Genomic DNA, 57,671 nt, shown 5'->3' with positions numbered 1-57,671 from the left:
CACTCTCAAAATCAACCGTCTCCAGAACGGGCATCAGCTGCTGAGATACATTGCCGGCGACGTCAATGAGCACAGCGTGGGAATTGGTCATTGCTGCGCTGGCATTCGTGGTGATGTCTACCTTGCCGTCGTCGATCTGCGCCTGTGTCAGTTGCACTTCGAAACGATCTTCACCAACGACGAGCTGAACGGTGTCACCCGGATTGATGCCATTACCATCAAAGTTAACAGTTACAACAGCGCCATTGAACTCCAGGGATGTCGGCGCACTCGGTGCAACGGTATCCAGATCGACATTCTGACTACTGATGGCATTGACGTTGCCTGCCAGATCTACCACTCGCGTCTGGATAACCCAGTCGCCATTATGTGCAGTCAGGTCAACATAGCTCCAGGTGCCATCAGCATTCAGTAGCGCATCGCCCCATGTGGCCCCTTCATCTGTAGATACTTGAACTTTTTCGCCTGCGACCAGTGCAGCTGTCAGGGAGCCCTCAATCAAGCGACCCGCCGTGCCGTCATTGGTTATGAAGTCAGTGCTACTGCTGCCACCATCCTTACCCATGCTCTCGACAGTCGTTTGAACTTCAGGGGCAACGGTTTCAACAATCACCACGTAAGGTTCGGAGGCCTCACTCATGTTGCCCGCAGGATCGCTGACAGCCATCGTGAGGTTGTGAGTACCGTCAGTCAGCGCGTCTTCAGGGGTAAACGTCCAATTGCCGTCAGCATCGACAACAGCGCTGCCAATAACGGTGCCGTTGTCACTGATGATCACCGTGTCGCCCGGCTGTTGGTTGCTGCCACTCAGGGTCGGAGTGTTGTCGTTGGTCAAACCGCCATTGGCGATCTGACCGATGCCGGTATCAACATCATCGACCACGCTGTCGATGCCACCATTACCGCCCTCACCCGGCTTGCCCGGCGCGACGGTTTCAACGATCACGACGTAAGGATCGGAAGCCTCACTGACATTGCCCGCAGGATCGCTGACCGTCATGGTGAGGTTATGAGAACCGTCGGTGAGCGCCGTGTCAGGTGTAAACGTCCAGTTGCCATCGGCATCGACAACAGCGCTGCCAATGACGTTGCCGTTGTCACTGATGATCACCGTGTCGCCCGGCTGTTGGTTGCCGCCACTCAGGGTCGGAGTGTTGTCGTTGGTCAGGCCGCCGTTGGCGATCTGGCCGACGCCCGAGTCAACATCATCGACCACACTGTCGATGCCACCATTGCCGTCCTGGCCCGGCTTGCCGGGGGCCACGGTTTCAAGGAACACCACATAGGGATCGGACGCTTCGCTGACATTGCCTGCCGGATCGCTGACGGTCATGGTGAAATTATGAGTACCGTCGATGAGCGCGGTGTCAGGCGTAAACGTCCAGTTGCCACTGGCATCGACAACAGCGCTGCCGATGACGGTGCCGTTGTCGCTGATGATCACCGTGTCGCCCGGCTGTTGGTTGCCGCCACTCAGGGTCGGAGTGGCATCGTTGGTCAAACCGCCATTGGCGATCTGACCGATGCCGGTATTAACATCATCGACCACGCTGTCGATGCCACCATTGCCGTCTTCGCCTGGCTTGCCCGGCGCGACGGTTTCAACGATCACGACGTAAGGATCGGAAGCCTCACTGACATTGCCCGCAGGATCGCTGACCGTCATGGTGAGGTTATGAGAACCGTCGGTGAGCGCCGTGTCAGGTGTAAACGACCAGTTGCCATCGGCATCAACAACAGCGCTACCGATGACAGTGCCGTTGTCGCTGATGATGACCGTGTCGCCCGGCTGTTGGTTGCCGCCACTCAGGGTCGGGGTGGTGTCGTTGGTCAGGCCACCGTTGGCGATCTGGCCGACGCCCGAGTCAACATCATCGACAACGCTGTCGATGCCACCATTACCGCCCTCACCCGGTTTGCCCGGAGCAACGCTTTCAACGATCACCCTGTAAGGATCGGACGCCTCACTGACGTTGCCCGCGGGGTCGCTGACAGCAATGGTGAGTTCATGGCTGCCCTCAGAGAGAGGGGTAACTGGCGTAAACGTCCAGTTACCGTCGGCATCGACAACAGCGCTGCCAATGACGGTGCCATTGTCACTGATGATCACCGTGTCGCCCGGCTGTTGGTTGCCGCCACTCAGGGTCGGAGTATTGTCGTTGGTCAGGCCGCCGTTGGCGATCTGGCCGATGCCGGTATCAACATCATCGACCACGCTGTCGATGCCACCATTGCCGTCTTCGCCCGGCTTGCCCGGCGCGACGGTTTCAACGATCACGACGTAAGGATCGGACGCCTCACTGACATTGCCCGCAGGATCGCTGACGACCATGGTAAGGCTGTGAGTACCGTCGCTGAGCGGTGCTTCAGGTGTTAACGACCAGTTGCCATCGGCGTCAACAATAGCGCTGCCGATGACGGTGCCGTTGTCGCTGATGGTCACCGTGTCACCTGGCCGTTGATTGCCGCCACTCAGGGTCGGGGTGGTGTCGTTGGTCAGGCCGCCATTGGCGATCTGACCAAGGCCCGAATCAACGTCATCAATCACGCTGTCAATGCCGCCGTTGCCACCTTCGCCCGGTTTGCCAGGGGCCTCGGTTTTAACGTTCACCCAATACGGATCGGAAGCCTCGCTGCTGTTTCCGGCAGAATCGGTGACAACAATGGTCAGGTTATGAGTGCCATCGATGAGCGGCGTTTCGGGCGTAAACGTCCAGTTGCCATTGGCATCGACAACTGCGCTGCCGATGATCACACCGTTGTCGCTGATGATCACCGTGTCGCCCGGTTGTTGATTGCCCCCACCCAGGGTCGGAGTAGTGTCGTTGGTATAGCCGCCGTTGGCGATCTGACCGGCGCCAGGCTCGACATCATCGACCACGCTGTCGATGCCACCATTGCCACCCTCACCCGGCTTGCCCGGGGCGGTCGCATCGATAGTCAGCACATAGGGGTCTGAAGCCAACCCACGATTACCGGCTGCATCCACAGCGACTGCCGAGAACTCGTAAGTTCCATCAGAGAGCGCTTGCGTCGGGCTGAACGACCAGTTACCGGCGGCATCGACCGGCGCTTCGCCAATTTTTACCCCATTGGCAAAAATCTCGACCGTCGCACCGGGTTCAGCACGCCCCCGAAGGGTAGGAGTGTTGTCATCCGTGAAACCGTTTTGTGCCACGGGATCTTGCTGATCACCGGCATTGTCGAGCACATCGACAATCATTGATTTGCCAGGTGCCGTGATATCCACAATGAACTCGAAGCCTTCGGAGGGAGCGCTCTGATGACCCTGCGGATCCTCTTCAACGAAGATGATTTCGTGCGCACCGCCACCCAATGCCGGGTCTGGAGTGAACGTCCATGCACCGTCATCTCCGACGATCGCTTCGCCGATAATTTCGTCGCCGTCGTAGACAATGATGGTATTGCCAGGCGTACCCACCCCATTGAACGTCGGGGTGGTGTCATCAGTCGCCTCGCCGCTCACTAACGGGCCGGTCTGGTCGCCAACGTTGTCGCCGGAACTGCCAAGATTTGGGGTGACCGGAAGCGCCGCCGCAACCTCATCCTTATGACTGTCGTCATCACGACTGGCCGCATACCCCGCGCCCAACAAACCGACACCCGCCAGACCCAGCAGCGCCGGCCAGAACCAACCGATACCGACGCCAGTGACCAGGCCATTGCCAAAGCCCACCATCTGCTCCGAACCCAGCACCTGCGGCGACGACATACCATCGATCAAAAACGGTGCGGAATGATCCTGCTCCGCGTCGGAGGAAATGTACTCGTAGTAAGCGCCGTCTTCGCCCACACCGATCAGTTGGCCTTGAGCATCGAAGAAGCCTTCGATGATCAGCTGCGGCTGGTTCAGGTCCGTGCCTTCCAGGGCAACATGCAGGTCCTTGCCCACGCGCTTGATGGTGATGTTTTGCGGTGCGACACCCTTGTCGCCCTCGGCGAGAATGTACTTGCCATCAGCGATGGCCTTGATGCGAACGGGCTTGCCGGAACCATCGTTCGGCAATTCAGTGGTCTGGGTAATGGTCTTGCCATCCACGATGGCGACGTTCACTGCGTTTGTATTCAACTGACACGCCTCACTCGAAAAATTGGCCAACGCCTGGATGGACATTGGGCTGAAGATCAACCGGTGCGTACCGCCAGAGATACGTACCTGAGATGGTTCAATTTTCGATTCGAGAGAGGCTTACAGATATGAGACTTGTCCCAAAGCGCCCGCTAAGATGCCAGCCCTTGCAGCAGCCGCACCTCTAGCTCATGAAGGCACTTGAGTACGACTTCGGTCTGCTGGCGAAAGAGCAACGGCTCGCCGTCTTCAGCCAACAGCTGCTCCAGAGCAACGCAGGCATCGTTCAGTGAACGATCACCCGCCAGGTGGGCACCGCCCCTGATTTTATGGGCAACCCTGGCCAGATCATCGCGTTTTTCTTCCTTTGCCAGACGCTGCAGCTCATGGCCGTCCGCTCGGTGCGTGAGCACTATTTCGTTCACCAGCGGCGCATAGGACTCCGGGCTCAGCAACCTGATTTTGTCGAGTTCACTATCGGCGCCGATCGCAGCTTGCACGCGCCGCTTGCTGGTCTGCTCCACTTCGGCAACCAGCAATGCCAGGGTTTCCATACCCACCGGTTTGAACAGGCAGCGGGTCATCCCTGCTGCCAGACAGCGGTCGATAATTTCGGACTGGGCATTGGCCGTCAGACCGAAAATAGGGTGCAGTCGCACCGCGCGCTGTTGTTCATCCTCACGCATCCATCGAGTGAGCTGGTAGCCGTCCACACGGGGCATGTTGCAGTCGGTGATGGTCAGGTCGAACGGCGGCTGCGCGCCTTTCCATTGGGCTAGCGCGGTCTCGCCATCGTCGCAGGGCCACGCTTCATGGCCCAGATATTCCAGCTGACGGCACAACAGCAAGCGGTTTGGCGCATGGTCCTCAACCACCAGAATCTTAAGCTTGTGGCCATTCGACGAGTCGAACGCGGGCGATGACAGGCGCTCTTCGACCTCCACCATTTCAGCTTCGAACATCAGGGTGAAACGCGACCCCAGTCCCAACTGGCTGTCGACGTTGAGCTGGGCATTGAGCAGCTTTGCCAGACTGGCACAGATGCTCAGACCCAATCCCGTGCCCACGGCCCGATTGGCTTGAGGATCAGCCTGCACGAAGGGTTCGAATATCTCTTGGTGCTGGGTTTCGCTCAGGCCTTTTCCGGTATCGCTGACCTGGATGGCAAAGCGTGCGCGACCGGGAGCCGACTCCCCGGACAGCTCGCGCAACATCAATTGAACGCTGCCTTGATCGGTGAACTTGATCGCATTGCTCAACAGATTCGCGATGATCTGATTGAGCATCAACGCATCGATCAGGATGCCGTTGTGCTGCACCTCGGTGACCAGTCGGTAATCGAGATTTTTCTTGCGTGCATTGGTTTCGAACAACCGGTAAATCGACTGCGTCATTTCCCCCAGGTGAGTGGGTCGCGGTGTCGGCGTCATTTCGCCGGCTTCGATTTTCGACAGGTCGAGAATATCGCCGATTAACGACAGCAAGGACTTGGCCGACTGGTGCGCCACCTCCAGGCTCTCTTCAATCTCATCGGTGCTCCCGCCCTTGAGGCGCAACAACTCGATCAAGCCGACCAAGGCGCTGACGGGCGTGCGAATTTCGTGGCTCATGCTGGCCAGGAACACGGACTTGGAACGGTTGGCGTCCATGGCCGCTTCCTTCGCCAGGCGCAGTTGCTCGATCAGGTGCTCACGTTCGGTGATGTCCAGCCAGCCACCGATGACCCCGATGTACTGCCCGCTGGAGTTGTGAAATGGCAGTATCCAGTGATAGACCCGGTAGGATTGGCCTTGGACTTCAACGTCCATGTCAGTGAAGGCCGGTTGCCCATGTGCCAGGGTGTCGAGATAGGTCTGGTGGTAGCGAGCGCTGAATTCGGCATCGAACACCTGACTCTCGACCAGTGTCTTGCCGAACAGGCTCTCCCGGGACATGTTGAAGAAATCCAGGTAGGCCTGATTGCACTGAACCAGCCGTCCTTCTGTATCCCGTACATACAGCGCCACCGGGGCACCATCGATCAACGTGCGACTGAATTGCAATTGATCTTCAAGATCGCGCTCCGCTTTCTGGCGTTTTTGAATCTGAACGCGCAAGTAGTAGTTCCACACCAGAAAAACCAGCACCAGCAACACCGCGCCAACCACCACCTGGACGACGACATCTTTATAGGTGTTCCAAGGACTGGCTACGGCCGGCGCGGCGTTGTTTCGCCAGCGGTCGGACATTTCTTTCAATTCTTCCGGCGCGATTGTCAGTAGCGCGGCATCGATGATGCCTTTGAGTTCCTGGTCGGCCGGAGCCACCACCATCGAGATCATGGCCGGGCGCGGCCCGATGACCGAAGCAATGTGCAGGTCGGCCTTAAAGTGCTGGGAGATGAAATAGTCGGCACTGAACTTGGTGCTGACCGTGCCCTCGACCTCTTTGTCGGCCAGCATCTCGATCCCTTGGGTCGCATTGCGCACCGTCACCGTGTGGATTTTCGGATAGTGCTCATGCACCCAGGAAGTCAGGGGATTACCCCACGACAGCGCCAGACGCAGGCCGTTGAGTTCGTCCAGGCTGCGAATACCGGCTTCGCTTCGCCGAGTCACCACCACGAAAGGACTGACCAGATAAGAACGAGTGATTTGTTTGGGGTTGATCGAATGCTCACCGATGCTCAATGCCGCCACCAGATCTACTTTGTTGCTCTGCAACTGTTCGAGCATATCGTTGACGCTGTTGTGACGAACGATCTCAAAAGTCAAACCGGTCAACTGCCCAACGCGCTTGAGCACTTCGGCGCCCAAGCCTTTGAGCTGATTTTTTTCGTCAAAGAAGGTCACTGGCGCATAGGAATTGGTCACTGCCACCTTGAGGGTCTTATGGGCCGCCACCCAGGCAGATTGCTCTTGAGTGAGGTTCAGCGAGGGACGAGCCACTACAAAATTGTTGTTCAACCCCCAGCGTGAAGTGATTCGCAGAATACTGGCGACGGGAATCGCAGTCAGGGACTGATTGATGGCTTCCAGCAATTGCGGTTGCCGGATACTGACGGCAAAGTCGAGGTCGGCGACACCGCCACTCACAGCGTCCCCGACGATGTAAACATCATTGCGGTAGAAGCGAGATATCAGGAATTCGGCGGTCACCGCATCAGTCTGAAACACATCAGCCTGGTCATAGGCCAGCCCCGCAATTGCATTCAAGTAGTCGGTATACGGAACCAGCGTGCTTTGGGGGTAAGCCTCTTTCAGCCGACCAGCCTGCTCACGGCTGTCGGCGATATAGGCCAGGCGTTCGCCACTCAGGTTGGCGCTCGATTTGTGCGTTTGATTGAAGCGCCGAACGATGACCTCGCGGTTGAGCAAATACGGTTTGGAAGCGCTGAAAAGCGGGCTGCCATTCTCGGCAACATCGCTCAAGGCCAGCATGTCCACCTCGTCTTTGGCCATCGCCTTCAAGGCTTCTTCCCGGCTTGGGTAATGCAACATCTGAAAGGGTACACCCAACATCTGCTGCAACAGCCCCAGCATGTCGGCCGTGACCCCTTCAAACCCGCCGGGATCGAACCCCATGTGCAACGGCGGGCGCGCTCGTCCCCAGAATGCGATGCGTATCGACGGTGTGACACTGAGCCAGGCCCGTGTTTCAGGGCTGAATGTGACCGAAGGTGCAAGCTCAGGCGTGCGCACGACCAACTGCGCTTCGCTGGCGGCGACAGCCTGCTGCCCCGTGGCAAACAGGCACAGCAGGCAAACGCAAAGGCACCAGTGGACAACACGCATTGTTTTCAAAGGGCTATAGATCCTGAAGGAGCGGAAACACAACTTATGAATATCTCTCGACGGCGTCTCACGTTCCGTCCTTGCCTTGCAACCATTGCATGAGCGTTCCGGCACTGGCGTATTGGCGCAGGATAGATTGGTAACCGTCAAATCGATTGGTTATTTCACTCACCTGATTGCCGTAATGGTCGTTTTCAGCCGTGAGCACGTCAAGCAAGGTGCGTTTTCCCAAGTGATGCCACTGCAAGTAGAACGCTTCGCGAATACGATCCGACTCCACCGACAGGTTGCGGTACAGCTCGGCCCGCTCCAGTTGAGTGCGCGCATCGTTGTCCGCGGTGCGAATCTTGAACTCCAGGTCCCGACGCTGCTGGGCGGTTTCGTGACGGCTGGCGTCGGCGCGCTGAAGTGCCGCGCGCTCTGCCGCTCGGGTCGAGCCGCCGCGAAAAGCGCCCCAGGTCATGTTCAGGTTGGTCTGCCATGGTTGCTCGCGGCCCAGTGAATCCTCTGCGGTGTTTTTGCTGACCACCCAGTTCAATTGCGGCAATCCCGATGCTCGCACGGCTTGCGCCTCAAGCTCTGCAGACTCAGCCTGGGCGGTGGCCTGCAGAATGGTCGGATGATGCTGCGCGGCCTTCAATAAACCCTCGAGATTACTTAGTCGAATATTCCATTCCCGCTTGTCCGGAATGGCAACAGGACGCTCGCCCACCAGTTTATGCAGGGTGATTTCGGCGTCCCGCGCCTTGGCCTGCGCCGCGTCGCGCAGAGCCTGGGCTTGCAGTAAACGCGCCTTGGCCTGGGTCAACTCGCTGGCACGACCGGCGTCCACCGCCACAATACCGGCCAGCATCTTCACCAGCTCGGCCATGCGGTTGGCGAAGTCCTGGCTGAGCTCGCCAATGATACGTTGCTTGCCTAACTCGACCAGGGTCGTCACCACCTCGAAGCCGATGTTTTCCTTCTCGGCCACCAGGTTTTCATCGGCCGCCGATTGCAGCCGCTGACGGCTCTCGATCGTGCTGTCGACCCGCCCCCAGTCATACAACATGGTGGTCACAGCGACATTGACGCCCCCGGCCCCCTGATCATTTTCCGAGCCGTTGCCAAACTGCACGGCCCGGGTCTGCGTACCCACATCGATCTGCGGCCAACGCTGCCCCTGCGCTGCGGCAACGTCGGACACCGCTGCCTGTTGCTCACCGCTGGAACGAAGCACGGCGGGACTGCGCGCCACGGCGGTCTCCACGGCCTGACGGAAAATCGCCTGCAACTCACGCTCCGACGGCCCGATGACTGGGTGACCGGTGCGGGCACGTTCCGCCATGCGGCTCGGCAAACCGAAGTAGGCCAGCGCCGAAACGCTGCCGATCGGTTCGGCGCTCGAAGGCGGTGGGCTGAACTTCAACAGTTCGTCGTCGGCCCGTGTGACACCGGCATACAGGCCCACCAGGACAATTACGGATACCCATCGAGCCATAAAGCTCAATGGAAAACTGCAAGGAGTGAACCACATGCCTATCGCTCCCGGAACGCTTCCCGTGCTTTGAGCACGGGTTTGAGCAGATAGCTGAGAATGGTTTTCTCGCCGGTGCGGATTTCCACCGAGGCAACCATTCCCGGAATGATCGGCAAGACTTTCCCCCCGGCTTCGAGGGCGCTTTTTTCGGTGAGCACCAACACCCGGTAATAGGTATCGTCGGGGCGACCGGCAGCCGCTTTTTGATCGTCTTTCAAGGTGTCCGGGCTGATATGCTCGACCTGGCCCTTCAGGCCGCCGTAAATGCTGTAGTCGTAGGCGGTGATCTTGACGGTGGCCGGCAGGCCTGGGCGCAAAAACGCGACGTCGGCCGGACGGATTTTGCCTTCAACCAATAACTGATCCTCCAACGGCACAATTTCCAGGATGTGCTCACCGGGCTGGATCACTCCGCCCCGGGTATTGACTCGCACATTTTTCACCGTGCCACGCACAGGCGCAGTGACCGTGGTGCGCTCGACCACGTCCGCCCGGCCCACCAGGTTTTCGCTGGTCTGCGACAACTCCAGTTCAAACTTGGCCAGCTCCGCGCTGGCCTCGGCCTGATAGCGGTTGTAACGCTCGACAATCTGCGACTTGATTTCATTGGCCTGACGGCGCATACGCAAAATCTCCACTTCCGATATCAGGCCTTTCGCCGCGAGCGGTTCCGCCAACTGGATCTCCCGGGAAGACAACGCATAACTGCGCTCCAACGCGCTGACACTTTCGTTCAAGGCGCGTTTACGGGCGTTGTAGGCTTGGGTCTCCTGTTGAACGACAGCCTGGTCGGCCTTGACCATCTCCTCGAATTCAAGGGGTTGCTGATAGGCCTCCGCCCGCAGGCGGGTGATGCTGGCCTTGAGGCCGATGACCTTTGACAAAGCTTCGCGGTAACTCGCCTGTGCGCGGGTCGGATCAATCTTGAGCAGCACTTGTCCCTTCTCCACGATGTCACCTTCGCGCACGTTCATCTCCGCAAGAATCCCGCCTTCGAGGCTCTGGATGATCTGTTCACGGCTCTTGGAAATGATCTTCGCCTCGCCCAGGGTAATTTCCTCGACACGGGCGAAATAAGCCCAGACCAGCCCGCCGATCAGCACGGCGGCGATCAGGTGGAGGATCAGGCGCGAGCCGGGCGTGGTCTGGGTCAGCAGTGACTCCTGTATGTCGTTCATGTATGCGGCATCGCCGGGTTGCAAGGCCGCGCCATCGTGCCTCCCAGACAACTTGCGGATCATGGCGTCACCTGCGAGGTCGGTGTATCGCTGGCCTTTGCAGACGGCGGTCTGGTCCTGCGAGCATTGACGGACATCGCGTTGCCAGCGGCGGGACGATGCGTAACGTCCGGTTTGCGGGTGTTGGCCTTCATCGCGGCGAGAATGGTGTCCTTGGGACCATCGGCCACGACCTTGCCGTCTTCGACCACCACGATGCGCTGGACCAATGCCAGCAACGAGGGACGGTGGGTGACCACCACCAGGGTTTGCCCCTGCGTGGCCCGCTGCAGGTGCTGCAAAAACAGTGCTTCGGTCTGGGTGTCCATGGCACTGGTAGGCTCATCCAACAGCAGCAACCCGGGACAGGCCAACAGCGTACGCGCCAGGGACACCAGTTGCCGTTGACCACCCGACAGGCCTTCGCCCATCTCGCCGATCGGCAGGTTGATGCCTTGCGGATGGCGCGCGACAATCTGGTCCAGCCCACTCAAGCGCAAGACCCGCAGGAACTCATCGGCACTGGCTTCAGGGCGACCGATCATCACGTTCTCGCGCAGCGAACCGTAAAACAGCCGTGCATCCTGCCCAACGTAACCGACCGCCGTTCGCCAGTCGGCCGGGTCGATCTGATTGACGTCCAGTCCGGAACTGAACATTTGCCCGGCGACCGGAGAATAAAGGCGCGCCATGACCCGCAGCAGCGTGGATTTACCGCTGCCGATACGCCCGAGAATGGCGACCTGCTCACCGGCTTCAATGCTCAGGTTGATGCCTTGCAGCACCGGCGGATTGGGCTGCATGGGCGGTGCCGGGTAAGCAAAACCAACGTCTTTCAAGGTCAGTTGGCCTTTGATCGTCGGTTTGGCCAGGTACTCACGAGCGCTATCGCGATCCACTGGCAACGCCATCAAGCTATTGAGCGACTGCAAGGCCGCCTTCGCTTGCTGAAAGCGCACTGCCAAACCCACCACCTGTCCCAACGGTGCGGTTGCACGACCGGCGAGCATCACCGTGGCGATCAACGCACCCATGGTCAGGTCACCCGCATCGATCAAATAGACGCCGACCACAATCAGCGCCACAGTCTGGATCTGCTGAAAGAACGCGACCGCACCGGTGGCCATGCTCATCAGTTCCCGCGACTTCATGGAGGTTCCGGCCGCCAGGGCACTGAAGCTTTCCCAGCGACGCTGCATGTAGGCTTCGCCACCGACCGCCTTGAGAGTTTCCAGCCCCTCCACCGACTCAATCAGCACGCCTTGCTTGAGTGAGGACTCGCGCAGGTTTTCCTTCATGGTTCGGGCCAGCGGCCACTGGATAATGACGCTGATGCCGACGATCAACGGGATCAGCAACAACGGAATCCAGCCCAACGGACCGGCGATGACGAAGATCACGGCGACGAACATCACCACAAAGGGCAAGTCCGAAATCGCCGCCAGCGTTGCCGACGTTGCGAAATCGCGCACCGACTCGAATTCTCGCAACTGGTTGGCGAAGGATCCGGAAGACGCTGGTTTGTGCTCCATCCGGATTGACAGGGCCTGGCGGAACAACAAAGTACCCAACACCAGATCGGCCTTCTTCCCTGCCACATCCAGTAAATGGGCACGCACATAACGGGCGATGGCCTCAAATACCATGGCTACGACAACACCGATGGCCAGTGACCAAAGGGTCACGAACGCCTGGTTGGGCACGACGCGGTCGTACACATTCATGGTGAAGAAAATGCTGGCCAGGGCCAGGATGTTGATCAACACCGCACCGATGGCGGCACTGCGGTAATAACGACGATAGCGCCACAAAGTGCTCAACAGCCAATGGCCGGCTGGCCGCGCCAGTTCTTCACCGGCACGCGTGTCGACCTTGGCCGTGAGCCTGGCAAGAATGGCGAAGCCGGCGTACAGCTCGTCGATGTCAGTTTGAGTAAGTTCGACCGGTTCAAGACTGATCTCGGGAAGGATCACGCTGTAGAGAAACCCGCGCTTGCCCTTTTCATCTGCAGCGGTGTGCCGCCCCAGCAAAATGCAGCCGCCGTGATCCTTGCGCAGCAGAATCAGCGGCACCAGCTGCACCGGTAATGCATGGGCCCGGCGCTCGACCAGCCCGGCGCCAAGGCCTGCATTGGAAAGACTCGCCAGTGCCAGCGAAGGGGTCAGCAGGCGTGCTTTTGGCAAGCCTGCAGTGAGTGCCTGCCGAGAGCGCCCTACCCTGTAGTGATCACACAGCCACGAGACACACGCCAGCAGGGTGTCCTGGGTGTTTACTGGCGACGAAGGGATGGGTTGATCCAGGGTCGTGCTCAAAATGAAACGCTCCTGCGCCGGATTCTCCAGCGGCTCGCGATGGGGAGGAAAGTCAGGAAGGAATTCTGACGATGGCCCCCCGGCGCGAAAACGAGACTTGTCTCAAAATTGGCCGCAAACCCGCCCACTTGCAGATAAGCAAAATCAACAAGGTTTAAGCTAAGGTACTGAACGCAGTTAGTTTCTTTGAGGGCGCAACCGGACCCGGGTGGTGCCCGTCCCTTGCGAACGATGTAAGACGTTTTCTATCCATTGCGCCCAGGGGGGCCAAAGATGAGATGGTCAGTGATTTCGCCATTGAGAATTGCATTGCTGGATGATCATGCGCTGATACGAGAAGCACTCAAGATTCGCCTGTCTCTGGAACCCGACTTCAAGGTAACCGGCGTCTACACTACCAGCCGCGACCTGATGGAAGGTTTGCGCCTGCAGCCCCCGGACCTGCTCATACTCGATTACCAACTGGCCGACGGCGAGTTGGACGGTCTGCGCTTGATCCAGTCAGTACGCACACAACATCCGGACTTGAAGATCGTGATTTTCTCGGCCGCGGAAAGACCTGCCACCGTCAATATGTGCATTCGGGCGGGGGTCAATGGATTTGTTGGAAAAACGCAGCAGACCGAAGATCTTCTGAAAGCCGTTCGTATGGCCGCTATGGACAGACTCTACCTGGCACCGACGACGTCGGCAGAACTGGAAACACCGCCTTCGCATCGATTCCTGGCTGACCATCATGTGACTAATCTGGATGAAACGCTCACGAGCTATCCCGAACTTTCCCCCAAGGAGCGTGAGGTTCTGCGTTGCTGCCTTGAGGGGCTGTCGGTCACCCAAGTGGCAGCAAAGTTCTCTCGCAGCCGAAAAACCATCAGTGGACAAAAGCAGTCTGCCTTTAGAAAACTGGGTATTCGGACTGACAATGAATTATTCAAGATGCAACACCAGTTGACGGAGCTTTGAGCGGCTAGAAAAAACCGTTGCGCACGGCTATCGCGTACAACTCCGCCGTTCTTTTGATCTCAAGCTTGAGAAACATCCGCACTTTGTAAGTACTGACGGTTTTGCGATCCAGTGACAGGCTCTGCGCGATTTCACTGTTCCTCATACCCTTCAACAGGCACTGCATCACTTTGAATTCGCGCGCAGACAAGCGAGCGAACAAGACTTGCTCGCGCGCCATGTTGTCCATGCGCAAAGAGCAGAGTGAGTTCGGAAAATACTCCTCATTGGCCCGAACCGCCCGCACGGCATACACCAGTTCAGAGAGTTCCTTGTCCTTTCCCACAAAACCGTGTGCACCCAACTGCCGGCAACGAGTGATCATGCCCGCTGACGCCGCTCCGGCAAAAACCACTATTTTGGTCAGGCATCTTTTTTCAGCCAACTGGCGGATGACCGCAAGACCGTCCATCACGGGAACGCGAATATCCAGAATCATGATCGATGGGCAATACAACTCAACCAAGCGCAACGCCTGCGCTCCATCACCGGCTTCCGCCACCACGTCATACCCTTCGCTCGCCAGCAGCAGCCGCAAAGCCATACGGACTGCAGGATGATCATCAATGATGACGACTCGATTATTCATGCTGTGTCGCCCTCGGCAAAAAGATCATCAACCGTGTTCATTCATGTTCAGCACTCCGTCAAAAAGCACGAGAGTCGATCAGGGGAATCAATCTGGCGATCACATCAGACGTGACATTCTGCACACGCCACACCTGCTCACCCGAGCGTTCGCTCAAGACTTCCACCGCACTCGATCCCTTGTTCAAGTCGTAGATCAAGACATGTTTCAAGCGAGAATTGCCCAGGCAAAAATCCAGGTAATCAAACTCACAACTGTAAAAAATATCGGAGTTCACCACCAACAAATCAAAGCGATCAAATAGAACCGGAGAGTAATGAGTCAACGAGATCATTTCGTCAAAACAACCGGCCGTGACGGTGCGAAAATAGCCCAATGTGGTGAATGACTTCTCTACAAAGCGACGCTGCTCAACATCTTCATCAGCAATCAACGGCCTCATTGACTTACCGGAAACATCGGATAAAACCATCATCGAAACTCGTGCAATAAAGATGCAGCAGCGTATTGATGTGTTCTATCCAGCCCTATAGGAAACGTCCCAAAGCTGAGGATCGAATTTTCAAGAGCGCGGGCTTGCCAACGACCCGCACACTTTTTACTTCAATGCCTGAATCAGGCATCAGTTGCGATAGCGTGCAGCCGGCTCACTGCGCGACAGATCAGGCATCAGCTTCTGGCGCGCCGCCTCGTAAGCGTTCAGGTCGGCGATCTCGGGAAGTGCCGGAATGGTGACGAACTCGCCTTGATCGAGACCGGACAGCGCAGCGTCCACCATATCGTCCGCCCGCATCACAATCGCTTCCGGCAGATGCTCCAGCGGTGTTCCGGCCACACTCCAGAATTCGGTAGCCGTTGCGCCGGGCAGCACCACCTGGACCCGGACATTTTTGTCCGCCAGTTCGTGACGCAAGGATTGGCTGAACGCCAGCACGAAGGCCTTGGAGCCGCCGTAAACACCGTTCAACACCTCCGGGGCAATGGCCACGACCGAGGCGATGTTGATAAGCGTGCCACCGCCACGGGCGACAAAGCCCGGGACCGCCGCGTAAGTCAGGCGCATCAGCACGTTCACGTTGAGCGTGAGCAAGTCCTCAAGCTTGTCGACGTCCGACTCCAGCAAGGGATGAGTCGCGCCAACCCCGGCATTGTTCACCAGCAGAGAAATGTTGGCGTCCGTTCTGAGCCGCGCTTCGACCCGTGCCAGATCAGCCCTGTCGGACAGGTCGGCAGCCAGGACTTCAACGTGACGGCCGGTTTCTTCACTCAGGCGCTCAGCCAGGACATTCAGGCGATCGCGATTCCGCGCGACCAGGATCAGGTCATGGCCACGACGGGCCAGGCGTTCAGCGTAAATGGCGCCGATGCCGGACGAAGCGCCGGTGATCAGGGCGGTACCGAGGCGGGATTGAGTCATATCGAGTCTCCAGGGTTGTGGGAAGCACTGGAGAACAGAATGCGACGGCTTGGCTATATCTCAAATGACGTATAAGGTAGTGATTCAGGACATCCGAGAATTCACCATGCATCGCATCGGCTACTTGCTCACCGACGGTTTCCAGGTGCTCTCCCTGGCGACTCAAGCCGTTTTCGAGTTCGCCAATCAGATCGCCGAAGCGCCCTTCTACAGCATCGAGAATTTCTCGCCGGATGGCGGCATGGTGCGCTCCTCACTGGGGCTGGCCATAGAAACCCGCCCGCTCGAGGCGCCCGGACTGGCCGACACCTGGATCGTTGTCGGGGTCAACGATCCGGAAAAAACCGACACAGCCTCCGCTGTGCTCAACTTCGTGCGCCAGGCCGGCAATCAGGCACGGCGCACCGTCGGCATCTGCACCGGCGGCTTCATCCTCGCCGAAGCCGGCCTGCTGACCGGACGCCGCGCCACGACCCACTGGGCCTACGCGCAGGCCTTGCAGAAGCGCCATCCCGAAATCAGCGTCGACGTCGATCGCATCTATATCGTCGACGGCCCCTTCTGGACTTCGGCGGGCATGACCGCCGGCCTCGACCTTGCCGTCGGCATGGTGGAAAAGGATCTGGGCGCCGACGTCGCGCGCTCGGTGGCGCACAAACTGGTGATGCACCAGCACCGCTCCGGCGGCCAGTCGCAGCATTCGGAAATGCTCGACCTCGCGCCCAAGTCCGACCGCATCCAAAGCGCGCTGAACTATGCACGGCAGCATTTGCGCCGAACGCTCAGCGTCGAAGAACTGGCCGGCGTGGCGCACTTGAGCCCTCGCCAGTTCACCCGCATATTCAGCGCAGAAACCGGGCAATCGCCCGCCAAAGCCATCGAAGGGCTGCGCCTGGAGGCCGCTCGATTGATGATCGAACAGAGCCGACACTCACTCGATGTGGTTGCCAGCGAATCCGGTTTTCGTGATCGGCGCCATATGCGTGAAGCGTTCATTCGGGGATTCGGCGTGCCTCCGCAGGCGGTACGGCGGGATGCTCGCCAAGTGGTGGGGAAAGTGTAGATATCGCGGACTGACGAGGCCTCCCCTTTGTTCGAACGTTGAGAGGTGCAGAAAAAAATATGGCCGAGGTCGTCAGCTACACCTGACAACCTCGGCCATTTTCTTTTCGGCTATTGAGCGACAGCCATCAACCGATCACGTCTTCACCTCGACATGATCCAGCGCCTGATTCACAGCCAGACCCGCGACCATCACCACTTGCGCGATGCCCAGCGCCGTTCTGCGGTGGCCGGGCTCCAGGATCGCGGCGAAGTTGCTGAGCATTTCGCTGGCGGAATCGAGGGATTCGCTGGCATTGGCCAGGAGGGATTCGCTGTTGTAGGCCGGGTTGGCCAGGAACATGGGGTCGTGTTTGGTGTGACTGCCCATTATGCGTTGTTGTGGGGTGAGGTAATGATCGAGGGCGCGTTCGGCGGCGTCGTTGAGGGTTCGGGAGTCGGGGAATTGGTAGGGGGAAACCGGGTCGGTTTCGGGTGGGTTGGGTGTTGGTTTGATCATGGTGAAACTCCATATGGGACTTAAGGAGCCATCACTCTCGCTACCAAACGAGGGGTGGTGGCCATACGAAGGTTGGTAGACCGGCCCATATGGAAAATCCGGCGCGCCCGAGGACGCCCTGCGCATGGCCACCATAAGTCAGATACCGAAAAGGCATCCGCGCTAGGTGACGTTATGCGTCATATGGGGAACCGGGCTACCAAACCCGATCACTGTTTTTCAGTGACCATGGAACGATAAGACCCGCGTCCCAGACGCACAAGCCGGCGGATTCTGGCGTAGTCGTAGGCAATGACGCAAGGTGATGTAGCCTTGAGGACGTTACTGATGGTGTCTTTTAAACGGGGATTTTTGGAGGGTTAAACGGGTGAATCAGGAACGGCTCTCACCCTTTGTTTTTGAAAGATCTCATGGGAGGGATGGTCTGTTTATCGTCATCCCGTTTACCCTTCGTCAATACACGTCTTGACCAAGAAAGAAATGAACTTCACCGAGGAAGTCAGCGCGGCCTTCCCCATCAGCAATCCGATGCCGCCACTGAAAAACTATGCCAATGCTGGCCAAAATGGATAGCGAACAGAGGGAAAAAGTGGACTTTAAAGAAGCATTCACCCTGGTAAATGATCTTGCCCAAGCCATGCCTGCGATATTCGACAAGGTCACAATAGAACTCGCCTTTGGTGACGCCAGTCCCGCCATCGGCGACTGGTCGGACCCTACAAACTCGGGAATGCTGGTCACCGGCGATGGTGTTGGGTGCAAGAGCGGCGTGTATTTTTTTGGTACCCCTGAAGGGCGAATCCTCTATATCGGTAAGGCAACCCGGAACAACCTGCACCATAGGGTCTGGGACCATGTTAAGACGCCCAGCATTCGAGAGGACGGTTGGCGAACCTATCCCAACCATCGGTTCACAGGGTTTGCGAGCGACGAAAATCCAGTGCCTCACGTTCAAGACGGTGAAGCACGAATTGCAGTCATTACGATCTCTGACCCGGTGGTGGTATCCCTCATTGAGGTCTATCTGCAGACGGCCCACATGAAACGGCACGGTACATTGCCTGCGTTCAACCGACAAATTGGCTAGTCAACTGACTGGCATTGCTTTTAGTTGCGTCGCACTGTCACTTGCACACTGCAACTCAGGCTGGCCAGACAGTTCAGATTTGATCAGCTCTACAGTGCGCAGCACCTCCTTGACCAATGCCCTGGGATCAGACAAACAGTCCATTTTGCTCGCAACGTTGTCCTGGTAAAGGTATGAGTACCATTTGAACGCATTCCAATTCCGCCACATCAGGTACAAAGGTAATTGAGGCGTTTGCGCCAACAACCCTCCATCGCTCACCAGTTTCCCGCTACTGACCGGCACCACGCCATAATGCAGCGCATCAGTAGCAACCTCGATTCGTAACAGCATTCCCTCGACACCAATGTCGAAAAACTGCCCCACGTGCTTCAACCTCAATGCCTTGGGCAGGAACCACTTGCGGCAATTCGCCTCGCTGCTTTCATGCCCGGTAAAGTCAATCGGCGATGACACGGGCGTACAACGTTCTGACAATGCGTGTCGCACTGCATCAAAGAAGCCGAACAATACTGTCCCCTTCGCATGGGGTAGTGCTTGGGCGATGGCCTCGGCAGCCTGCAAATTGTCGTCGGCAATGAGAAGCTCGATCAGTGCACTTCGTGTGGTATGGGTCATGGCTCGCCCGGTGATTTTCTGGACCAGATTCTTGTACTGGATCAATGCATGCTGAAGTGCCGGCGTCGCGCTTGAGGTGCTGACGCATCGCTCAAGCCAGTCGAGGATGTGCTCCTGGTACGACAGTCGACGGTAGCTCACGCCGCAGTGACTGCTTTCGTGCGCCTCCGTACCTTTCTTTGTCAGGTACCACAACTGCCACTGCTTGCCTGAGGCCTTGCCAATATCGTTATAACGCTTGAGTTGTTGGTTGCCATCGAGGGCGTCGATCTTGTTTTCGATCAGGATGAGGTGATCTCTCAGGTGAATCACCACATCCACACGACCGTAACCCGCAAAAATCTGCTCCTTTTGCACCCTGGCGTCGCTGAGGCTGCATTCGTGTTCGAAACCCACTGTCGAGAGGAATAGTTCAAGGAAGTAAACACCTTGACCGTGACGGCCCTCGGGGCTCAAAAGTTCTGCGATCATCGCCGAGTGAGTGTTGACCTCGGCCCGCTCGATTCGGGTGATGGTGAAGAGGTTGAACAGCTCACCGCTTGCTGCGAGTTTGGCGTTTGTCTCCCTCACCAGGCCGCCCGCCTGACTCAACAACCGTTGTACTTTCTCCATACTCACTGCCTCCCCTTTTCTTGTTGCATCTGCACAGGCCCGGCAGTTAGGTTTTCCAGCGACTAGCTATTAAAAGTCGTGAGCGTCATGCCAAGCCTCAATGAGTTCTTCCCGGCCTAGCCTGCGTGCAGCTTGTGCATAGGCCTCTAGGAATCCAGAGTCTTCCATCCAATCCTCCGTCCTTCCTTCGATCTTCCTTCCGTACAGCTTCAGAAGTACGATCTGCATATCGATTTCGTCGTCTAATGTTTCCGCTTTGGCCATGCCCAAATCACTGATCAAGGTGCTAAGCATTTCGACTTGGCTAACTGCCTCGGCTTCTGCCATCCCACGAGTAAGCTGACCATTCCCTCGGCGGCCTCAACCGCTTCCACATACTCGCCCTGAGGTGAGTCATTGCGAACTGTCCATGCCTGCTTGGCTTTCACTTTGGCGCGCTTAGCCCGTTTGGCCTGCTTTTTATCTGATGCCATGGTTACTTACTTAGAAAGGCCTTGAGCGGCTTAAACAGTCGATGACTCGGATTCCTGCGAGGTTAACGCACTGAGTTAGCGTTAAAAACCTCATTTTCGCGCACGTAAAAAAGGGGACTGATATTTTTCAAAAAAAATATATCAGTCCCCTTTCATTTCGGTGACCGCGCGATCGCCGGAACCGCTCTGGGTATCAATTTCCGCCGTGAGGCAGGAACACACCACGGAATCGCATCTTCCCGGAGGACAGGCGTTCATAAGCCTCCGTTGCTTGGTCAAGCGAGAAGGTTTCGACTATCGGCTTGACCTTACCCTTCGCGGCCAAGTCGAGAATTTCGGCGAGGTAATGCTGCCCGCCATGCGTGGAGCCAACCACCCGTTGGCGCATCATATGGAATGGCTTGCCGTCGGACGGAATCGAGAACGGCTTGCTGAAGTCGAGCCCGCAAAGGACGATGCGACCGTCAGGTTTGACTCCCGCGAGCGCCTTTTCGGCGGTTTCGAAGTCGTTGGTGGTGACCAGCAGCACGTCGGCACCACCGACTGCCAAGAGCTCCTCGGCATTGGTGACGACGTGGTCGGCACCCAAGTCGGTCGCAAGCTTGTGTTTGTCTGGGGAATGCGTGATCGCGATGGTCTCGAATCCGCACGCCTTTGAGAACTGCAAGGCGACGTGGCCCAACCCGCCGATACCCAGCACCGCGACCCTGTCACCAGGCTTTGGCTCCGCGTCTCGCAGCCCGCTCCAGGTGGTATAGCCTGCGCACATCATGGGCGCGGCGTCCGTGTAGGACAGCCCATCGGGCAACAATACGGTGCCTTCCGCAGAAATTGCGATGTACTCCGCGTGCCCGCCCTGCGACGCGAAGCCGGTCGTTCTGGGCGAAACGCAGTTCATGGCTGTCTGGCCGGTCAACGGGCGGTTCTGGCGGCAGTACGGGCATCGACCGCACGAGGACTGTACCCAAGTGGTGCCGACTCGGTCTCCAACCTTGCGCGTGTGGACGCCCGCACCGACTTCGATGATTTCGCCGACCACTTCGTGACCCGGGGTCTGGGGATAAATGTCACCGCCAGCTCCCTGAGTTGCCCACACGTCCGTGTAGCACATGCCGGAGGCGTGAACTTTCACCAGGACCAGCCCTGGCTCTGCCTTGGGCATGGGAACCTCATGAACCTCCCAAGGCTTGTTCGCGCCGGTCATCACAACTGCCTTCATCTTCATCGCATGTTCCTTTTGATCAGGTGGTCATTGCTGTTAGGGCTGCGGACGAGATGCTCTCAGAGCGACACCGGCTATTTTGGACCCGCGACGCTGCAGCTTCATTCGAGTCTATGGCTCATTGACTGTCGCAACAATCTGGTCAATATTTGATTCCATGATGAAAGTAATTCACCAATCCAAGGGCAATGACCTGTCGGCCTTTGCCGCATTCCTGGCGGTCGCAGCCCACCGAAGCTTCCGCAGCGCCGCAATCGATCTCGACATGACGCCCTCGGCGATCAGTCACTCGATCAAGGCTCTCGAACAACGGTTGAACGTCCGCCTTTTCAACCGGACGACTCGAAGCGTTTCCTTGACCGAGGCGGGAGAGCGCCTGGCCATAAAACTAAGACCGGCAATGGCCTCAGTTGAAGAAGCCGTTCGGGAGCTGGAGGGCAATGACCACGCACCCAGCGGAACGGTGCGAATCAATGCCAGTGAGGGCGCCATCCGGTTGGTACTGTGGCCAGTGCTTGCGCGCTTTTTGCGCGAGTATCCTCGCGTCCATCTCGACATATTCAGTGATGGCAAGCTGAGCGATATCGTTGCCGATGGTTTCGATGCGGGCATCCGATTGGCGGAAGCCGTACCCAAAGATATGGTGGCCATCCCAGTCATGGGAGAAGTCCGCTTTGCGGCAGTGGCGTCGCCCGAGTACTTCGAGCAACGCGGATATCCAAGGGTGCCGCAAGATCTGTATGACCATCATTGCATCCGCTTCCGGTTTGAAAGTGGTGCAATCTACCGATGGGAGTTTGAGCGCCATGGCACTGTCGAAAGGATCAACGCTCCCGGCCCTCTCACGTTGACTGATCAACCGCTGATGGTGGAGGCAGCAATCGATGGAGTAGGCATCGCCTTCGTGCCCGACCATCTCGCAGCAAATGCACTCAAGGACGGCCGACTCAAAAGAGTTCTGGAAGAGTGGTGCCCCGCGTATCCGGGGCTATGCCTCTATTACTCGGCGAATCGCCATGTACCATCCGGCCTGAGAGCGTTGATCAATATGCTGACTGAAACGCGGTCCGGCAAATAGACGACCTTGCGCCTTAGAGGCGGCGGGCCGGTTAGCGCCTTGCCATTGCAGCTGTCTGCGGCTTGATCGTTGGCCAAGCGTTTCGGACGCGTCCGCGGTCTTAAGGAAAAAGGGGACTGATTAATTTCTCAGAAAATAAATCAGTCCCGTTTTCTGTTCATACAGGGGAAATCGAGAGGGTCAGTAACACAAAAACGCATGATTTCATGAGATGAACGCCAAGGTCGTATGGATTGAAATGCTTCAACGACCCGCTTCGATCAGGTGTGATCATCTACGACGCGGAATACAACGAAGACTTTGAAATCGGATCGTGGCAACAGACAGACATTTTCAAAAGACGAGGACTGAACGCCGTTAGTAAAAAGTTCACAAGTCTTCTCGGTTGAAGAAAAAACCAGCCCGATACAACGTCCGCTTCTGGCCGAAAGCTAACGCTCATCGACGTCTGCCTAACCAGAGGCGATTCAAAGCGGTTGCCGATATGCCAACCAGAGCGATGCCTTGAGCCACTGTTCGACGCAACTCTGATACAGTCGCCCTTGGAAAAATCGTAGACAGGACGTCATACATGGCGAAGCCAGCTGCACGCTTAACTGACCCCACCAGTTGCCCTATGCCTGGGCACGGGCCCAAAGCCATTGCGTCCGGATCACCCGATGTGTTTTTCGATGGCCTCGCGGCTGCGACGAAAGGAGACACTTGCACCTGCGGCAGCGCTTTGGACTCGGCAGTGTCTGCGACGGTGTTCATCAATGGCAAGAATGCCGCTCTGGTGGGAACCGTCGGCACACACGGCGACGTAGTTATTGGTGGCTCGGGTACGGTGATCATCGGCGACTCCCATACTCCTGCACCGTTCACGCCTCCACTCCCGCTTCTACTGCAGAAAACCTATGGGCACACTTTCAGCATCGTTGATAGCGAGACTGGCCAACCTCTAGTCGGAAGAAATTTCACTGCCACTGTAAATGGTCAAAAGATCACAGGTGTTACCGATAGCGCTGGGATAGCGAAGATCAAAACTCCAGTCAAAGATGCCAATATTTCCATGAGCATTGATTTCACTTCTCCAGCTCGGACGCTTAACGAATTAACGGACTGACTCAGAATGGCTGAACAATTTACTACTGAAGCAAAAGCGACTGAAGTCAAACCAGGTGTGCCAGTTGCTCCCACGACTATCACCGTCAACGATAGAGCTGCCACTAGAGAAGCGATCATCAGACTACTCAGCAAAAAAAAGTGCGAATTTGTAGAGCGGTCATCATGGGGAGCGCATAAAGCAAAAGGTGAAATGGTGGATGACTGGGACTACTCGATGATCGCCCTTCACCACGCAGGACGAAGTGTAGGCTGCGGTGCTGGTGCAGGACAAATGCGGGCGATTCAGAGTGAGCATCAGGCTAAGTTTGATGATATCGGCTATCACTATGGCATCGATTGTACGGGCAAAGTCTTTGAAGGACGTGACATACGATTCAAGGGATCAAGCGTACATAACTACAACACAGGTGTGATTGGTATCGTTTTGCTAGAAAACCTGACAACCGCCGAAGAGGGTGACGATATGGTCGCTTTTGCTCGCCAAGCCCTCGAAAGCATCAACGGCAACATGGACCAGAAAATCCCTGCCATACAAATTGATACCCTTCTGACCTTGATTCAGGCGCTGACCAGCGTTTTCAGGGTGACAACGTTAGGTGGGCACCGTGAATTCCCCATGCAAGCCGGCGAAGGAAAAATTTGCCCTGGTAATATTGGCATGGAGCTTGTTAGAAACCTTCGGATTAAAACCAAACTTCTGCGACCGCCTTCATCATGAAATCGCTGCTAATCATATTATCAACCTCGATTGTCGCCATACTTTATATAGGTTTTTACGAAAAGATGGAGGACGCCTATCCGGAAAAAGCATTCTTTATTAAAAAGAGCCCCACATTTCAGATGGAATTTGAAAATATTTTCGCGTACGAATCAGATGACAAAAAATTGAGTGAGCTAAGTGAGGCGGAGCGAAGCCTGGTTATTAATTATTGCAAGTATCGACTTGGTTTGGATACGACATTGAAAAGTCAAAGCGAGCTTGAAAAATGCAAACAAAGGTAAATCGCAAGTCCCTGTAAACCGTAGAAGTCTCTGAAACGCATCTGGCGACTATTACCGATTACGACAAAGGGGTCGCCTGTTTCGCCGGAGAAACAATGCTAACCGATCAGCAAGCTAAGAAAATAGAAAATAGGGGACGGATTTATTTTCCAAAAATAAATTCGTCCCCTTTTTCGGAAAATGGAAAATAAATCCGTCCCCTTTTCTTTTCTTTTAAGAATTTCGCCTGGAGTAGAGTGGTTTTGGGCAGTGCCGTATGTAAGATCTTGCGTGTTTTTTGACGCTGGGTTGGTTGATTTGATGTTATCAGTCTGGGTGTATCAAACTCAAGCGCCAGCATTTTCTATGTTCTTTTCCGTGAGTTTTTGTTCCGAACCGAAAAGGGGACTGACTTATTTTCCATATCATCATTTCGAAAATAAATCAGTCCCCTTTTAGTCCTTTTAGTCCCCTTGGCAAGGATGGAGAGTAGCAATGCCCATTACTCAGAACACACCTTTATCTGCATTGGTCGGAATATTTCCTACAGCAATTACCGCATACAACACTAACAAACCAACGGCAAACTACAATCTCATCTACAACGCATTCATCATCGCAAGGCAAAGCGGTATTTCTTTACATGGCGGGCTCTATAACTGGATTCACTTTGGAAATGCAACCGCCACAATTCATGATCTTTTGGCCGCTTTCGGAATGAACAAACAAAGTTCAGCTCTCGTTAAGCCTCATATAATGGCACACACACTTAAGAATCTTCAGCAAGCCTCTCTCAAATGGATTGAGCACATCACACTACCGATCTCCGCGCCATGCAACACCATAAATCCTAATACAGGTAAAAGTTTATCATTGGAGCTAAGTGTGCTTTATACGACGCTCTCGGCACCCGGTGCCATTACTGTAAGTGGCGGTTTTGTAGCAGCAAGCAAGACTATGCATTGTCTTTTTCCAAATCTCGCACCCATGATTGATGGACGTCATTCGGGGCTCTCCTACTTTCATATCCTGCAAAGTACATACACCCCTCCCTTGGGGATAAAAGACTGGGTTGACTGGGTAGGTGCGCCACTGCCGGGCGTGCCTAATCCAAGCCCAAGAGGCGCTGGTCGATACAATTGGGATGCTGCAAGATTTTTGGCCGCAATTGCTGTTAACCAACATATTTATGAGATATGGCAGCAACAAAACGGAAGTCCAGGCCTGCGGGCATTCCTCGCTATTGACCCGGTATCAGGCACGAGCGGAATACCGAGAATTATTGATAAATTACTGTGGTGAAGGACCTTACCGTTCGATACGGGAGCGATAATTCTGACAAGCCGCGGACAAAATTAAAACCTTAAAGCCAGCCTTAGGCTGGTTGGTCTCTAGCGACAGGCTAGCAGTCGGCAAAAAATAAAAATTGGAAAAGCGGGGACAGTTTTATTTTCACCACCCCGCTTCCATTTAAAAAATGGCCTGACTCTCAAGAAGAAACGTCCTCAACGTTTCAACTCAACAGCTAGGCCCATACATCAATACTAACTACTAATTCCTAGTATCGAATCCACCATAGATATTGGCGCTACTTTGTGACGACCCTCGATTGCTATAAGTAGTGTTTTGTCCGCCATATATATTTGCACTACTTTGCGACGTACTGCCATTGCTGTAGTGAGTATCCTGCCCGCCATAAATATTGGCACTGCTTTGCGACGTAGTGCCATCGCTGTAGTGAGTGTCCTGCCCGCCATAAATGTTTGCACTGCTTTGCGAGGTGCGGCCATTACTATAATGGGTATCTTGTCCGCCATAAATATTCTTGCTGCTGGAAGAAGTCGTACCATCATCGTAGCTACACTCGTACCCACCATAGATATTGGCACTGCAACTATCTGCAAGGGCTTGATACAGCGGTAAAACAGACAAGACCGCTCCCAACAAAGCCATCTTAAGCTTCATGAAAACTCCCTGAAAGAGAACTCGATATCACCGGAAAGATCGTAAGGACGTGCGACCACGCACGAACACTTGAGTTATTGGCGAGCAAGAAAAACATGAGGGATTTAGTGAATGAAGTTCCTTGATCAAGTCCTGAAAAAGTGGGCCGTTTTCGTTACCCTTCGATCAGCAAGGGTGGCAGCGTGCCATTATCTATACAGACTGAGCACTACACTCTAAGTTTCCGGATGAAAAAAATATTTTCAAACCGCAGCTCGCGCACTTGATGCAACTCCCTGATAGGCAATAAGCACGGCTCTCGAATGGCTGTTTGTGTGGTTAACAGCCCGTCAAAAAAAACCAAAGAGCAAGGAGTCATCCCCCACCTCTCAACCCTCAGCCACCCGCCCCCCAACCCACTCCCGACTATACCCAACCACCCTCTCCGCCAACCCCAGCGGAAAATGAATCACCCCATGCGCCGTCTCCGGCAACAAATGCACTTCAACCTCCGCCGCCCTACCCCAACGCTCAGCCAGTTCAAGCGTGTCATCCCGGAGCGGATCCAGCTCCGCCGCAAACATCAACGCCGGCGGAAACCCGGTGAAGTCTCCATACAACGGAGACAACGGTGGCTGCCGCCGTTCTTCATCGCTCAATCCCGGCGTAAGCATCCGCAGCGCTTCAACCATCCCAGGCCCATCCAGCAGCAAAGTATCGGGCCCGGCGTCGCGCACGCTGGGGGTTCCGGTCAGGTCGTAGACGCCGTAGTACAGCAGCGCCCCGCTCACCCGTTTGAGCATGTCCGGCCACTGTTTGAGTTGCAGCAGGGTCGCGGCGGCGAGGTGGCCGCCGGCCGATTCGCCCACGACGATGACGGGCAGGTTCGCAAACTCGCGGCAGTCATCGCTCAGCAGCCAGCGAGCCGCCGTGAGGCAGTCCTGCATGACGCCTTCAATCGGCGTCGAGACCACAAGCCGATAATCGACCGAGACCACGGCCACGTCGCAGGCTTTCACCATGGCGATGTTGAGGTGGTCGTTCATCTGCGCATTGCCGATGACCCAGCCGCCGCCATGAAAATCCAGCACCACGCCTTTGGCCTTTGTCTTGGGTCGGATGATCCGCACCGGCACTGATGCGCCGTCGACACTAACCACTTTGCGTTCTGCCTCGAGCCCGTGCTTGAGCAACTTTCTCGCGCCGCCCAATTGGCTAAGGCGCAACAGCAACTGAATCGCCCGTGGCGTGATGCGATTGCGGATGCGAAAGCGCGGCAGCCGGGCGAGCTTCTTGTTGAACGCGCGCAATTGCGCCAACTCGTTTTCGTCTGCGGGCCAGTCCATTGATGTCTTCATTTCGTCCTTTTTATTCGCGGTTGTTGCGCAGGATGGAGAAGTTCAACGCCGCCGCGACGCACAGCCATGCCAGGTAAGGGAACAGGATCAATCCGGTCATCACATCCAGGCGCAAGGCCAACACCACCATCGCGGCGACTACCAGCCACAGCAGCGTGATGATCAGCATACCGGCGAAGATGCGATGCGCGCCGAAGAACACGGGTGTCCACAAGGTGTTCAATGCAATTTGCGCCGCCCACAAGGCGAGGACCGTTTCGCTGCCGGGCGTCAGGGTCAGACGATAGCCGACCCACGCGAGCAACAGGTAGATCGTTGTCCAGGCAACAGGGAACACCCAATTGGGCGGTGTGAAGCGCGGTTTGACCAGCGATTCGTACCATGGGCCCGGTTGGAAAATCATCCCGGTGCTCGCTGCCGCACCGCAGGCCAACAGGAAAATTAGAAAGGTCATCGTCTGTCCTTGGCTGATATCAGCGCTTTGGGTCTGTTCCTGCTTGGATGCCCGGAGCCATGCAAAAAGTTCATCGGCCGTTATCTCGCATCGCTGATAGGAATAGGCAATGCTCAAAGACAAACCGACATAGGTGTGCGTTTCTTCGATGGATACCATGACCTGAAACCGCATTCACTGGAGCCCGTCATGACCACCACCAAAACCCTTTTCATTACCGGCGTCAGCAGCGGCTTCGGCCATGCGCTGGACAAAGAAGCGCTCGCGGCCGGCCACCGTGTCATCGGGACCGTGCGCAAGGAGGCCGACTTGCACGTCTTTCAATCGCTCTCCATGGATAACGCTTACGGGGTGATGCTGGATGTCACGGACTTCGATCGGATTGATGAAGTCATCGCGCAGGTTGAAGCCACACACGGCCCGGTCGATGTGTTGATCAACAACGCCGGTTACGGTCACGAAGGCATCTTCGAAGAGTCGCCGCTGGTAGACATGCGCCGCCAGTTCGACGTGAACGTGTTCGGCGCCGTTGCCATGATCAAGGCGTTCCTGCCCTTCTTTCGCAAGCGGCGGGCGGGCCATATTCTGAATATCACGTCGATGGGCGGCACGATCACGATGCCGGGGATCGCTTACTACTGCGGCAGCAAGTTTGCGCTCGAAGGCATCTCCGATACGCTGAGCAAGGAGCTGGCGCCCTTCAATATCTTCGTGACCGCCGTTGCGCCGGGTTCATTTCGAACCGACTGGGCCGGTCGCTCGATGCAGCGCACGCCGCGCAGCATTGCCGACTACGACGCCAGTTTCGATCCGGTGCGCAAGGCGCGCGAAGAAAAGAGTGGCAAGCAACTCGGCGACCCGCAAAAAGCCGCCCAGGCGATGTTGCAGATCATCGCCAGCCCGGCCCCACCGGCACACTTGCTTTTGGGCAGTGACGCGTTGCGCCTGGTGCGTGAAAAGCTCAAACACGCCGCCAGCGAGATCGATCAGTGGGAAGCGTTGACTCGCTCCACCGACCATTGAATGACCAACCGAGAGAACGCAATGAAGCAGGCCGACGCAGGCACCTCGCGCATGGTGCAGCTCATGGAAACCCTCGCACCGGTCGAGGGTTATAACCTCAGTGCGCTTGAAGGCGTGCGTTTCCTGCGCTCGAACCGGCCGCTGACCCGCACGCCTGTGCTGTACGACCCGGGCATCGTGATCCTCTGTCAGGGCCAGAAACGCGGTTATCTGGGTGATGACGTCTACGTTTACGACGCCCAGCATTATCTGGTGGTGTCCGTGCCCATCCCCTTCACCATGGAAACCGATGCCACCGATGACGAGCCGATGCTCGCGATCTACATGCACCTAGACTTCCAGTTAGCCAGCGAGTTGATGCAGCAAGTTGATGACCTTCACGGCCCAAACGACGCGCTACCCAAGGGCATGTACGCTTCGCCGATGGACGACAAACTCCGCACTTCGACGTTGCGTTTTCTTGAAGCCATGAGTATTCCGGGCGAAGCGCAGATTCTGGGACCATTGCTGATGCGGGAAATCTACTACCGCATTCTGACGGGCGAACAAGGCGGATCGATGCGTGCCGCGCTCAATCGACAGGGGCATTTTGGCAAGGTGACTCGGGCGATCCGCAAGATCCACAGTTGCTACCAAGAGCGCCTCGACGTCGAGCGACTCGCCCACGAAGCCAGTATGAGCGTGCCGAACTTCCACCTGCACTTTCGCGGTGTTACGGATACCTCCCCGATGCAGTATCTGAAATCGACACGTTTGCACCAGGCGCGACTGTTGATGCTGCGCAACGCGATGACCGCTTCGGCAGCGGCGTTCAACGTGGGTTATGAAAGCGCCTCGCAGTTCAGTCGCGAGTTCAAACGCTTTTTTGGCAGGACACCGCAGGCGGAGATCGAGTGGATGAAGGCGACGTACGCATTGCCTGCGCCGACTACGCCCTCGGAGTATGTTTCGTCGCATTAACTGGCAGGCAGATTTTCCACGCTCGCCAGCAACTGAAGAAAACGCGCCTTGAGTACATCATCCACCAGCCTTGCGGTGGCGTACTCTCGCAAGCGTTCCAGCTCTCTGCTCGCAACCGCAAAACCCTGCTGACCTTTCAGTTGCTTGGCGTAGTCACCCAGCACGGCGGCCGTTTCGTTGCACAGTTCAAGCGATGCCAGCCAGGCCTCGCCTTGTGACTGTCCGTGAACCAGTTCCACCTGTAACGCATCGATTGCCATGGCGATGGCGCGAAGCCGAACCAGCAGTTCCTGCATACGAAAAACCAACACTTCCTGATGGCTTTCCGCGACCTGCCAACCGGGTTCCAGTGCCACTCGTGCCACCATTGCCTGGCAATCGGCCAACTCACTCCACACCCGCAAATCACGGGGCGCATCGTCGGCTGTTCGTCTGGTTTTCAGCGAATCCGCGAGCCGGCCAACCAGCGTGGCCAATCGTTGACGCAGCGTTTCACCCTCTGCCTCGGGCCACAGAAAGGCGTGAATCAACAGGGAAATCCCGACACCCAGCAGCACACCGATGATGCGATCACGAATCTCCGTCAGATTGGTGCTGGGCTCGAACTGCTCCAGCAACGCCAACGCGAAGGTGAACACGATCTGCACACCGGCATAGCTGATTCGCTCGGAGCCGGCGGCGATCCAGGAACCCAGCGCAATTACCGGCAGCGACATGAACAGCAGGCCGACGATTCCGTCGATGTGCGGAACCACCAAAATCACCATTGCCAACGCCAAAGCGCTGCCCACCAGCGCACCACCGACACGCAACGTCGCACGCATCCCGGTCGCGCCGAGGCTGGGTTGAGCGACGATCAGGCAGGTCAGCATGATGGTGTGGATGCCTTGCCAGTCCGTACCCATGTAGAACAGGTAACACAGCGACGCGGCCAGTAGCGTCTTGACGGCAAACTGCGTGTACACCGGGTTTTCAAAGGCATCCGGCACCCACATCGGGGCGCCTTTCGCCTTGGTTTCCGGGGCGCTGTCAGCCGCCTGCACATTGAAAAAAGACAGCAACTCCAGACGCATTTCCTCGTACACGCCGGGCAAACCGGTCGTATCGATCTGATCAAGAGCAGACAATCCTTCGGGCACCTGGCCCGTGCCCAGGGAAGCTTCCAGATCGAGCACTGCCTGACGCAACAACTCGCTCGCCAGGGCATTAGCTGTGGGCGGCGGCAGTTGAGCGGCCAGCGTCAACAGCCGGGAAATACTGCTGATGCGCGCCAGATGCGCCGCCTGTTGACTGCGATAACCAGCGTCCCGCATGCAGGCGAACCGCAGCAGTTGTTGCGACGCCAACACGCTGCGCTGAATCGCGGCGGCACCCAGCGTCGCACCGCTCTGCTCGCCGCTCAGACACCGCGCAACGACCAACAACTGCGAGCGCAGATGATTCTCCAATTGCCTGACAGGCTCTGCCGGCAACAGCAGCGTGTTGACCAGCAATGTCAGGCCGATGGCGTAACTGACCGCCACCCACACCCAGAGCACCAGACGCAAAACCGCCTCGGCCTGATCGGTCAGGTCGACGAAGGTCTGGGCATAGATCACCACAATGCCGACCACGAAAAACACCACGCCGATCCGGGTCACACGAATCAGGTAGGCACTGCAGAAAAACAGCACGCTCGCCCCCAGAATCCTCAGGAGCGGGTATCCGTAGGTGAATTTCAAAAGCAGGATGGTCAAGCCGATGGCCAGTGTCGCGCCGACCAGAAACAGTATCCCGACCATGCGGGTCAGCACCACGTTGGTCTGCGTCACGTAGAACACTACGATCAGCGATAGCGCCAGCAACGGCACCTGTAAGGTCATCGAGATGATGATCACCAGCGCACTGCCCAGCAACGTGCGCAGCAACAGGTTCACACGACCTGGGTACGGCTTAAGTTCATCGATCAGAAACCGAGACAGGCGCTCCAGGCCGCCACGGCTCCAGTCTTCCGTCGAGCGACTCATTGGCCGGTCTTGGCCGGTTCGTCAGGGCGCAACACCGCGACGGCAGAGGCGCCGATGCGAAACAGCTCCGGGTCGGGATCCTGCACCGAAATCTTCACCGGAAAACGTTGCGAAACTCTGACCCAGTTGATGGTGCGCTGGACGCGGGGCAGGCCTTCGATCACGGTTCCGCCGTCATCCGGCAACACACCGAAACTGAGCGAGTCGACCCGGCCCTGAAAGCGCTTGCCGGTGTCGCCCAACAGATAAAGCGTGGCAGACGTGCCAGCCTTGATGCCTTTCAGATCGGTCTCGCGAAAGTTCGCCACCACGTACCAGTGGCGCGTATCGATCAATGTGAAGATCGGTTTGTAGGCCGAGGCGAACTGGCCGACGGTGGTGCGCAAGGAGGCGATGCGCCCATCGAAAGGTGCGCGAACCTCGGTGAACTCCAGGCTCAGTTCGGCGAGGGAGATCTGCGCCTCGACTTCAGCCCGCTGCGCTACCAGCGCGTCCACGCCACTGACCGCGGCTCCCGCACGTTGTGCCTGCAATCGGGAGGTGTTGAGTTCGGCGGCCGTCGAACGCTGGGCCGTCCGCGCCTGGTCCACCGCTTCCACGGACACATAGCCCTTGGCGAGCAACTTCTCCAGACGCTGAAGGGTGTCATTGGACTGCGTGGCCTGCGCCCTCGCCCGCTCGACCGATGCCACCGCTGACGCGGCCTCGTATTGCTGAGCGTTGACACTGCGTTGAGTCAAACCGATCTGATGATTGAGGGTAACGAGCCGCGCCCTGGCCTGATCCAGCGCGTCCTGATACGGCCGTGCGTCAATGCGGATCAACAGATCACCTTGTTTGACCAACTGATTATCGCGCACCGGCATCTCGACGATCCGGCCGTTCACTTCAGGAACGACATCGATGGTGTCGGCGTACACGTAGGCATCATCGGTACTCGGGCGGGTTTCGGTTTGCCAGAGCACGTAACCCAGCACCAGGAACGCCGCCAGAACGATCAGCAGCGCCGGCACACGGCTTGAATGCGGTTTTGCGGTGGGTTTATTCATGGCGGGCATTCATCCGTGGAAGACGACGAGCCACAACAGCATCGCCAAGAGACCGGTCAGCGCCGGGTAACTGAGTGCCAGAGGAAAAATGCGTTCGCGCAGCGAATATTTGCCCAGTATCACGTGGATCGCCGTGGTCGCCAGAACACCGCCGACAATGCAAAACAGCCAGTCCGGATACGCCGCACCAAATAGTACAAGCGAGGGGGATGTGGAGCATCCACTGAGCAGAAGAACGACAGGTATCAGTGCCAGCCTGACGGGATCGGATGAAGGCATGTCTACCTCCGCAAGTGACGACTGACGCAAACCGGAACCTCTGGGCAAGGAATTGACCTGCGCACCTTACCGATCCGACCACTGCCCCGATATTGGAAAAAAACATAACTTCGTTGTGACAGTAAACAACCGCAAAACCGGGCTGAAAGCGTTGTTGAACTGGCCTGGTGAACGTAAGAGTATAGAGCGCGCATAGACACTCGCCGGCGAGTGAAACCGACACTTCCAGGCGCAAAAAGGTGAACGCAGTGACTCCAATTCCCACCCTCAGCGCTCGACTTGCAACGATCACCCGCGAGTTTGCGAACACCCCTTCCCTGCTCACCGCGGAGATCAACAGCCAGCTCAACGGGATGGCGGGCTACAAGGACCTCACGCCAGAAGCCAGAAAGGATCTGGAAAACTCCCTGAGCTACACCGCACGCCTGTGGTGCGAAACACTGCTGACCGGCGAGGGTTTGTCGCAGGACACTCGCCGTACGCTGAAGGAGATCGGTTGCCGGCGCGTCCATCAAGGTGTGCCCCTGCAATCGCTGATGCGCGGGTTCAGTCTGGGAGTGCGTGAAATCTGGAGCGGCTACCTGGAGCTTGCCAGAGACGACGATGCGTTGAGCAAAGAGTTGTTGTTGCAGATTTCCGGCTACATGTTCGACTTCTTCGACGATATTGCCGAAGAAGTGGTCCAGGCGTATCTGGAAGAACAGATTCAGAAAGTTCGCTGGCGGGAACATCTGCATCAGCGCCTTTATCATTTCCTGCTGCATTCGCCGCAAGATAGCGAAGGATTTGAGGACACCCTGTCGGCACTCGGCCTGGACGCCAGCACGCCCCGCGTGGCGCTCGCACTGGAGCTGCCCTTGCGCCCTGTCCAGCCGTTGCAGCGCGAGGACGAGTTCGACCGTCTGACTTTGCAGGTTTCCCGACATTTGAAGATTCCCGTCAAGGAACTGATCCGCGTCTGGTACCGCGACAGACTGGTGATCTGGCTGCCGGGCATCAAGGGCGAAACCCTCACGCAATGCGATCAGCGCATGAGCGACAGCGCCGCGTCACTGCCGGCGTTGCTGCCGTCGTTGCGTGGTATCGGCATCGGTCTGCTGAATCAGGGAATCGCCGGCTGGATCGGCACGGCGGAAGAAGCGATCAAGGCCATTGACCTGTTCCCTTTCGACGGGGCCGAAGCACGTGTCAGACGCTACTCCAGCGTGCTGATCGAAGACAGCGTGCGCAGCCACGACAACACCCTCAGATACTTGATGTCGCTCATCGAGCAACTCAGCCATGAACCCGACCTGCTGCTGACGCTGGAAGCGTTTTTCTCGAGCGGCCGTCACCGTGCCCAGACCGCCAAGACCCTCGGCATCCACCCGAACACCCTCAATTACCGCACAGGACGCATCGAGAACCTGCTGGGCGCGGATCTCAATGACATCAACTGGGTGAGCCGGCTCGACACAGCCCTGAAACTGCGCCGGCATTCGATCAGCAAGGGACAAGAACGCTAAAAGTTCAGGCGCCCAAGAGTCGCTTGGTGGTCGCCATCGATGTGCTCAACGACTGCCCGGTCCGTTGCAACTTGTTCAACAGACTGGCCCCCAGCCAAAGCTGATACAGGGTTTCCGCCAGTTGCCGGGCATCGCCGTCGGGCAGGCATTGATCGGCCTGGCCTTGTTCAATGCAAATGGTGATACGTGCCACCACTTGCTCGGCACCATCTCGCAGGGTGAGGCGCATGGCCTCGGACAGATCGGCCACCTCGGCACTGAGCTTCACCACCAGGCACTCGTCGCCGTGCCCTTCCAGCGTGCAGCGATCCTGCCAGCCCTGCCAGTAATCCATCAGTCGCTCGCGGGCATTCAGGCCCGGCAGCGTCAGGCGCCGCTCCATGTCGGCGAGGTAACCGACAAAGTAATCCTCGAGCAGCGCCTGGCCGTACAGCTCTTTGGATTTGAAGTAGTGATAGAACGAGCCCTTGGGCACACCGGCGGTCTGCAGGATCTCGTTCAAGCCGACACTGGTGAAGCCTTTCTCGGCCATCATCCGGTGGCCGGTGTCGAGCAGGTGTTGGCGGGTGTCGTCGTAGGTCGGTTTCATCGGGGCGCAGATTACCAGGCAATAGACCAGTCGTTTAACTCAAGGAACGGGAGTTTGCCACACCGGCCCATGAAAAACATGCGGATAAAAAATAACTAGACGACTGGTCTAATTGGAAACTATGCTGCGCCCCGACAAACCTTTTCCCCGGTGTCGATTGAGTGCGAATCCCTCGCACAGCCACGACACCCGACCCACCCAAGGTGCTCTATGAAAATCTTGATGGTTCTGACTTCCCACGATCAACTCGGCAACACCGGCAAGAAAACCGGCTTCTGGCTCGAAGAATTCGCCGCCCCGTACTACGCCTTCAAGGACGCCGGCGCCGATATCACGCTGGTCTCGCCCGCTGGTGGCCAGCCACCGCTTGATCCGAAAAGCGACGAACCCGACGCACAGACCGCCGAAACCGATCGATTCCGCAAGGATTCGGCGGCGCAACAAGCGCTGGCGAACACCGGGCGCCTGGCCGATGCCAACGCTGAAGATTTCGATGCGGTGTTTTATCCAGGTGGCCACGGCCCGCTCTGGGATCTGGCCGAAGACAAGCATTCGATTGCCCTGATCGAAGCCTTCGCCCGCAGCAACAAGCCTCATGGTTTCGTCTGCCACGCCCCCGGCGTACTGCGGCATGTGCTCGGCGCTGAGAGCAAACCCTTGGTCAAGGATCGTGACGTCACCGGTTTCACCAACTCCGAAGAAGCGGCGGTCGGTCTGACAGACGTTGTGCCGTTCCTGGTCGAAGACGAGTTCCAGCGCCTTGGCGCCCGTTATTCCAAAGTCGCCGACTGGCAAGTGCACGTGGTGACCGACGGAAAACTGGTCACTGGCCAGAATCCAGCCAGTTCCGCCGCTGTCGCCGAGAAACTGTTGAAGCTGCTCGGCTGACTTTTCAGCCGTCATCCACCCGGACGCCGTGCGCGTGTTGCACGGCGTCTTTTTTTGTCCCGACAACTAGTCGACTGGTCTAATAAGCCCCAATTAAGGTACATCCATGAACCACAGCAGTTTCTTCAAACCCGGCACTTTGGGTCGCCACACCCTGAAAAACCGTATCGTGCTGCCACCCCTGACCCGCCAGCGCAGCACGCAACCGGGCAACATCGCCAACGCGTTGATGGCCGAGTATTACCAGCAACGCGCGGGCGCCGGTCTGCTGGTGACCGAAGGCACCCAGATCGAGCCCCGAGGCCAGGGTTATGCGTGGACACCCGGCATTCATACCCCCGAGCAAATCGCCGGGTGGCGCAAAGTCACCGAGGCTGTCCACACCCGGGACGGCGTGATCTTCGCCCAGCTATGGCATGTGGGGCGCGTGTCCCATACGGCCCTGCAACCCCTCGGTGCCGCGCCGGTATCGGCCTCTGCGGTTGCTACTGACCGAGTCAGCGTGTTCATCGAAACCGCGCCCGGCGCCGGCGCCCTGGTGCCACCCTCCGCACCGCGTGCCCTGACTACCGATGAAGTGCAGGAACTGGTTCAGCTGTACATCCAGGCGGCACGCAATGCCATGGAGGCAGGTTTCGACGGGATCGAACTGCACTGCGCCAACGGCTATCTGGTGAACCAGTTCATCTCGGCCCACAGCAATCTGCGCACTGATCAGTACGGCGGCTCGTTGCACAATCGCCTGCGCTTTTTGCGTGAAGTGGTGGCCAGTGTTGCCGAGTGCATCGGTCGTGAAAAAGTCGGTGTGCGTTTCGCCCCGCTGTTCACCACCACCGACGAGGCCCGCACCTACCTGGGCATGGTCGAGGAAGATCCGCACACCACTTACATCGAAGCGATCAAGGTGCTGCAGGACGTGGGCATCGCCTATCTGTCCATCGCCGAAGCCGACTGGGACGATGCCCCGGCCATGCCGGAAACGTTCCGGCGCGCCGTGCGCGACACCTTCAGCGGCGCGATCATTTACGCCGGGCGTTACACCGCAGAATCCGGTGCGCAGTTGCTCGACTCGGGGCTGGCGGATTTCGTGGCTTTCGGTCGACCATTCATGGCCAACCCGGACCTGCCTGCGCGCATCGCCAATGACTGGCCGCTGAATTCACTGAATCCGGCCACGGTCTACGGTGGCAATGCCGAAGGGTATGTGGACTACCCCGTGTACGCGCGATGACTGCCGATTATCGGTAAGGCGTAACGCCCGCCCGTTCAGCACCGCTCACACTTGCAGTGGTGCTGAATGGGAACTGTCGCCGTGAGCCTTCCTTGCCATCCGGTTCCTCCCGGTGGTCTTCGCCTGGTACAGCGCCTGATCTGCCGTCTCGATCAGCGCTTGCACCACGGCCAGTTGCGGACCCGCCGCTGCGGTGACACCGATACTGACCGTCACCCGACCGAACGGGCTCGCCGGATGACCAATGTGCTCTTGCGTCAATCGCTCCAGAATCAGTTGCGCCACGACCGCCGCCCCCTCGCCATCGGTGTCGGGCATGATGATCGCCACCTCTTCCCCGCCATAGCGCGCAACCAGATCCGACGGTCGCCGCACACAGGCCTCAAGTACTTTCCCCACCCGTTGCAGGCAGGCGTCCCCGGCAACATGCCCCAGGGAATCGTTGAACAGCTTGAAGTAGTCGATATCGATCATCAGCAAGGCCAGCGAAGCCCCGTCCCGTTGAGCCCGGCGCGCTTCCATGACCAATGTTTCATCGAAACAGCGGCGATTGGCGAGGCCGGTCAGCGCGTCCTTCATCGCCAGCAATTCCAGCTGCCGGTTTGATCCAAGCAACTGCTGTTGAGTGAGCCGCAACTCCCCTTCCACCTGGGTCCGTCGACGTATATCGAGAATGAGAAACCAGCCGATCACGCCAGTGAGCCCCAGCAGTGATGCGACCACCACGATCGACAGAAGCGCCTCCAGTCGCCACGCCGCCAATGCTTCGCGCTTGCCAAGCGCGACCGTGGTGATCAGCGGCAACTTTTCACTCTTGCGAAACGCGTAGAGCCGCTCCACCCCGTCGAGGCTGGAAGTGAAGGAAGCGGTGCCCACCGATTGGTCCACCAGGTACTTCGCATAAATGGGCGATTTGGAGAAGTTGCGCCCCATGTCCTGTTCGCGAAAGGGATAGCGCACCAGCAGCGTACCGTCGGTATAGGACAGACCGATGGCCCCCTCCTGCCCCACGTCGAGCTTGCCGAACAGTCGCAGGAAGTTCTCGACCCCCAGCGTGACCGCCACCACGCCGGCGAACTCTCCGCGCGCGTCATTGAAGCGGCGACTGACGGTAATCACCCACTCCTGATTCGAGCGGCTACGGATGGGCGGGCCGATGTAAGGCTCGCGGGAAGGATCGTCACGGTGATGGATGAAATACTCCCGGTCACTGCTGTTGGCCCCGGCCGGAATCGGTCGGTTGGAGGACATCAGCCAGTGGCCGCGATTGTCGTAGATGGTGATGCCACTGAGCTGCGGCATCAGCGGTTGCTGACGGTTGACCAGCGCATTCAACCGTTCGATCTGCGCGGGGCCGCTGCCCTCGGTTTCCAGACGCTCGACGAGCCCGAGCAAGAGCAGCGAGCTCTGCCGGACGATACCTTCGGAATAAGTCGCGAGCGCCTGGGTCAGGTTCAACCCATGGATGTTTACCTCGTCCAGCGCCCGCTCCCGAGAGCCCAGCACCTTCCAGATGGTCAGCGACGCCAGGGAGCAGCCGATGATAAACAGCAACAGCATCACGAGGTGGGTATCACGCTTCACATCAGTACCTTTTGGAAAGTCCGTTTTCCGTCACGGCCGTTGTCGGACCGGGGCAACAACAGCGACCGTACGTCCCGGGCCGCGCAGGATACAAGCAGTCCATCGAAGGCGCAGCAACGGCGTGTCATGCCGTCGATGAACTGTTCGCTGATCGGCCGGTTCGATAAAAAACCGGAGCCAATAAGACTTTTTGCCGCTAGACGATTTTCAGTGCCTTGAGAACGACCAGCGAACGCTCGGCAAACGCCTCGGCCTGCTCGGTCAGTTCGGCAATGTTTTCTTCAGCGGTGGTGAGTGCCTTGCCGTCCTTGAGCAGGCCTTCACCCTGGCCGCCGATGATGCCCCACGCCAGAAGCGCCCACTCCCACGGGTGCTTTTTGCCTTGCTTGATCGATATCAGGAACAATTGCTGGAAGCGACTGACAGTCACACCGCCACCGGTCACCGGGCTGGCCAGCACCTGAATCTTGTGGTCGAACAACGAGCGTCTGCACAGTTGCAGGTTGAGGGTATTACAGGTTGTCTGTACCCGTTTCTCGGCCGCTTCACTCTGGCATGGCGCCACGGCCCCCATAGCGATCAACACATTGATGGCCTGCTCCACATCGCCGAAACTCAGCGAAGGCGAAGCTTCCAGCAAGTGGCGCAGGGTTTTCGGTACATAGGCCTCGTCCGCCAGCGTATCGAGAACCGGGCCGTAAATTTCCGCCTGTAACGTGGCTGAGCCTGCGGGTCCCGTGACGCTGCCCGCTACGCTGTCTGCCAGTTGCAAAAGGACAAAGCGGGTACTGAGCATGCGTTCACGGTGCTCGGTGGCGGACAACCGGTTGGCGCCGCGTACGTAAAGATCCCGGCGGAAGTTCTGATTGACGAAGTAATCACGCGCTTGCTCGCGCATGACCGGATGCTCGATGCCTTCCAGAAAGTCCATGCCTTCGGCGCTCAGGTTGAGCGGGTCCACCGAATCCAGCGGCACAGCGGTCGTGGCGTAATCGAGCTTGGCTGGGGCCATGGCATCGACCACATCGGTGAAGTACATGCAATTCCAGTCGCGGTTGAAGTATTCATGGGCGACGTACTGGCGATTCTGGCCCTTGATGCTCTGCAGTTTGGCGTCCAGATTAGGCGCCGAGTTGGCATAGTTCGGATTGGCCGCCAGCAGCGCTTCGGAGAACTGCAACGCCGCATCGATACGCTGATCCGGAGGTGCAGACGCTTGCGTGGCGAAACGGTCGTGCAGGCTGAACAGTTGACGCAATGGCGCCAGCGGCGACCAGCCCGGGAAGCAGTTGTAACTGATGTACAAATGACCGCCCGGTTTGAGATGACGACGGGCAAACTCGACGATCAACCTGTGGTTGTCACGACTGACCCAGGTCCAGATGCCATGCAGGCTGATGCTGTCGAACTGTGGCAGATCCGTGCGCGCCAGCAACTGCTCGAAGCTGTCGTCATACAGTCGCGCATCACTGCCCCAATCCGTTGCCAGTGCGATGGCATTGGCGGCCTGGCCAGGATGGAAATCCGTGCCGACGTAGGTGCCCGGATTGCCCGCCGCATGGATATTGATCGAGACACCCTGGCCAAAACCCAGTTCGCAGTGATAGCCGTCGGTACTCTCCAGCGTGGCAAAACCACGCAGCAACAAACAATAACGCTGGAAAACCGGATTGATCTCCCGGCTATACCCGTAGGTGTAGCCCTCGTCCGTGAAATAACCTTCGTTCCAGGCATTGCTCATGCGTGCACCCTTATCTTCGCCAGTGAAAGTCGCTCTTATAAGGGGTAGCCACTGCGGATCACAAGCACAATCAGCGCAGCCAATCTCACCCTGACGACTGCTTGATGACGGCTGGCTCTATCCCGCACCAAACAGCTGCGCCTGATCTTCAGCCATCGCGAGCAACGCATCGACGACAACCCGTACTTTCGGCTGGATATAGCGGGTTTGCGGCCATATCACATGAATGGGCATGGTTGCCCCGGCACAGTGATCGAGGACGGTGACCAACGTCCCGTCGCTCAGGTGCTCCGCAACCAGCCAGATGGGCAACTGACACAGCCCGCAGCCTTCCAGCGTTGCGCGCAGCATCATCTCGCCGTCGCCCAACTCATGGCGCACGCGCACTTCCTGCTCGTACATCTCGCCCTTGGCGTTTTTCAGCAACCACGCCATGCGCAGTCCCCTGCGCCAGCCAATGATGCAGTCGTGCTCCAGTAAATCGGACGGCTGCAAAACCGGCGGATGAGCATCGAGATAGGCCGGCGCCGCACACACCACCAGATGTTGCTCACCGAGTCGGCGTGCCACCAGTTCCGGATCATTCTTGAGATCACCGATGCGCACGGCCAGATCAATACCCTCGCTGATCATGTCGACCGTTCGCTCACCGAAGGTCAAGGTCATGTCGAGCTGCGAAAATTGCCGCGCAAGGCCAATCAACAGGGGGGCGACATGCCGCCGGCCAAATGCTGCGGGAAGGTCGACGCGCAACCGTCCCTTCGGTTCAGCGACGCCAAGGTGGAAGCGATCTTCGACACCTCGCAATTCATCCATCACCCGCAGGCAACTGGCGAGGTAAACCTCCCCCTCGTGGGTCAGACTCAATTTGCGGGTGGTGCGGTGCAGCAATTTGATACCCAGTCGTTTTTCCAGGCGCGTCACACTTTTGCCGACTGCCGAGCTGGTCACGCCCAACTGCAGCGCTGCTGCCGTAAAGCTGCGGTGCTGCGCAGCCAGAGTGAACTCCGGGATGCCATCGAACTGAAGGGAATCCATCAGCGTCTCCGCGTTATTTGAAGCGACGATTTTATCCTCTGAGGATCAACTGAACATATTTTTCATCAATTAATAGAATCAACAGACAAGATTAAAGTAGGCCTCCCTTTCAAGGACTTCCACCCAGAGGCCTTAATGAACACCGAACTGAACCGATTACTCACCCTTGAAGCGATCAGAAATCTGCGCTTGCGCTACTGCCATCACCTGGACGCCAACCGCATGGATTTGCTCGGCCGACTGTTTACCGAAGACGCCTTATGTCAGGTTGACCGGGGTAGCTGGAAGGGACGCGAGGCCATTGAGCAAGGCCTGTCGGAGGCCTTTTCCGCGTTCGATACACAGCAGACCGGCGCCTATCCCTTCTTCCATGCGGTATCGAATCACTGGATCGAAATCCTTGATGAAAACCGCGCGCAAGGCCGTTGCTACCTGATTGACTTCGCGACCCAAAGACCGGCAGGCGAGAACCCGCTGCTGCTGCTCGGGCTCTATGCCGATGAGTACCGTCGTGTAGACGGACAATGGCTGATCAGTCGCACCCGACTGGACGTGGTGTGGCCCGAAACCCATATCGGCGGCGGCGATCCGGGTAACGGCCTGTTCCTTCCTGAGTGATCGATCTCCCTTCCTCAACCACAGAGTCCCTGATGAGCATTTTATTCAAGTCCTTCGATCTGGCCGGCATCACGCTGGCCAACCGCGTCGTCATGGCGCCCATGACGCGAGCCAGAGCCATCCATGATGTTCCGGATGAGCACACCGTTCTTTATTATGCCCAGCGTGCCTCGGCGGGCCTGATCATCAGTGAGGGCATTCCGATATCCCGCGAAGGCTGCGGCTACCTGTTCAATCCTGGCCTCTACAACGACGAACAGGTGCATGCCTGGCGTCGCGTCACTGATGCTGTTCACGCCAAAGGTGGCCGGATTTTTGCGCAGCTGTGGCACGTCGGTCGGATGTCTCACGTGTCACTCCAGCCGGATGGCGGCGCTCCGGTGTCATCGGTCGCCACTGTGGCGGCCAATTCCAAAGCCTATGCGTGGATGGAAAAAGGCCAGCCTGGCCCCGTTCAGGCCAGCCCACCAAGAGCACTGAGTGCATGTGAGGTACAACGGGTCACTGCCGACTTCGTATGCGCTGCACGCCGGGCAATGGACGCAGGATTTGACGGTATCGAACTGCACGGCGCGAATGGCTATCTGTTTGAGCAATTCCTCAATGGTGCGCTGAATACGCGTACCGATGCCTACGGCGGGCCGATTGCCAATCGCCAACGCTTTCTCCTCGAAACACTGGACGCCCTGGCCGCAGAGATCGGCAACCACCGAGTGGGAGTTCGACTGTCTCCGTTTGGCCGGCTGTTCGATATGCATCCCTATGCCGAGGAGTCAGACACCTGGCTGAGCCTGGCATCGGCGCTCAATGAGCGAGGTCTGGCGTATGTGCATTTGAGCGATCAACTGACCATTGGCGCGCAGGCCATCCCGCAGGGCTTCGCCAGTCAATTTCGAAAGACCTACCGGGGCACCCTGATTGCAGCGGGTGGTTTCACTCGCGATCTGGCAGAGGCAGCGCTCGAAAACGGAGATCTGGATCTGGTCGCGTTTGGCCGTCCGTTCATTGCCAACCCTGACCTCGTTGCACGGATGCAAAACCGCTGGCCGATCAGCGAGGCGGATCGAACGACTTTCTACGGCCTCAACGGTCATCCGGGTCAGGGCTACACCGACTATCCCGCCTACCACAAGTCGAACGCAAACTGAACGATCCGGCCTGACAGGGCTGGCACATGAGAGCCCGGATGAGCCTCTGGTTCAATGCCGGGCGACTTCGGTCAGCCAATAACCCGCGCATACACTGACCGGTCGATATTCCCGCCCGACAGAATCACCCCGACCTTTTTGCCCTGCATCCTTTCCCGTTCCTGAATGAGCGCAGCCAGCGCGGCGGCACCGGCACCTTCGGCAAGGTTGTGGGTGTCGGTGTAATACACGCGCATGGCTTCGGCGATTTCGTCCTCGCTGACCGCGACAATTCGCGCCGCTCCGGCGCTGTAGATGTCGAACGCTTCGGCAATCGGTTTGCGTACCGCCAGACCATCGGCAAAGGTATTGGCCGAGGCTGTCTCGCAGATCATTTTCGCCTCGAAGGACAGTTTGGCGGCGGCCGCTTCGGTCGAGACCACGCCAACCACCTGGGTATCCAGACCCAGCGCATCACGCGCGGCGATCACGCCACAAATGCCCGAGCCGCAACCGATCGGCACATAGACGGTGTGCAGATCCGGCGCCGCGCTGAACAGTTCCAGCGCATAGGTCGCCACGCCCTTGACCAGCTCGGTGTGAAACGGCGGCACCAGATAGAGTCCGTGTTCCAGCGCCAGACGCGCCGCTTCCTCACGGGCCTCGTCGAAATCACGTCCGTACTCGACCACTTCGCCGCCAAATCCGCGCATGGCGTTGTTCTTCTCCAGCGAATTGCCCTGCGGCACCACAATCAACGCCTTCAGCCCTACCGCTTGCGCCGCCAGCGCCAGGCTTTGGCCGTGATTGCCGCGAGTCGCAGAGACAATGCCTTTGACGTTGGGATGTTCGCGGCGCAGCCAGTGCATGAAGGTGATGCCGCCGCGCACCTTGAACGCGCCGGTGGGCGTGTGGTTTTCGTGTTTGACCCACACCGTGCAACCCAGTCGTTCGGCCAGCAGGGGCCAGCGATACTGGGCAGTGGCCGGCATCACCTGGTAAACCTGGCGGGCAGCGTGTTCGATGTCTTCGCGAGTGAATGGATGCATGGGAATCTCCTTGGGCGTCACTCAGTCTAGGCACAGGCCCATCACGTCGGCTTTCAAAAAACTGACCTGACTTTTGTCTGCGCTCTTCACTACTATGGCGCTCATGAGCCATCGAAACCGCCAGCAGCCAGCCGTCGTCCCCGAACCGGTGCGTCGTATCGAGGCCGGCCCGTGGGCGATCGAATTGCTGCCCGGCGCCGCCTACGCGACGCGTTATGTGGCGGCGCAGTCGGCCATCGGCTTTGCCTTCGACAGCCAGCGCGGTGTACACGCGATCGGCAGCGACCGGGTGCGCCCCTTTGATGCGCTGCCCAATGGTCTGGCGTTTGTGCCCGTCGGCTGCGACGTGATGTCCGAGTCGCCGGTGGGTGGCGAGTATCTGCGGGTCATCCGCAGCGACGGCATCGCGCTGGCAGGTGAGCAGGCGTTCAACAATCGCATCGACCCGCAGGCCATTGACCTCGCCTCGCGAATGCGCCGTGCGATGCTGAATGCCTCAGTGGACGATGACTGGGAAACCTGGGCGCTCGCCTTGGCCGAGCGCGCCGAAGGCAAAGACACGTTGTTGCTCCAGGGCTCGATCACCGGCAGTCGAATGCGCCTGCTCGACGAGTTCATCGACGCCGGCCTCGACGGCCCGCTCGGCCTTCAAACCATGGCTCAACTGCTGGAATTGTCCGAAGGCTATTTCATTCGCGCCTTCAAACAAGCGACCGGTAAAAGTCCCCATAGCTACCTGATCGACCGACGCCTGGCCCGGGCCCGGGCGCTGATGCGCGACTCCCGCGCCAGCCTGTCGGAAATCGCCCTCGCCTGCGGCTTCAATTCTCAGGCGCACATGACCAGTGCGTTCAAACAGCGACTTGGCGTGAGTCCGGCGCAACTGCGCAGATATCGAACATCGATATAGCCTCAAGCAAGATCAATATTCCAAAAACGAAGTACAAACAATTTTTATAGTGCGTTTTAATCTAATCAGATTTTTTCTGACTGGAGCACTCGTACGTGAAGACCCCGGCACTATTGACCCTCGGCCTGGCATTGGCCGCTAGTTGCTCTGCCGCTTTCGCGGGGCCCATCCTTGATCGTGTCACGCAAAAAGGTGAGCTGACCGGCGTCCTGATGGAGAGCTACCCGCCCTTCTCTTTTCTCAATGATCAGAACCAACTCGACGGCTTCGATGTGGATGTCGCCAAGGCTGTCGCCGAGCGTCTTGGGGTCAAGCTGAAACTCGAAACGCCGTCCTGGGACGTGATTGCCGCCGGGCACTGGAACGGTCGTTACGACATCTGCGTGTGCTCGATGACGCCGAGTAAGGCGCGGGCTGAAGTATTCGATTTCCCGGTCGAGTATTACCAGTCACCGGCGGTAATCGTGGTCAATGCAAAGGACAAGGACATCGTCACGGGCAAGGACTTGTCCGGCAAAAAAGTCGGCGTGATCAGTGCGTCGACTTATGAGGCCTATCTCAACAAGAACCTGGTCATTGAAGGCGCCGAGGACAAGCCGTTGAGCTACCCGTTCGACAGTGTCCAGGTCGCGCCGTACGACAACGAAACCGTCGCCTTCCAGGATCTGGCACTGGGCACCGGCGTGCGCCTGGATGCCATGGTCACCAACCTCATCACCGCCCGAGAACGCATCGCCCAGGATCCGCGCTTCAAGATTGCCGGAGATTCACTGTATGCCGAGCCGAACGTGGTAGCGGTCGAAAAAGGCGATCCGCAATGGAACGCGAAAGTCACCGAGGTCATCGCGCAACTCAAGACGGACGGCACGCTGAGCAAAATATCCCGCAAGTGGATCGGTTCTGATATCAGCCAATGACAGCCCTCAATCCTCATCCGGCCAAAGCCACCGTCATCCCGGAAAAACAGCCGCAGGTGATACGTCAGCTGTTCGGCTTTCGCACTCGCCTGTACCTGACATGGGCGGTGCTGTTGGGCTTGTGCGTGCTGTTTTTCATGCGTTTTGATCTGAAGTTTTCGATCATTCTGGAAAAGTGGCCGAACCTCGTCGGTCTGCATCTGGGGCCGAACGGCTTTTTGCAGGGGGCCGCGCTGACGATTTTCCTGTGCGTGTGCTCGATCGGGTTTTCGTTGTTGCTGGGTTTTGTCACGGCGCTTGCGCGTCTGTCGCACAGCGCTGTGGCGTTCGGCATCGCGAGCTTCTACGCCTCGTTCTTTCGCGGTACGCCGTTGCTGATCCAGATCCTGTTGATCTACCTGGGTCTGCCACAACTGGGCATCGTCCCGGGGGCGATCAGCGCCGGGATCATCGCCCTCTCGCTCAACTACGGCGCCTATCTCAGCGAAATTTTTCGCGCCGGCATCCTCGCGGTTGCCCCAGGGCAACGTGAAGCGGCAGCTGCGCTAGGCCTGAGGCCGACCGCGACGTTCATCCACATCATCCTGCCGCAAGCCATGCGCACGATTATTCCGCCGACCACCAGCCAGTTCATCTCGATGCTCAAGGATTCATCGCTGATCTCGGTCATGGGCGTCTGGGAAGTGATGTTCCTGGCGCAGTCGTACGGGCGCTCGTCCTACCGCTACATCGAAATGCTCACCACCGCAGCCGTCATCTATTGGCTGTTATCCATCGGTCTCGAACTGATCCAGCATCGCCTCGAACGCCATTACGGCAGAGGCTTCAAGCATCAGCGATGACCCGCCCGTTCAATGATTTTCCTGCAGGAACCAAGATGTCCGATCCTAAACCTCTGCTGTTTGCACTCTATGAACAAGCCAGTGTCGGGTGTGGCGGTGCGCCGAGCCTCTGGACCCACCCGGCTGACGAACGACTGGCGATCAACTCGCTGGGCTATTGGTCGAACCTGGCGCGGATTGCCGATCAGGCTCACCTCGACATGCTGTTCTTTGGTGATGTGCTGGGTTTCTACGATGTGTTCGGCGGCAATGCCGATGCAGCCATGAAATGGGCCGTGGAAGCACCGGCCAACGATCCGCTGATGATCATTCCGGCCTTGGCTGCCGTGACGGAAAATCTGGCGTTTGGCGTCACTGTGACCACCAGCTATGAACATCCGTTTACCCATGCCCGGCGCTTCAGCACGCTGGATCACCTGACCAATGGCCGGGTCGGCTGGAATATCGTCACGTCTTACCTGTCCAGCGCCGCTCGCAATTTCGGGCTGGAACAAATGATCAAGCATGATGATCGCTATGAGCGCGCCGAGGAATTTCTCGATGTGGCCTACAAGCTCTGGGAAGGCAGTTGGGCCGACGACGCCGTGGTCGCCGACAAGGCGCGCCAGCTCTATGCCAGAGGTGACCGGGTGCGCCCGATCAATCACGAAGGCACACATTATCGGGTGGCCGGCCCTCATTTGACCTCTCCCTCGCCACAACGCACGCCGTTGCTGATCCAGGCGGGCTGGTCGGGACGGGGTCGCGAGTTTGCGGCCAAACATGCCGAGTTGATCTTCATCGCCAAATCCAACCCGCAGGAAATCCGTCAAGGCCTGGAAGACATTTGGGCCAAGGCCCAGGCACGCGGCCGTCAGCGTGAAGATGTGAAATCACTGACGGTGTTGCGCATCGTCACCGCCAAAACCGAAATCGAGGCCCAGCGCAAATACGACGAGTTGCAAAGCAACTATCACTTGCAGGCACAACTGGTCAGCTACGCTGGAGATACTGGCATCGACATCAGCCGCTACGCCGACAGCGATGCGCTCTCGACGCATACCGAAGGCCTGACCTCTTACGTGATGCGCCCTGATGGCAGTGGCAAGCCGCTGACGGCGGGTGATGTCAAACAGCGCTTCGCCAGCGTCACCCGTGGCAGCGACCTGATTCTCGTCGGTACACCGCAACAAGTGGCTGATCGCATCGAAGAGCACGCGCGAATTTCCGGCACCAGCGGCTACATGCTCAACCCGCTGATCAGCCCCGGCAGCCTTGAAGACTTCGTCGAACTGATCATTCCCGAGTTGCAGAAACGCGGCTTGTATCGCACCGAACCTCAGCGCGGAACGTTTCGCTCAAGGCTGCGCGACGATGGGTCGAGTCACTTGCCGGCCTCGGCTTATGGGGCATCGTTTCGCTTCGAAAAATCGCAGTAACACCTACCGCCAACAGCAAAAACGAAATCAGTGGTGAATTTTTTCGTATCCACTTGTATCTGATCAGGAAGAAGCCGTGCCATCAAAGAGATGGCATCGGCTAAGGCAAACCGCTCTGGTTCAAGCTTCTTCGCGCCTTTCGGTTTGCACAACAACAGATCAGATGCAGAGTGAATCCCATGGAATCAAAGGAAAACGTCAGCCCGATCAGGCTGAAAGACATCACCATTGTCGACGACGCCAAGATGCGCAAAGCCATTACGGCAGCAGCGCTGGGCAACGCGATGGAGTGGTTCGACTTCGGCGTCTATGGCTTCGTTGCCTACGTGCTCGGCAAGGTGTTTTTCCCCGGTGCCGATCCCGGCGTGCAGATGATCGCCGCACTGGCGACCTTCTCGGTGCCGTTCCTGATCCGGCCGCTGGGCGGCCTGTTCTTCGGTGCGCTGGGTGACAAGTACGGACGACAGAAAGTCCTGGCGGCGACCATCGTGATCATGTCGCTCAGCACCTTTGCCATCGGGTTGATCCCGTCCTATGCCTCGATCGGCATCTGGGCGCCGATCCTTCTGCTGCTGGCAAAAATGGCTCAAGGGTTTTCGGTCGGCGGCGAATACACCGGGGCCTCGATCTTCGTCGCTGAATATGCGCCGGATCGCAAACGCGGTTTCCTCGGCAGCTGGCTGGACTTCGGTTCCATCGCCGGTTTTGTCCTCGGCGCGGGTGTGGTGGTGTTGATTTCCACGATCATCGGCGAAGAAAAATTCCAGGAATGGGGCTGGCGACTGCCGTTCTTCCTTGCCCTGCCGCTGGGCATGATCGGGCTCTACCTGCGCCACGCGCTCGAAGAAACCCCGGCGTTCCAGCAGCATGTCGAGAAGCTTGAACAAGGTGACCGAGAAGGCCTGGCCGGCGGCCCGAAAGTGTCGTTCAAAGAGGTCGCGACCAAGCACTGGCGCAGCCTGATGACCTGCATTGGCGTGGTGGCGGCGACCAACGTCACCTATTACATGCTGCTCACCTACATGCCGAGCTATCTGTCGCACAACCTGCACTACAGCGAAAATCGCGGGGTGCTGATCATCATCGCGATCATGGTCGGCATGTTGTTCGTCCAGCCTGCGATCGGTTTCATCAGCGACAAGATCGGCCGCCGTCCCTTCATCATCTGCGGCAGCATCGGGCTGTTCATCTTCGCCATTCCGGCGTTCATGCTGATCAACAGCGGCAAGATCGGCCTGATCTTTTCAGGCTTGCTGATACTGGCCGTGCTGCTCAACTTCTTCATTGGCGTCATGGCGTCCACCCTTCCGGCGATGTTCCCTACCCACATCCGCTACAGCGCGCTGGCCGGAGCGTTTAACGTCTCGGTGCTGATCGCCGGTCTGACCCCGACCGTCGTGGCCTGGCTGGTGGAGAGCACCCAGAACCTGTACATGCCCGCCTACTATCTGATGGTGACCGCCGTGATCGGTCTGATCACCGGTGTGACGATGAAGGAAACTGCGAACAAACCTCTGCGAGGCGCTACACCGGCAGCCTCCGACATCGAGGAAGCGCGGGAGTTGTTGCAGGAGCACCACGACAACATCGAACAGAAGATCGAAGACATCGACGCCGAAATCGCAGAGTTGCAAAGCAAACGCGAGCATCTGGTTCAGCAGCATCCGCGAATCGAATAACGATATAAGGCGTTGATCGGGCAACAGGGTGGAATTCAAACGCGCTTCTGTGGTGTTCTGTTCGTCAGGAGCCGGTCGTTTATCTGCCGGCTCACGCCTATTCAGCAGCTGACGATGAGGTTCGTTTCATGAGCAAGACGCCTTACGTACCACCCAGGGTCTGGACCCACAGCGCGCCGTCCGGCGGCCAGTTCGCCAACATCAACCGCCCGATTGCCGGACCGACTCACGACAAGGCACTGCCGGTCGGCAAGCATCCGTTACAGCTGTATTCGCTGGCCACGCCCAATGGCGTCAAGGTCACCATCCTGCTCGAAGAGTTGCTGGCGCTCGGGCACACCGGGGCCGAATACGACGCCTGGCTGATCCGCATCAACGAGGGCGACCAGTTCTCCAGCGGCTTTGTCGAGATCAATCCGAACTCCAAGATCCCGGCACTGCTGGATCGCGGCGTCGAGCCCACCATCCGAGTTTTCGAGTCCGGCTCGATCCTGCTTTACCTCGCCGAAAAGTTCGGCGCCTTCCTGCCCACCGATCTCGCAGGCCGTACCGAAACCCTGAACTGGCTGTTCTGGCAGATGGGCGCGGCACCCTATCTGGGCGGTGGCTTCGGGCATTTTTATGCCTACGCGCCGGACAAGCTCGAATACCCGATCAACCGTTTCACCATGGAAACCAAGCGTCAGCTGGATGTGCTCGACCGACGCCTCGCTGAAAGCCCTTACCTTGCCGGCGACAACTACACCATCGCCGACATTGCCGTCTGGCCGTGGTACGGACAACTGGTGCGCAACAACGTGTACGGGGCAGCCGAATTCCTGTCGGCTCACGAATACACCCACGTGCAGCGCTGGGCCGAGGAGATCGCCAACCGGCCTGCGGTCATTCGTGGGCAACGCGTCAACCGCACCTGGGGTGATGAAGCAAGCCAGGTGCCGGAACGACATGAGGCTGATGATCTGGGCTGAGCAACCCAAAGAACCCGCACCCGATAACAAAAACCAAGGGGCACTCACCGTTCATGAACATTCTCTACGACGAGCAGGTCGACGGCGCCCTGCCGGACGTCGATAAAGCTGCGCTGTTGCAGGCACTGCACAACCAGTGGCCGACGCTGGAAGTCCTGCATCAGCGCGAGGATCTCGCACCGTACGAATGCGACGGCTTGTCCGCCTACCGCACTGCACCGTTACTGGTGGTCCTGCCGCGGCATCTCGATGAGGTGCAGGGTGTTTTGCGAATCTGTCATGAGAGAAACGTGCCGGTGGTGGCCCGGGGTGCCGGCACCGGACTATCCGGCGGCGCGTTGCCTCTGGAGAAAGGCGTGCTGCTGGTAATGGCACGCTTCAACAACATCCTGCACATCGACCCGGCCGCCCGCACCGCACGGGTTCAGCCCGGGGTGCGCAATTTGGCGATATCCCAGGCTGCGGCGCCGTTCGGTCTGTATTACGCACCGGATCCGTCCTCGCAGATCGCCTGCTCCATCGGCGGCAATGTGGCGGAAAATGCCGGCGGCGTGCATTGTCTGAAATACGGTCTGACCGTGCACAACCTGCTCAAGGTTGAGATCCTGACGGTCGAGGGCGAACACCTCACGCTCGGCTCCGATGCGCTCGATTCCCCCGGCTTCGACTTGCTGGCGCTGTTTACCGGTTCCGAAGGCCTGCTGGGCGTTATCACCGAAGTCACGGTCAAACTGCTGCCCAAACCTCAGACCGCCAAAGTATTGCTGGCCGCATTCGATTCCGTGGAAAACGCCGGCCGCGCCGTGGCCGACATCATTGCCGCCGGCATCATTCCCGGCGGCCTGGAAATGATGGACAACCTGGCCATCCGCGCCGCCGAAGACTTCATCCACGCCGGCTACCCGGTGGACGCCGAAGCCATTTTGCTCTGTGAACTCGATGGCGTTGAAGCCGACGTCCACGATGACTGCATCCGCGTCCGCCAGGTGCTGGAGCACGCCGGAGCCACCGAAGTGCGTCAGGCAAAAGACGAGGCCGAGCGCGTGCGTTTCTGGGCCGGACGCAAGAATGCCTTCCCGGCCGTGGGTCGTTTGTCGCCGGATTATTACTGCATGGACGGCACCATCCCGCGCCGCGAACTGCCCGGCGTGCTGCAAGCCATTGCGCAGTTGTCCGCCGAATACGGCTTGCGGGTGGCCAACGTATTCCATGCCGGCGACGGCAACATGCACCCGTTGATTCTGTTCGACGCCAATCAACCCGGCGAGCTGGAACGCGCCGAAACCCTGGGAGGAAAAATCCTCGAGTTGTGCGTGAAGGTCGGCGGCAGTATCACCGGCGAGCACGGCGTGGGACGGGAGAAAATCAACCAGATGTGCGCGCAGTTCAACAACGATGAGCTGACCGTGTTCCACGCCGTCAAAGCCGCGTTCGACCCCGGCGGCCTGCTGAATCCGGGCAAGAACATCCCGACACTGCACCGCTGCGCCGAATTCGGCGCCATGCATATTCACGCCGGGCAACTGCCCTTTCCCGAGCTGGAGCGTTTCTGATGGTCCGAGAAAAGGATGTCGACGACAGCCTCGCGCTGCTCGATCAGGTCAATCAGGCGTTGCAGGACGCCACGCCACTGCGGATTCAGGGCGCCAACAGCAAGGCGTTTCTGGGGCGCATCGTCGCCGGAGAAATCCTCGACACCCGCGCCCATCGCGGCATCATCAGCTACGACCCGACCGAACTGGTGATCACCGCACGCTGCGGCACACCGCTGGCCGAACTGCTTGAGGTGCTGGACGCTTCACAACAAATGCTGCCGTGCGAACCACCGGCCTTCGCCGACGACGCAACGGTGGGCGGGATGATCGCCAGCGGACTGTCGGGTCCTCGGCGTCCGTGGTCCGGGTCGGTGCGGGATTTCGTGCTCGGTACGCGGATCATTACCGGTCATGGCAAGCACCTGCGTTTTGGCGGTGAAGTCATGAAAAACGTCGCCGGTTATGACCTGTCGCGACTGATGGCTGGCAGTTACGGCTCGCTGGGGGTGATTACCGAAGTCTCGCTCAAGGTTCTGCCCAAACCGCGTGAGTGCCTGAGTATCAGTCTGGAAATGGACAGCGAGCGGGCCTTGCAACGCCTGGCGGAATGGGGTCAACAGCCGTTGCCGATCAGCGCCGCGTGCCACGATGGGCAGCGTCTGCACTTGCGTCTGGAGGGCGGTGAAGGCTCGGTGGCGGCGGCCCGTGATCGTCTCGGTGGCGAAATGCTCGATGGCGCTTATTGGTCAGATCTGAATGAACAGCGCCTGGATTTTTTTGATGAAGACCAGCCCCTGTGGCGCCTGTCGGTGCCGAACAACACCTCGCCGCTGGCCTTGTCCGGCGCACAATTGCTCGACTGGGGCGGCGCCCAGCGTTGGCTCAAATCAGGTGCCGACGCGGCACTGATTCGCCAGGTGGTTTCGGCTGTTGGCGGGCATGCGACCTGCTACAGCCATGGTTTGATCGACACGCCGTTCCATCCACTGTCGACCGCCCTCCTGCACTATCACCGGCGTCTCAAGCAACAGCTCGACCCTCAGGGCATCTTCAACCCCGGTCGCCTGTACGCGGAGCTTTGAGCCATGCAAACCACTCTCAGCGAAGAAGCCCGACAGCTACCCCGCGCCGAAGAAGCCGAGAGCATCCTGCGCAGTTGCGTACACTGCGGCTTCTGCAACGCGACCTGCCCGACCTATCAGTTGCTCGGCGATGAGCTCGACGGCCCACGGGGGCGCATCTACCTGATCAAGCAGGTGTTGGAAGGCAACGAAGTCACCCGCAAGACTCAACTGCACCTGGATCGCTGTCTGTCCTGCCGCAATTGCGAAACCACTTGCCCCTCGGGTGTGGACTATCACAACCTGCTCGATATCGGCCGCGCGGTGGTCGATGCGGCCGTGCCGCGTCCCATCGGCCAACGTGTGTTGCGGGCAGGTTTGCGTGGCGTGGCACCCAATTCCTCTCTGTTCAAGGGACTGCTCGGGGTTGGCCAGATCTTCCGCGCACTGTTGCCCGATACTCTGCAAGCCAAACTGCCGCGCAGCACCTCTGCAATCGCACCCCGTCCGGTTTCGCGGCATGCCCGCCAGGTGTTGATGCTCGAAGGCTGCGTGCAACCGGGTTTGTCGCCCAACACCAACGCGGCGGCAGCACGGGTGCTGGATCGATTGGGGATCAGCATTACACCAGCGCGATATGCCGGCTGCTGTGGCGCCGTGGACTATCACCTCGACGCCCAGGCCGCCGGACTCGACCGCGCCCGCCAGAACATCGATGCGTGGTGGCCGGCCATCGAACAAGGCGCCGAAGCGATCGTGCAGACCGCCAGCGGCTGCGGCGCGTTCATCAAGGATTACGGGCACTTGCTCTGCACCGATCCGGCCTATGCCGAAAAGGCGAAAACCGTGAGTGCGCTGGCGAAAGATCTGGTTGAAGTGTTGCGTGAGGAGCCGCTCGAATCCCTTGGTATTCACGCCGATCAACGCTTGGCCTTCCACTGTCCCTGTACCTTGCAACACGCACAGAAACTCGGCGGCGCAGTGGAGTCGGTGCTGACCCGGCTGGGCTTCAACCTCACGACCGTGCCGGACGCCCATCTGTGTTGCGGCTCGGCGGGCACCTATTCGATAACCCAACCGGCGCTCGCCCGGCAATTGCGCGACCAAAAGCTCAACGCCCTGGAAAGCGGTCATCCAGACGTCATCGCTACCGCCAATATCGGCTGCCAGGCCCACCTCGACGGCGCGGGACGCACGCCGGTCAGGCACTGGATCGAGCTGGTGGATGCCGGGTTGCCCTTGGTGAGCGAGGCGTAGGATTGCTGGCGGCGCTCAAACGATGGGCGAAAAAAAACCGCCTTTGCGGGGCGGCTTTTCGGTAGGCCTCAGTTTGCGGCTGGGGCCTGTTGTGTCTCACGGACAACACTGACGTGCGGGAATACTATTAATCTTTGGTACTCGTTGCAACGTTATTTTGCGTGCATTGAGTGACGTTATACGAAAACAAGGGTAGCCCTGACGCGTCTTTATCACAACGAGTCATGCTGACAGAAATAACGAATTACAAAACACACGAAACCTTTCTCCATCATCCTCAAAATCTCGCCACAAGACAGGTTAATATGCCGACGCTCACTCGCCAGTGCGCCTATGAGGTTTGGCTGGAACCATAACGGTTTCATGCCCTTCGACACGGTTTTGCACCCGTGCCGGAATGATGGCTCGGAGGGATTACAACCGGCCGCCTCATGGACAACATTGACGTGCATGTCCGAAGGCACACATGATCCGGTAAGTGCGCTGGAGGTTTGGCCCCCGACCTGGAGGCCAAAACGTATGAAGCTTTTGCTGCGTACGCTGAGCCTCGTATGGAGATCGTTTCAAGCGTTTCGCTTTTACGAGTTCCTGCGAGACCACTTTGACAACCTGAAGTAACGGTTGTCGATGCGGGAAAAAGCCCGTTTTGGCTTCGGCTGAAACGGGCTTTTTTTGTTTTTAATACTGTCATTTGTATGATTTTTATAAAATCATTCCTACTCAGCTGTAAGGCATTTCGCTGACACCTGTCATCCCGACCTCCCCCTCACCGTCAGTTATGAGCTAATAGCCCCTTCATTAAACCGTCGCTGAAACGTTGTACTAGGATAGGATCCAATTTCCTGATTTGCTGTCGCCGGGCATGGAGCTGTTTTCCGGTGGTTCAGGAACACGAGTACCACACTGCAACTCATGGATGAACGACATGAACTCACAGCTGTTTCCTCACATTGGCAAGGTCATCGCCAGCACTGGCAGCCGACATTTCCCACGGATGCTGCATGACCTTATCCTGACCCAACTGGCGGTGGACGCCACGCACATCCGGCAGATGCGCGTGGAACCGGTCGGACGCGCACAACCGCGCAGTGAGCCCGAATGTATCAAGGAAGCGCCACTGCCGGCTGAAACGGTGTATTCCGAGCTGAGTACTCTGCCGAGTGCCAATGATTTGCCCACTCCCGAACCCTCGACGGTCACCGATGCCTCGCAATTGCACCTGACCCGGCGCAAGGACGGTTATCGCTATGTGATCTCGGTCTACCGTTGCGGCCCGGCAAAACGCTTTTCCGCCCACGAGCGCAGTTTGTTGCAGGACATATCTCCAGTGCTGCTGCCGATGGTCGAGAAACACATCAACGCCCTGCAACCGGCGAACACTGACGCCCAGGGACAATCTCAGGAGCAATCGGATTCAACCCTGCTGGGCCTGGAAACCCTGCGCCTGCGCTTTTGCGAGCGCGTGGAGCAACTGGGGCTGAGCTTGTCGAACCGCGAAATGGAAGTGTGTGTCGGCCTGCTCGCCGGGCGCACCGCGCCTGAACTGGCCGAGCAGTTGCAACTGAAGGTCAACACCGTGGAGAGCTATCTCAAGCGCGCTGCGATCAAACTGGGTATCAGCGGCCGTCACTCGCTGATGCGCTGGATGTACTCGCCAAAGGACTGCCCGGCAGCCTGCGGTCCGTCTAACGCGGCCTGACCGTTCATACGCCTGTAACGAAACCGCCCTCCTGCAAGGGACGGCGGTTTTTTCCCGCCCGTTTCAATCCCGGGCCAACGCCTCGATCGGATCGAGCCGTGACGCATTTCGCGCCGGCACAAAGCCGAACACGATGCCGATCAGGGTCGAGCAGAGCACAGCGGTAAGCACCGAAGTCATCGAGAACACCATTTCCCATTCCTTGATGAACAGCGAGAACAGGTGGCCGATGGCGTAACTCAACGAGATACCGATGGCGCCACCCAGCAGGCAGACCATCACCG

The 57,671-nt window shown here is 58.1% G+C and carries 49 protein-coding genes (2 of these 49 only partly in view); 24 read left to right on the top strand and 25 right to left on the bottom strand.

Annotated features, from left to right (window positions below):
* From JJN09_RS12200 to JJN09_RS12180, 5 genes are all read right to left on the bottom strand, one after another.
* On the bottom strand, positions 1-4,090 hold the 5' portion of the coding sequence (locus JJN09_RS12200; RefSeq protein WP_249490350.1) for an Ig-like domain-containing protein. 950 nt of this gene lie to the left of the window's left edge; only the first 4,090 of its 5,040 coding nucleotides appear in the window; its start codon is at positions 4,088-4,090; its stop codon lies off the left edge, out of view.
* Between the two features lie 152 nt (positions 4,091-4,242).
* Positions 4,243-7,863 carry a transporter substrate-binding domain-containing protein gene (locus JJN09_RS12195; RefSeq protein WP_249490798.1) on the bottom strand — a complete coding sequence of 1,207 codons (3,621 nt, stop codon included), beginning with the start codon at positions 7,861-7,863 and terminating at the stop codon, positions 4,243-4,245.
* A 67-nt stretch (positions 7,864-7,930) separates the two neighbouring features.
* Positions 7,931-9,343, bottom strand: coding sequence for a TolC family protein (locus tag JJN09_RS12190; protein ID WP_249490349.1), 1,413 nt, complete (start codon positions 9,341-9,343; stop codon positions 7,931-7,933).
* 38 nt (positions 9,344-9,381) lie between these two features.
* The gene (locus JJN09_RS12185) at positions 9,382-10,560 is read right to left on the bottom strand and encodes an HlyD family type I secretion periplasmic adaptor subunit (RefSeq protein WP_368388981.1); all 1,179 of its coding nucleotides are present in this window, start codon (positions 10,558-10,560) and stop codon (positions 9,382-9,384) included.
* A 59-nt stretch (positions 10,561-10,619) separates the two neighbouring features.
* Positions 10,620-12,911 carry a type I secretion system permease/ATPase gene (locus tag JJN09_RS12180; RefSeq protein WP_249490347.1) on the bottom strand — a complete coding sequence of 764 codons (2,292 nt, stop codon included), beginning with the start codon at positions 12,909-12,911 and terminating at the stop codon, positions 10,620-10,622.
* Between the two features lie 285 nt (positions 12,912-13,196).
* On the opposite strand from JJN09_RS12180, the gene JJN09_RS12175 reads away from it, so the two are divergent.
* Complete coding sequence (locus JJN09_RS12175) at positions 13,197-13,874, top strand: response regulator (protein ID WP_368388980.1); 678 nt, start codon at positions 13,197-13,199, stop codon at positions 13,872-13,874.
* 4 nt (positions 13,875-13,878) lie between these two features.
* Here JJN09_RS12175 and JJN09_RS12170 read toward each other — a convergent pair whose 3' ends face one another.
* From JJN09_RS12170 to JJN09_RS12160, 3 genes are all read right to left on the bottom strand, one after another.
* A complete protein-coding gene (locus JJN09_RS12170) occupies positions 13,879-14,502 on the bottom strand; it encodes a response regulator transcription factor (RefSeq protein ID WP_249490345.1) in 624 nt (207 codons plus the stop codon).
* Between the two features lie 58 nt (positions 14,503-14,560).
* Positions 14,561-14,977 (bottom strand): hypothetical protein, encoded by a 417-nt coding sequence (locus tag JJN09_RS12165; protein WP_249490344.1) that lies wholly within the window; start codon positions 14,975-14,977, stop codon positions 14,561-14,563.
* A gap of 147 nt (positions 14,978-15,124) precedes the next feature.
* Positions 15,125-15,919 carry an SDR family oxidoreductase gene (locus JJN09_RS12160; protein WP_249490343.1) on the bottom strand — a complete coding sequence of 265 codons (795 nt, stop codon included), beginning with the start codon at positions 15,917-15,919 and terminating at the stop codon, positions 15,125-15,127.
* Positions 15,920-16,025: 106 nt separating this feature from the next.
* Between JJN09_RS12160 and JJN09_RS12155 the strand changes: the two genes are divergently transcribed.
* Complete coding sequence (locus JJN09_RS12155) at positions 16,026-16,982, top strand: GlxA family transcriptional regulator (protein WP_249490797.1); 957 nt, start codon at positions 16,026-16,028, stop codon at positions 16,980-16,982.
* Positions 16,983-17,117: 135 nt separating this feature from the next.
* On the opposite strand, the gene JJN09_RS12150 is transcribed toward JJN09_RS12155, so the two are convergent.
* Positions 17,118-17,480: a hypothetical protein gene (locus JJN09_RS12150; RefSeq protein WP_249490342.1), complete on the bottom strand. Its 363-nt coding sequence runs from the start codon at positions 17,478-17,480 to the stop codon at positions 17,118-17,120.
* 547 nt (positions 17,481-18,027) lie between these two features.
* Between JJN09_RS12150 and JJN09_RS12145 the strand changes: the two genes are divergently transcribed.
* Positions 18,028-18,567, top strand: coding sequence for a hypothetical protein (locus tag JJN09_RS12145; protein ID WP_249490341.1), 540 nt, complete (start codon positions 18,028-18,030; stop codon positions 18,565-18,567).
* On the opposite strand, the gene JJN09_RS12140 is transcribed toward JJN09_RS12145, so the two are convergent.
* From JJN09_RS12140 to JJN09_RS12130, 3 genes are all read right to left on the bottom strand, one after another.
* Positions 18,568-19,797, bottom strand: a complete 1,230-nt coding sequence (locus JJN09_RS12140) for a PD-(D/E)XK nuclease family protein (RefSeq protein ID WP_249490340.1) — start codon at positions 19,795-19,797, stop codon at positions 18,568-18,570.
* A gap of 69 nt (positions 19,798-19,866) precedes the next feature.
* Positions 19,867-20,124: a hypothetical protein gene (locus tag JJN09_RS12135; RefSeq protein ID WP_249490339.1), complete on the bottom strand. Its 258-nt coding sequence runs from the start codon at positions 20,122-20,124 to the stop codon at positions 19,867-19,869.
* 339 nt (positions 20,125-20,463) lie between these two features.
* Complete coding sequence (locus JJN09_RS12130; RefSeq protein WP_249490338.1) at positions 20,464-21,495, bottom strand: alcohol dehydrogenase catalytic domain-containing protein; 1,032 nt, start codon at positions 21,493-21,495, stop codon at positions 20,464-20,466.
* Between the two features lie 157 nt (positions 21,496-21,652).
* On the opposite strand from JJN09_RS12130, the gene JJN09_RS12125 reads away from it, so the two are divergent.
* The 3 genes from JJN09_RS12125 (at position 21,653) to JJN09_RS12115 (ending at position 24,395) form a co-directional block, all read left to right on the top strand.
* Positions 21,653-22,570 carry a LysR family transcriptional regulator gene (locus JJN09_RS12125; protein WP_249490337.1) on the top strand — a complete coding sequence of 306 codons (918 nt, stop codon included), beginning with the start codon at positions 21,653-21,655 and terminating at the stop codon, positions 22,568-22,570.
* Positions 22,571-23,141: 571 nt separating this feature from the next.
* The gene (locus JJN09_RS12120) at positions 23,142-23,675 is read left to right on the top strand and encodes a PAAR domain-containing protein (RefSeq protein ID WP_249490336.1); all 534 of its coding nucleotides are present in this window, start codon (positions 23,142-23,144) and stop codon (positions 23,673-23,675) included.
* Between the two features lie 6 nt (positions 23,676-23,681).
* A complete protein-coding gene (locus tag JJN09_RS12115; RefSeq protein ID WP_249490335.1) occupies positions 23,682-24,395 on the top strand; it encodes a peptidoglycan recognition family protein in 714 nt (237 codons plus the stop codon).
* Positions 24,396-24,821: 426 nt separating this feature from the next.
* On the opposite strand, the gene JJN09_RS12105 is transcribed toward JJN09_RS12115, so the two are convergent.
* Positions 24,822-25,019, bottom strand: coding sequence for a hypothetical protein (locus JJN09_RS12105; protein ID WP_249490333.1), 198 nt, complete (start codon positions 25,017-25,019; stop codon positions 24,822-24,824).
* Between the two features lie 134 nt (positions 25,020-25,153).
* Between JJN09_RS12105 and JJN09_RS12100 the strand changes: the two genes are divergently transcribed.
* Entirely contained in the window at positions 25,154-25,960 is an 807-nt protein-coding gene (locus JJN09_RS12100) for a hypothetical protein (RefSeq protein WP_249490332.1), read from the top strand.
* Between the two features lie 249 nt (positions 25,961-26,209).
* Here the strand turns inward: JJN09_RS12100 and JJN09_RS12095 are convergent, their stop codons facing one another.
* From JJN09_RS12095 to JJN09_RS12085, 3 genes are all read right to left on the bottom strand, one after another.
* A complete protein-coding gene (locus JJN09_RS12095; RefSeq protein WP_249490331.1) occupies positions 26,210-26,623 on the bottom strand; it encodes a hypothetical protein in 414 nt (137 codons plus the stop codon).
* Positions 26,624-26,991: 368 nt separating this feature from the next.
* Positions 26,992-27,960, bottom strand: coding sequence for an alpha/beta hydrolase (locus tag JJN09_RS12090; RefSeq protein ID WP_249490330.1), 969 nt, complete (start codon positions 27,958-27,960; stop codon positions 26,992-26,994).
* A gap of 10 nt (positions 27,961-27,970) precedes the next feature.
* Positions 27,971-28,414, bottom strand: coding sequence for a TspO/MBR family protein (locus tag JJN09_RS12085; RefSeq protein WP_249490329.1), 444 nt, complete (start codon positions 28,412-28,414; stop codon positions 27,971-27,973).
* Positions 28,415-28,603: 189 nt separating this feature from the next.
* Here JJN09_RS12085 and JJN09_RS12080 point away from each other — a divergent pair, with 189 nt between their 5' ends.
* Positions 28,604-29,437: an oxidoreductase gene (locus JJN09_RS12080; RefSeq protein WP_249490328.1), complete on the top strand. Its 834-nt coding sequence runs from the start codon at positions 28,604-28,606 to the stop codon at positions 29,435-29,437.
* Positions 29,438-29,458: 21 nt separating this feature from the next.
* Positions 29,459-30,397 carry an AraC family transcriptional regulator gene (locus JJN09_RS12075; protein ID WP_249490327.1) on the top strand — a complete coding sequence of 313 codons (939 nt, stop codon included), beginning with the start codon at positions 29,459-29,461 and terminating at the stop codon, positions 30,395-30,397.
* On the opposite strand, the gene JJN09_RS12070 is transcribed toward JJN09_RS12075, so the two are convergent.
* Genes JJN09_RS12070 through JJN09_RS12060 form a run of 3 tightly spaced genes read right to left on the bottom strand, consistent with a single transcriptional unit; the run spans position 30,394 to position 33,731 of the window.
* Positions 30,394-32,403, bottom strand: a complete 2,010-nt coding sequence (locus JJN09_RS12070) for an FUSC family protein (protein WP_249490326.1) — start codon at positions 32,401-32,403, stop codon at positions 30,394-30,396. The two genes, JJN09_RS12075 and JJN09_RS12070, sit on opposite strands and share 4 nt — an antisense overlap.
* Positions 32,400-33,452 (bottom strand): multidrug transporter subunit MdtN, encoded by a 1,053-nt coding sequence (mdtN, locus tag JJN09_RS12065; protein WP_249490325.1) that lies wholly within the window; start codon positions 33,450-33,452, stop codon positions 32,400-32,402. Before mdtN ends, JJN09_RS12070 begins: the two co-directional genes overlap by 4 nt.
* A gap of 9 nt (positions 33,453-33,461) precedes the next feature.
* Positions 33,462-33,731, bottom strand: coding sequence for a YtcA family lipoprotein (locus JJN09_RS12060; protein ID WP_249490324.1), 270 nt, complete (start codon positions 33,729-33,731; stop codon positions 33,462-33,464).
* Positions 33,732-33,979: 248 nt separating this feature from the next.
* Here JJN09_RS12060 and JJN09_RS12055 point away from each other — a divergent pair, with 248 nt between their 5' ends.
* The gene (locus tag JJN09_RS12055) at positions 33,980-35,236 is read left to right on the top strand and encodes a CdaR family transcriptional regulator (RefSeq protein ID WP_249490323.1); all 1,257 of its coding nucleotides are present in this window, start codon (positions 33,980-33,982) and stop codon (positions 35,234-35,236) included.
* Between the two features lie 4 nt (positions 35,237-35,240).
* On the opposite strand, the gene JJN09_RS12050 is transcribed toward JJN09_RS12055, so the two are convergent.
* Positions 35,241-35,825, bottom strand: a complete 585-nt coding sequence (locus JJN09_RS12050; protein WP_249490322.1) for a TetR/AcrR family transcriptional regulator — start codon at positions 35,823-35,825, stop codon at positions 35,241-35,243.
* A 210-nt stretch (positions 35,826-36,035) separates the two neighbouring features.
* On the opposite strand from JJN09_RS12050, the gene JJN09_RS12045 reads away from it, so the two are divergent.
* Positions 36,036-36,713, top strand: a complete 678-nt coding sequence (locus JJN09_RS12045) for a type 1 glutamine amidotransferase domain-containing protein (protein ID WP_249490321.1) — start codon at positions 36,036-36,038, stop codon at positions 36,711-36,713.
* A 106-nt stretch (positions 36,714-36,819) separates the two neighbouring features.
* Positions 36,820-37,944 (top strand): alkene reductase, encoded by a 1,125-nt coding sequence (locus tag JJN09_RS12040; RefSeq protein ID WP_249490320.1) that lies wholly within the window; start codon positions 36,820-36,822, stop codon positions 37,942-37,944.
* 45 nt (positions 37,945-37,989) lie between these two features.
* Here the strand turns inward: JJN09_RS12040 and JJN09_RS12035 are convergent, their stop codons facing one another.
* From JJN09_RS12035 to JJN09_RS12025, 3 genes are all read right to left on the bottom strand, one after another.
* The gene (locus tag JJN09_RS12035; protein WP_249490319.1) at positions 37,990-39,528 is read right to left on the bottom strand and encodes a sensor domain-containing diguanylate cyclase; all 1,539 of its coding nucleotides are present in this window, start codon (positions 39,526-39,528) and stop codon (positions 37,990-37,992) included.
* Between the two features lie 196 nt (positions 39,529-39,724).
* Positions 39,725-41,269, bottom strand: coding sequence for a class I SAM-dependent methyltransferase (locus JJN09_RS12030; RefSeq protein WP_249490318.1), 1,545 nt, complete (start codon positions 41,267-41,269; stop codon positions 39,725-39,727).
* Between the two features lie 117 nt (positions 41,270-41,386).
* The gene (locus tag JJN09_RS12025; RefSeq protein WP_249490317.1) at positions 41,387-42,307 is read right to left on the bottom strand and encodes a LysR family transcriptional regulator; all 921 of its coding nucleotides are present in this window, start codon (positions 42,305-42,307) and stop codon (positions 41,387-41,389) included.
* Positions 42,308-42,442: 135 nt separating this feature from the next.
* On the opposite strand from JJN09_RS12025, the gene JJN09_RS12020 reads away from it, so the two are divergent.
* Both JJN09_RS12020 and JJN09_RS12015 read left to right on the top strand, forming a co-directional pair.
* Complete coding sequence (locus tag JJN09_RS12020) at positions 42,443-42,925, top strand: nuclear transport factor 2 family protein (RefSeq protein ID WP_249490316.1); 483 nt, start codon at positions 42,443-42,445, stop codon at positions 42,923-42,925.
* A gap of 32 nt (positions 42,926-42,957) precedes the next feature.
* Complete coding sequence (locus JJN09_RS12015) at positions 42,958-44,073, top strand: alkene reductase (RefSeq protein ID WP_249490315.1); 1,116 nt, start codon at positions 42,958-42,960, stop codon at positions 44,071-44,073.
* A 71-nt stretch (positions 44,074-44,144) separates the two neighbouring features.
* Here the strand turns inward: JJN09_RS12015 and JJN09_RS12010 are convergent, their stop codons facing one another.
* A complete protein-coding gene (locus JJN09_RS12010; protein WP_249490314.1) occupies positions 44,145-45,101 on the bottom strand; it encodes a threonine dehydratase in 957 nt (318 codons plus the stop codon).
* A 94-nt stretch (positions 45,102-45,195) separates the two neighbouring features.
* Between JJN09_RS12010 and JJN09_RS12005 the strand changes: the two genes are divergently transcribed.
* The 10 genes from JJN09_RS12005 (at position 45,196) to JJN09_RS11960 (ending at position 57,387) form a co-directional block, all read left to right on the top strand.
* A complete protein-coding gene (locus JJN09_RS12005; protein WP_249490796.1) occupies positions 45,196-46,011 on the top strand; it encodes a helix-turn-helix transcriptional regulator in 816 nt (271 codons plus the stop codon).
* A 95-nt stretch (positions 46,012-46,106) separates the two neighbouring features.
* Positions 46,107-46,928 carry an ABC transporter substrate-binding protein gene (locus tag JJN09_RS12000; RefSeq protein ID WP_249490313.1) on the top strand — a complete coding sequence of 274 codons (822 nt, stop codon included), beginning with the start codon at positions 46,107-46,109 and terminating at the stop codon, positions 46,926-46,928.
* A complete protein-coding gene (locus JJN09_RS11995; RefSeq protein ID WP_249490312.1) occupies positions 46,925-47,770 on the top strand; it encodes an amino acid ABC transporter permease in 846 nt (281 codons plus the stop codon). The genes JJN09_RS12000 and JJN09_RS11995 overlap by 4 nt, the downstream gene beginning before the upstream one ends.
* Positions 47,771-47,805: 35 nt before the next feature.
* Entirely contained in the window at positions 47,806-49,188 is a 1,383-nt protein-coding gene (locus tag JJN09_RS11990) for an LLM class flavin-dependent oxidoreductase (RefSeq protein WP_249490311.1), read from the top strand.
* A gap of 179 nt (positions 49,189-49,367) precedes the next feature.
* Entirely contained in the window at positions 49,368-50,867 is a 1,500-nt protein-coding gene (proP, locus tag JJN09_RS11985) for a glycine betaine/L-proline transporter ProP (protein ID WP_249490310.1), read from the top strand.
* A gap of 128 nt (positions 50,868-50,995) precedes the next feature.
* Positions 50,996-51,835: a glutathione-dependent disulfide-bond oxidoreductase gene (gene yghU / locus JJN09_RS11980; RefSeq protein ID WP_249490309.1), complete on the top strand. Its 840-nt coding sequence runs from the start codon at positions 50,996-50,998 to the stop codon at positions 51,833-51,835.
* A gap of 53 nt (positions 51,836-51,888) precedes the next feature.
* The gene (gene glcD / locus JJN09_RS11975; RefSeq protein ID WP_249490308.1) at positions 51,889-53,388 is read left to right on the top strand and encodes a glycolate oxidase subunit GlcD; all 1,500 of its coding nucleotides are present in this window, start codon (positions 51,889-51,891) and stop codon (positions 53,386-53,388) included.
* Positions 53,388-54,452 carry a glycolate oxidase subunit GlcE gene (gene glcE / locus JJN09_RS11970; RefSeq protein ID WP_249490307.1) on the top strand — a complete coding sequence of 355 codons (1,065 nt, stop codon included), beginning with the start codon at positions 53,388-53,390 and terminating at the stop codon, positions 54,450-54,452. The genes glcD and glcE overlap by 1 nt, the downstream gene beginning before the upstream one ends.
* Before the next feature lie 3 nt (positions 54,453-54,455).
* A complete protein-coding gene (glcF, locus tag JJN09_RS11965; protein WP_249490306.1) occupies positions 54,456-55,688 on the top strand; it encodes a glycolate oxidase subunit GlcF in 1,233 nt (410 codons plus the stop codon).
* A 925-nt stretch (positions 55,689-56,613) separates the two neighbouring features.
* Positions 56,614-57,387, top strand: coding sequence for a helix-turn-helix transcriptional regulator (locus tag JJN09_RS11960; RefSeq protein WP_249490305.1), 774 nt, complete (start codon positions 56,614-56,616; stop codon positions 57,385-57,387).
* Between the two features lie 63 nt (positions 57,388-57,450).
* On the opposite strand, the gene JJN09_RS11955 is transcribed toward JJN09_RS11960, so the two are convergent.
* Positions 57,451-57,671, bottom strand: the 3' portion of a protein-coding gene (locus tag JJN09_RS11955) for a MacB family efflux pump subunit (RefSeq protein ID WP_249490304.1). The gene runs 1,738 nt beyond the window's last position; 221 of the gene's 1,959 nt are visible here — the last part of the coding sequence; its start codon lies off the right edge, out of view; it ends in the stop codon at positions 57,451-57,453.

The organism is Pseudomonas sp. HS6 (genome assembly GCF_023375815.1).
GTDB lineage: Bacteria > Pseudomonadota > Gammaproteobacteria > Pseudomonadales > Pseudomonadaceae > Aquipseudomonas.
Note: the sequence above shows the minus strand (reverse complement) of the source record. Positions and strands in the feature narration are given on the sequence as shown.

Excerpts from the sequence above, each read along its gene's own strand:
- JJN09_RS12195 (WP_249490798.1), bottom strand. The coding sequence starts at position 7,863 with ATGCGTGTTGTCCACTGGTGCCTTTGCGTTTGCCTGCTGTGCCTGTTT.
- JJN09_RS12190 (WP_249490349.1), bottom strand. The coding sequence starts at position 9,343 with ATGGCTCGATGGGTATCCGTAATTGTCCTGGTGGGCCTGTATGCCGGT.
- JJN09_RS12185 (WP_368388981.1), bottom strand. The coding sequence starts at position 10,560 with ATGAACGACATACAGGAGTCACTGCTGACCCAGACCACGCCCGGCTCG.
- JJN09_RS12170 (WP_249490345.1), bottom strand. The coding sequence starts at position 14,502 with ATGAATAATCGAGTCGTCATCATTGATGATCATCCTGCAGTCCGTATG.
- JJN09_RS12165 (WP_249490344.1), bottom strand. The coding sequence starts at position 14,977 with ATGATGGTTTTATCCGATGTTTCCGGTAAGTCAATGAGGCCGTTGATT.
- JJN09_RS12160 (WP_249490343.1), bottom strand. The coding sequence starts at position 15,919 with ATGACTCAATCCCGCCTCGGTACCGCCCTGATCACCGGCGCTTCGTCC.
- JJN09_RS12155 (WP_249490797.1), top strand. The coding sequence starts at position 16,026 with ATGCATCGCATCGGCTACTTGCTCACCGACGGTTTCCAGGTGCTCTCC.
- JJN09_RS12150 (WP_249490342.1), bottom strand. The coding sequence starts at position 17,480 with ATGATCAAACCAACACCCAACCCACCCGAAACCGACCCGGTTTCCCCC.
- JJN09_RS12145 (WP_249490341.1), top strand. The coding sequence starts at position 18,028 with ATGCCAATGCTGGCCAAAATGGATAGCGAACAGAGGGAAAAAGTGGAC.
- JJN09_RS12140 (WP_249490340.1), bottom strand. The coding sequence starts at position 19,797 with ATGGAGAAAGTACAACGGTTGTTGAGTCAGGCGGGCGGCCTGGTGAGG.
- JJN09_RS12135 (WP_249490339.1), bottom strand. The coding sequence starts at position 20,124 with ATGGCAGAAGCCGAGGCAGTTAGCCAAGTCGAAATGCTTAGCACCTTG.
- JJN09_RS12130 (WP_249490338.1), bottom strand. The coding sequence starts at position 21,495 with ATGAAGATGAAGGCAGTTGTGATGACCGGCGCGAACAAGCCTTGGGAG.
- JJN09_RS12125 (WP_249490337.1), top strand. The coding sequence starts at position 21,653 with ATGAAAGTAATTCACCAATCCAAGGGCAATGACCTGTCGGCCTTTGCC.
- JJN09_RS12120 (WP_249490336.1), top strand. The coding sequence starts at position 23,142 with ATGGCGAAGCCAGCTGCACGCTTAACTGACCCCACCAGTTGCCCTATG.
- JJN09_RS12115 (WP_249490335.1), top strand. The coding sequence starts at position 23,682 with ATGGCTGAACAATTTACTACTGAAGCAAAAGCGACTGAAGTCAAACCA.
- JJN09_RS12105 (WP_249490333.1), bottom strand. The coding sequence starts at position 25,019 with ATGCTGGCGCTTGAGTTTGATACACCCAGACTGATAACATCAAATCAA.
- JJN09_RS12100 (WP_249490332.1), top strand. The coding sequence starts at position 25,154 with ATGCCCATTACTCAGAACACACCTTTATCTGCATTGGTCGGAATATTT.
- JJN09_RS12095 (WP_249490331.1), bottom strand. The coding sequence starts at position 26,623 with ATGAAGCTTAAGATGGCTTTGTTGGGAGCGGTCTTGTCTGTTTTACCG.
- JJN09_RS12090 (WP_249490330.1), bottom strand. The coding sequence starts at position 27,960 with ATGAAGACATCAATGGACTGGCCCGCAGACGAAAACGAGTTGGCGCAA.
- JJN09_RS12085 (WP_249490329.1), bottom strand. The coding sequence starts at position 28,414 with ATGACCTTTCTAATTTTCCTGTTGGCCTGCGGTGCGGCAGCGAGCACC.
- JJN09_RS12080 (WP_249490328.1), top strand. The coding sequence starts at position 28,604 with ATGACCACCACCAAAACCCTTTTCATTACCGGCGTCAGCAGCGGCTTC.
- JJN09_RS12075 (WP_249490327.1), top strand. The coding sequence starts at position 29,459 with ATGAAGCAGGCCGACGCAGGCACCTCGCGCATGGTGCAGCTCATGGAA.
- JJN09_RS12070 (WP_249490326.1), bottom strand. The coding sequence starts at position 32,403 with ATGAGTCGCTCGACGGAAGACTGGAGCCGTGGCGGCCTGGAGCGCCTG.
- mdtN (WP_249490325.1), bottom strand. The coding sequence starts at position 33,452 with ATGAATAAACCCACCGCAAAACCGCATTCAAGCCGTGTGCCGGCGCTG.
- JJN09_RS12060 (WP_249490324.1), bottom strand. The coding sequence starts at position 33,731 with ATGCCTTCATCCGATCCCGTCAGGCTGGCACTGATACCTGTCGTTCTT.
- JJN09_RS12050 (WP_249490322.1), bottom strand. The coding sequence starts at position 35,825 with ATGAAACCGACCTACGACGACACCCGCCAACACCTGCTCGACACCGGC.
- JJN09_RS12045 (WP_249490321.1), top strand. The coding sequence starts at position 36,036 with ATGAAAATCTTGATGGTTCTGACTTCCCACGATCAACTCGGCAACACC.
- JJN09_RS12040 (WP_249490320.1), top strand. The coding sequence starts at position 36,820 with ATGAACCACAGCAGTTTCTTCAAACCCGGCACTTTGGGTCGCCACACC.
- JJN09_RS12030 (WP_249490318.1), bottom strand. The coding sequence starts at position 41,269 with ATGAGCAATGCCTGGAACGAAGGTTATTTCACGGACGAGGGCTACACC.
- JJN09_RS12025 (WP_249490317.1), bottom strand. The coding sequence starts at position 42,307 with ATGGATTCCCTTCAGTTCGATGGCATCCCGGAGTTCACTCTGGCTGCG.
- JJN09_RS12020 (WP_249490316.1), top strand. The coding sequence starts at position 42,443 with ATGAACACCGAACTGAACCGATTACTCACCCTTGAAGCGATCAGAAAT.
- JJN09_RS12015 (WP_249490315.1), top strand. The coding sequence starts at position 42,958 with ATGAGCATTTTATTCAAGTCCTTCGATCTGGCCGGCATCACGCTGGCC.
- JJN09_RS12010 (WP_249490314.1), bottom strand. The coding sequence starts at position 45,101 with ATGCATCCATTCACTCGCGAAGACATCGAACACGCTGCCCGCCAGGTT.
- JJN09_RS12005 (WP_249490796.1), top strand. The coding sequence starts at position 45,196 with ATGGCGCTCATGAGCCATCGAAACCGCCAGCAGCCAGCCGTCGTCCCC.
- JJN09_RS11995 (WP_249490312.1), top strand. The coding sequence starts at position 46,925 with ATGACAGCCCTCAATCCTCATCCGGCCAAAGCCACCGTCATCCCGGAA.
- JJN09_RS11990 (WP_249490311.1), top strand. The coding sequence starts at position 47,806 with ATGTCCGATCCTAAACCTCTGCTGTTTGCACTCTATGAACAAGCCAGT.
- proP (WP_249490310.1), top strand. The coding sequence starts at position 49,368 with ATGGAATCAAAGGAAAACGTCAGCCCGATCAGGCTGAAAGACATCACC.
- yghU (WP_249490309.1), top strand. The coding sequence starts at position 50,996 with ATGAGCAAGACGCCTTACGTACCACCCAGGGTCTGGACCCACAGCGCG.
- glcD (WP_249490308.1), top strand. The coding sequence starts at position 51,889 with ATGAACATTCTCTACGACGAGCAGGTCGACGGCGCCCTGCCGGACGTC.
- glcE (WP_249490307.1), top strand. The coding sequence starts at position 53,388 with ATGGTCCGAGAAAAGGATGTCGACGACAGCCTCGCGCTGCTCGATCAG.
- glcF (WP_249490306.1), top strand. The coding sequence starts at position 54,456 with ATGCAAACCACTCTCAGCGAAGAAGCCCGACAGCTACCCCGCGCCGAA.
- JJN09_RS11960 (WP_249490305.1), top strand. The coding sequence starts at position 56,614 with ATGAACTCACAGCTGTTTCCTCACATTGGCAAGGTCATCGCCAGCACT.